The following is a 57671-nucleotide window of genomic DNA, read 5'->3' on the forward strand; positions in this document are numbered from 1 at the left end:
TGTTCGACGAGTGGCGCTACCTGGACCACGGCGAACCCGGCATGGACAACAGCAAGCGTCCGCTGAACCCGGACTTCGTGCTGAACCAGCCGCGCTACCAGGGCGCCTCCATCCTGCTGGCGCGCAAGAACTTCGGCTGCGGCTCCTCGCGCGAGCACGCGCCGTGGGCGCTGGACCAGTACGGCTTCCGCGCCGTCGTCGCGCCCAGCTTCGCCGACATCTTTTTCAATAACTGCTACAAGAGCGGGCTGCTGCCCATCGTCCTGAGCGAGCAACAGATCGATCATCTGTTCAACGAAGTCAAGGCCTTCCCCGGTTACCGCCTGGTGGTCGACCTGGACCAGCAGCGCATATCCACCAGCAACGGCAGCGTCTCCTACCCCTTCGAGATCGACGCCTTCCGCAAATACTGCCTGATGAACGGACTTGACGATATCGGCCTGACGCTGCGCCACGCAGACTCGATCCGCGCCTTCGAAGAGCGTCATCTGGCAACCCAGCCCTGGCTGGCCAACGTCATCTAATACACATCATGAAAATTGCAATCCTCCCGGGCGACGGCATCGGTCCGGAAATCGTCGCCCAGGCCGTCAAGGTCCTGAACGCGCTGGACGAGAAGTTCGAACTGGAAAGCGCGCCGGTCGGCGGCGCCGGCTACGCCGCGCACGGCCATCCTCTGCCCGAGGGCACGCTGGCGCTGGCCAAGGCGGCCGACGCGGTGCTGTTCGGCGCCGTCGGCGACTACCAGTACGACAACCTGGAGCGCGCGCTGCGCCCCGAGCAGGCCATCCTGGGCCTGCGCAAGAACCTCGGCCTGTTCGCCAACCTGCGTCCGGCCATCCTCTACCCCGAGCTGGCAGGCGCCTCGACGCTGAAGCCCGAGGTGGTGTCCGGCCTGGACATCCTGATCATCCGCGAACTGACCGGCGACATCTACTTCGGCCAGCCGCGCGGCGTGCGCGAATGCCCGGACGGCCCCTTCAAGGGCCAGCGCGAGGGCTTCGACACCATGCGCTACGCCGAGGGCGAGATCCGCCGCATCGCCCACGTGGCGTTCCAGGCCGCGCAAAAGCGCGACAAGCGCCTGACCAGCGTGGACAAGGCCAACGTGCTGGAAACGTTCCAGTTCTGGAAGGACATCGTGATCGACGTCTCCAAGGACTACCCGGACGTCGCGCTGGAGCACATGTACGTCGACAACGCCGCCATGCAGCTGGTGCGCGCGCCCAAGAAGTTCGACGTCATCGTGACCGGCAACATGTTCGGCGACATCCTGTCCGACGCCGCCGCCATGCTGACCGGCTCGATCGGCATGCTGCCGTCCGCCTCGCTGGACGCCAACAACAAGGGCCTGTACGAGCCCTCGCACGGGTCGGCGCCCGACATCGCCGGCAAGGGTATCGCCAATCCGCTGGCAACGATCTTGTCCGCGGCCATGATGCTGCGTTTCTCGCTGGGCCGCGCCGAACAGGCCGACCGCATCGAGAACGCCGTCAAATCTGTGCTGGCGCAGGGCCTGCGCACCGTCGACATCCACGAGGAAGGCACCACGAAAGTGGGCACCGAGGAGATGGGCAACGCGGTGGTCAAGGCGCTGGCATAAGTGCCATGGGACGGCTCGCAAGGCCGTCCGGTTTTGCGCGTGGCAATCCTGCCGCGCGCATAGAAAACTAACAAGGAAATGAAAATGAAACTCGTAGGTCTGGTAGGTTGGCGCGGCATGGTCGGTTCGGTCCTGATGCAGCGCATGCAGGAAGAGGGCGATTTCGCCCACATCGAGCCGGTGTTCTTCACCACCTCGAACACGGGCGGCGCCGCGCCGTCGATGGCGAAGAACGAGACCACCCTGAAGGACGCCAACAATATCGACGAACTGAAGCGCTGCGAGATCATCATCTCCTGCCAGGGCGGCGACTACACCTCGGCGGTCTTCCCGCAACTGCGCGCGGCCGGCTGGAACGGCTACTGGATCGACGCCGCGTCGACCCTGCGCATGGAAAAGGACGCCGTCATCGTGCTCGATCCGGTCAACCTGAACGTGATCAAGGACGCCATGGCCAAGGGCGTCAAGAACTTCGTGGGCGGCAACTGCACCGTGTCGTGCATGCTGATGGGCCTGGGCGGCCTGTTCAAGCACAATCTGGTGGACTGGATGACCTCCATGACCTACCAGGCGGCCTCCGGCGGCGGCGCGCAGCACATGCGCGAACTGCTGACCCAGTTCGGCACCATCAACAGCTCCGTCAAGGCGCTGCTCGACAATCCGGCCGCCGCCATCCTGGAGATCGACCGCCAGGTGCTGGCCACCCAGCACGGCCTGTCGGCCGACGAGACCAAACAGTTCGGCGTGCCGCTGGCCGGCAACCTGATCCCGTGGATCGACAAGGATCTGGGCAACGGCCAATCCAAGGAAGAGTGGAAGGGCGGCGCCGAGACCAACAAGATCCTGGGCCTGGGCCCGGACTTCGGCAGCAAGGCGATTCCGGTCGACGGCCTGTGCGTGCGCATCGGCGCCATGCGCTGCCACTCGCAGGCGCTGACCATCAAGCTGAACAAGGACGTGCCGCTGGACGAGATCAACGACATCATCGCCAGCGACAACCAGTGGGTCAAGTTCGTGCCGAACACGCGCGAAGCGTCGGTCAAGGACCTGACGCCGGCGGCCGTGACCGGCAGCCTGACGATCCCGGTCGGCCGCGTGCGCAAGCTGTCCATGGGCGGCGAGTACATCTCCGCGTTCACCGTGGGCGACCAACTGCTGTGGGGCGCGGCCGAGCCGCTGCGCCGCATGCTGCGCATCGTGCTGGATAAGTAAACCGCGACCGCGACCGGGGGGCAGACCCCATTCCAACGCCGCGGGCTTTCGCCGGGGCCGTCCGAGATGGGGTCTGTCCCCGGTTTCACGCCGTTGGGTTCTAAAGGGCGATCTCATAGGGGAATCGCCCTTTTTTCCGCCTATCGGATTCCGAATTCAGCGCGGAGGTGACAGAAGCCACCGCAAAGCTTGCATGCTCTTATGCATGGTGATATGTTGGGATATCTGGGAAAGCAACTTTTTCCTCTTTCATAACTATACGCCCCCCACACTATGCCTGTAAGCCACCGCCCCGCCTCCATCACGTTTGCGTTGAAAACACTTGGCAGCGCGGTCGCATGCGCTGTATTGCTGTCTCCCGCCGCCAACGCAGCAGGTCTGGGCAAGCTGACGGTGCTGTCTTCGCTGGGCCAGCCGCTGCGCGCCGAGATCGAACTGACCTCGGTGGCGCCCGGCGAGGCGTCCGACCTGGTGGCCAAGCTGGCCCCGGCCGACGCCTTCCGCCTCGCCAACATCGACTTCAATCCCGCGCTGCTGTCGCTGCGCTTCGAGGTGGACCAGCGCAACGGCCGCCAGTACATCAAGGTCTCGTCCGCCCAGCCCGTCAACGAGCCCTTCGTGGACATGCTGCTCGAACTGAGCTGGACCGGCGGCCGCCTGGTGCGCGAATACACCTTCCTGCTGGATCCGGCCGAGATGCGCGGCACCCAGTCGGCGCAAGTGGCCGCGCCGGTCGACGTGCCGTCGCGCTCGGCCTCGGCCGGCGCGCCCGCCGCGGCCCCTGCCGCCGCCGCGCCCGCGCCGGCGCGCGAACCGCGGCCCGCGCGCGCGCCGCGCGAGAGCGCCGACGGCGCCAAGGAATACCGCGTCAAGCCGGGCGACACGCTGGGCCGCATCGCCGCCCAGCTCAAGCCGGCCGACGTGTCGCTGGACATGATGCTGGTGGCGCTGTACCGCGCCAATCCGGAAGCCTTCATCGGCAACAATATGAACCGCCTGAAGTCGGGCCAGATCCTGGCGGTCCCCGATTCGGACGCCATCAAGGGCGGCGCCGGCGACGGCGACGCGCGCGGCATGGTGGTCGCGCACGCGGCCGACTTCAACGCCTACCGCAACAAGCTGGCCGGCCAGGTGTCGTCCAGCACGCCCGCCAAGGCGCCGGAAACCAGCCAGAGCGCGGCCGGCAAGATCACCGCCAAGGTGGAGGAGCGCCCCACGGCGGTCAATGAAAGCAAGGATCAGCTGAAACTGTCCAAGGCCACCGGCGCCGGCGCCGCCGGCAAGTCCGCCGCCGCCGGCGACGAGGACAGGATCGCCCGCGAGAAGCAGATCGCCGAGGCCAACGCCCGCGTCAAGGAACTGGAAAAGAACGTCAGCGAGCTGGAAAAGCTGATGGCCGTGAAGAACAAGACCATGGCGGACAAGCAGAAGGCCGCCGCCGCGCCGGACGCCGCCGCGACGCCGGCCGCCCCGGTGGCGACGGCGCCCGCGCCCGCCGCGCCCGCGCCCAAGCCGCTGGCGCCGCCGCCCATGCCCGAGCCGACCCTGCTGGACGCGCTGCTGGACAATATCCAGGCGATCGGCCTGGCGCTGGTGGCCGTGCTGGGCGGCGCCGCGCTGCTGTTGGCGCGCCGCCGCAAGCAGCAGGTCAAGGTGGTGGCCAAGCCGGAGGTCAGCGTGCTGGGCGACCCCGGCCCGCTGGCGCAGCCGCTGATCGCCGAGACCGGCGGCCAGAGCGTGGACACCAACAACAGCGTCTTCAATTCCAACTTCGCGCCGTCCGCCAGCCAGCTCGACACCAACGAGGTCGATCCGGTGGCCGAGGCCGACGTCTACATCGCCTATGGCCGCGACGCCCAGGCCGAGGAAATCCTGAAGGAGGCGCTGCGCACGCACCCCGAGCGCCATCCGGTGCGCCTGAAGCTGCTGGAGATCTTCGCCAACCGCAAGGACGCGCGCTCCTTCGAGGCCCAGGCCAGCGAGCTGTATTCGATGACCAAGGGGCAGGGCGACGAGTGGGCGCAGGCCGCGCTGCTGGGCCTGGCCATCGACCCCTTGAACCCCATGTACGCGGCCGCCGGCGGCCAGGACGCGGCCACCGCCGCGCCGACCATGGCGGCCACCGAGGCGCCCGTCACGGCGGACGACTTCGCCAGCATGTTCGCCGACGAGCCCGCCCCCGCGCCGACCGCGGCGCCGGCCGCCGAGGCGCACGACTTCAGCGGCCTGGACCTGGACCTCAGCCACGACGCCGCGCCCACGCCGGCCCCGGCCGCCGCCGGCGCGCACGACAACGGCATGGACTTCGCGCTGGACGACCCCACCGCGCTGCCCGACTTCGACCTCGACAAGGCCGACACGGCCGACCGCAGCGCCGTTCCGAGCCCGGCCGCGATGGCCGCCGCCGACGCCGAGCACTTCCTGGACTTCGACCTGGGCGGCCTGAGCATGGACCCCACGGCGTCCCCGACCGAGGCGCCGACCACCGCGCCGGCCGTGGACCTGCCCGCGTCCGAGCCGTTCGACCTGGCCTTCGACATGGAGCCGCCGCCGGCCGCCGCCACCCCGGCGCCGACCGACGCGCCGGACCAGGCGCCCGCGTTGGCCCCATTGTCGGCCGAGGACTTCAGCATGGACTTCGGCCTGGACCTGCCGTCGTCCGCGCCGTCCGGCGAGCCCGAGCGCGCGCCGGCGTCCGACCCGCTGGCCGAGCTGGACATGATGGACTTCAACCTGCCCGAAACCACCGCGGCCCCGGCCGCCCCGGCGGCCGAGCCGGCGCTGTCCGCCGCCGACTTCGACATCCCCGACTTCCCCGAGCTGGCCGGCACCTCCGCGCCGACCGCGCCGCCTTCGCCCGCCGAGTTCGACCTGTCCGGCATCGACCTGGACCTGATCGGCAACACGCCGATGGCCGTGCCGGCCGGCGGCGACGACGAGATGTCGGCGCTGCACATGGAAATGGACACCAAACTGGACCTGGCGGTGGCCTACCAGGAGATCGGCGACAAGGAGGGCGCGCGCGAACTGCTGGACGAGGTCATCCGCGGCGGCAGCGACGACCAGATCGCCCGCGCCAGCGCCATGCGCACCCAGCTGGGCTGAGCCCGCCGGCCCGCTGCCGGGGCGGGGACGGCGGGTATAATGCGCTGATCCAATATTACCGGTAGGGCAGCAATTGAAACGGATCGCATTAGGAATCCAGTACGACGGCCAGGCTTGGCAGGGTTATCAGACCCAGCCGGGCGGCCACACGGTGCAGGACCAGCTCGAGGCGGCCATGCTGCGCTTCGCCACCGTGCCCCTGGCCACCACCTGCGCCGGCCGCACCGACGCCGGCGTGCACGGCCTGGGCCAGGTGGTCCATTTCGACACCGACCTCACGCGGGAAATCCACGGCTGGGTGCGCGGCATCAACGCCTTCCTGCCGCCGTCGATCGGCGTGCGCTGGGCCAAGGAATTGCACGAGGTGGACGGCGGCTTCCACGACGGGCGTGAATTCCACGCCCGCTTCAGCGCGCGCTCGCGCACCTACCACTACCTGCTCTACAACAACGCCATCCGCTCGCCGCTGCTGGCGGGCCGCGCCGGCTTCTGCCACCGGCCGCTGGACGTCGAGCGCATGCGCGCCGCCGTGCCCGCGCTGATCGGCGAGCACGATTTCTCCGCCTTCCGCGCCGCCTCCTGCCAGGCCAAGACGCCGGTCAAGCTGATGCATGAAATCGGCGTCGAGCGCCACGGCGAGCTCATCGTGTTCACCCTGCGCGCCAGCGCCTTCCTGCATCACATGGTGCGCAACCTGGTGGGCGCGCTGGTGTACATCGGCTCGGGCCGGCAGGAGCCTGAATGGCTGGGCCAACTGCTGGTGTCGAAAAACCGCTCGCTGGCCGCGCCCACCTTCATGCCGGACGGCCTGTACCTGGCCGACATCGAATACGACGCCAAGTGGGGCCTGCCGCGCGAGGGCGCGCGTGCCTTGCCCTGGTTCTAAGGCTGGTTTTCAAGGAATAGCTATGCATCGCACCCGTATCAAGATCTGCGGCCTGACCCGGCCCGAGGACGTGGCCGCCGTGGCCGCCGCCGGCGCCGACGCGATCGGCTTCGTGTTCTACCCGAAAAGCCCGCGCCACGTGACGCCCGAACAGGCCGCCAAGCTGATCGAGAGCATGCCGCCCTTCATCACCGCCACCGGCCTGTTCGTCAACGCCGCGCCGGAGGAGGTGGCCGAGACCGTGCGCGTGTCGCGCGTGACGCTGCTGCAGTTCCACGGCGACGAAACCGCGGAGCAGTGCGCGGCGGCCGCCCATGCGGCGAATACCCGCTATGTGCGGGCATTTCGCGTCAAACCTGACACCACGCCGGACGAACTGCTAGAATACGACCGGATATGCCGTGCCTCCAGCCCCCTCTATTCGGGCCTCCTGTTCGATACCTGGGTGGATGCGTACGGCGGCGCAGGAAAGGTATTCGATTGGTCTCTCATCCCAAAAGATCTCGCGCCTCGGGCCGTTTTGAGTGGTGGCTTGAGCGTACACAACGCGACTGGCGCGGTGGCGCAGGTACGCCCGTACGCGGTTGACATCAGCAGTGGTGTCGAAGCGTCCAAGGGCATCAAGGATCCCGACAGGATCGCCGCCTTCGTGCGCGCGGTCCGTGAAGCTGACGCCATACTGTGAAAGACATCCATCATGCACGCACCCTCCAACGCTAGCGCATTGTTCCACGCCACCGATTACGCCCTGCCCGACACCACCGGCCACTTCGGCCCCTACGGCGGCTCCTTCGCCGCCGAAACGCTGACCTTCGCGCTGGACGAACTGAAAGCGGCCTACGCCCACTACAGCAAGGACCCGATCTTCCTCGAGGAGTTCCGCTACGAGCTGAAACACTTCGTCGGCCGCCCGTCGCCGATCTACCACGCCAAGCGCTGGTCCGAGCAGGCCGGCGGCGCGCAGATCTATTTCAAGCGCGAAGACCTGAACCACACCGGCGCCCACAAGATCAACAACGTGATCGGCCAGGCCCTGCTGGCCAAGCGCATGGGCAAGCCGCGCATCATCGCCGAGACCGGCGCCGGCCAGCACGGCGTCGCCACCGCCACCATCTGCGCCCGTTTCGGCCTGGAGTGCGTGGTCTACATGGGCAGCGAGGACGTCAAGCGCCAGGCGCAGAACGTGTATCGTATGAAGCTGTTGGGCGCGACCGTGGTGCCGGTGGAATCCGGCTCCAAGACCCTGAAGGACGCGCTCAACGAGGCCATGCGCGACTGGGTCACCAACATCGAAAACACCTTCTACATCATCGGCACCGTGGCCGGCCCGCACCCGTATCCGATGCTGGTGCGCGACTTCCAGTCCGTGATCGGCGAGGAATGCCTGGTGCAGATGCCGGAGATGGCGGGGCGCCAGCCGGACTACGTGCTGGCCTGCATCGGTGGCGGCTCCAACGCCATGGGCATCTTCTACCCCTACATCGACCAGAAACAGGTGCAGCTGATCGGCGTGGAGGCGGCGGGCGAGGGCCTGGACACCGGCAAGCACGCGGCCTCGCTGACCAAGGGCTACCCGGGCGTCCTGCATGGCAACCGCACCTACCTGCTGCAGGACGAGAACGGCCAGATCATCGAGACCCATTCGGTCTCGGCCGGCCTGGACTATCCGGGCGTGGGTCCGGAGCACTCCTACCTGAAGGACATCGGCCGCGCGCAATACGTGTCGATCACCGACGACGAGGCGCTGCAGGCCTTCCACGACTGCTGCCACATCGAGGGCATCATTCCCGCGCTGGAATCGTCGCACGCGCTGGCCTACGCCGCGAAGCTGGCGGCCACGCTGCCGAAGGACAAGATCATCCTGGCCAACCTGTCGGGCCGCGGCGACAAGGACATGCACACGGTGGCGGAGCGCATGGGGCTGAAATTCGGTTGAGCCGTCAGGCCCACCATTCAGCCGCGCGATCCCCACTCATATAAGGAAATAGACATGTCCCGTATTGCCCCGACTTTTGCCGCCCTCAAGCAACAAAACAAGACCGCCTTGGTCACCTTCATCACCGGCGGCGACCCCGCGCCCGAACTGACCGTGCCGCTGATGCACGCCATGGTGGCCGGCGGCGTCGACGTCATCGAACTCGGCGTGCCGTTCTCCGACCCCATGGCCGAGGGCCCCGTGATCCAGCGCGCCTGCGAACGCGCGCTGGCGCTGGGCGTGACCATGCGCGACGTGTTCGGCTACGTGCGCGAGTTCCGCAAGACCAACCAGAGCACCCCGGTCGTGCTGATGGGCTACGCCAACCCCATCGAACGCATGGGCTGGGACGCCTTCATCGCCAATTCCAAGGAAGCCGGCGCGGACGGCGCCATCGTCGTCGACTACCCGCCGGAGGAGTGCGAGGAGTTCGCCGCCAAGATGCGCGCGGCCGAACTGGACCTGATCTTCCTGCTGGCCCCGACCTCCACCGAGCAGCGCATCGCCCAGGTGGCCAAGGTGGGCGGCGGCTTCAGCTACTACGTCTCGCTGAAGGGCGTGACCGGCGCCGGCAACATCGACACCGTCGAGGTGGCCGAGCGCCTGACGGCCATCCGCAAGCACGTCAAGCTGCCGATCGGCGTCGGTTTCGGCATCCGCGACGCGGCCACGGCCAAGAAGGTGGCCGAGGTGGCGGACGCGGTCGTCATCGGCAGCCGCATCATCCAGGAGATCGAAAACTCGCCGAAAGAGGGCGCCGTGGCCGCCGTGCAGGCCTTCGTGACGGGCATCCGCGCCGCCCTGGACGGCAAGTAAAGAGCGGGTAAATAAGCCGGTCGTGCTATAAGTTGACAGCTTGCCATGTTCGACATGGCAAGCAAAAACGACTACACTTCCGCCACTGAATTAGTGCAAGGAGAATTTTATGAGTTGGTTGGAAAAACTGCTGCCACCGCGCATCCAGCGTTCCGATGCCGCCGCGCGCAAGACCATGCCGGAGGGCCTGTGGGTCAAATGCCCTTCGTGCGAGGCTGTTTTATACCGTACCGATCTGGAATCGAACCTGCACGTTTGCCCCAAGTGCGACCACCACATGCGCATCCGCGCGCGCGAGCGCCTGGACGGCCTGCTGGACGCCGGCGGCCGCTATGAGATCGGCCAGGAAACCCTGCCGGTCGACACGCTGAAGTTCAAGGACAGCAAGAAATACCCGGACCGCCTGAAACAGGCGATGGACGCCACCGGCGAGACCGACGCGCTGATCGTCATGGGCGGCGCCATCATGAGCCTGCCGGTGGTGGTGGCCTGCTTCGAATTCGAGTTCATGGGCGGCTCCATGGGTTCCGTGGTGGGCGAGCGCTTCGCCCGCGGCGCGCAGGTCGCGCTGGAACAGAAGGTGCCGTTCATCTGCATCACCGCCACCGGCGGCGCCCGCATGCAGGAAGGCCTGCTGTCGCTGATGCAGATGGCCAAGACCACCGCCATGCTGACCAAGCTGTCGGAGAAGAAGCTGCCCTTCATCAGCGTGCTGACCGACCCGACCATGGGCGGCGTGTCCGCCTCGTTCGCCTTCATGGGCGACGTGGTGATCGCCGAGCCGAAGGCGCTGATCGGCTTCGCCGGCCCGCGCGTGATCGAGAACACCGTGCGCGAGAAGCTGCCGGAAGGCTTCCAGCGCGCCGAGTTCCTGGTGCAGAAGGGCGCCGTCGACATGATCGTCGACCGTCGCAAGATGCGCGAGGAAATCGCCCGCCTGCTGGCCCTGCTGCAAAACCAGGCCGCCGAAGTGCTGGCCTGAGCTTGAACGTCGCAAGAAGCTAATCGTCTCACCGCGCCGCGCGCCCCCGGGCCGCGCGGCGCTCCCGCCTGGAAGTCCCGCCTATGTCTACACTCCCCACCACCTTGCCGGACTGGCTCGCGCTGATCGAGTCGCGCCACGCCGTCACCGAAATCAACATGGGCCTGGACCGCGTGCGCGCCGTCAAGGAACGCATGGCGCTGGCTTTCGCCTGCCCGGTCATCATGGTGGCGGGCACCAACGGCAAGGGCTCCACCTGCGCCATGCTGGAATCGATCCTGCTGCGCGCCGGCTACAAGGTCGGCCTGTACATCAAGCCGCACTTCCTGGACTTTAACGAGCGCGCCCGCGTCAACGGCGACCTGGCCAGCGACGCGGCCCTGGTGGCCAGCTTCAACGTGGTGGAGGCCGCGCGCGGCGACACCATGCTGACCTATTTCGAGTTCACCACCCTGGCCATCATGCACCTGATGGCCAACGCCGGGCTGGACGTGGCGATCCTGGAAGTGGGCCTGGGCGGCCGCCTGGACGCGGTCAACGTGATCGACGCCGACGTCTCCATCGTCACCAGCGTCGACATCGACCACACCGACTACCTGGGCGGCACCCGCGAGCAGATCGGCTTCGAGAAGGCCGGCATCTTCCGCACGGGCAAACCGGCCATCTGCAGCGACCCGGTGCCGCCCAAGGCGTTGATCGACCACGCCGAGTCCATCGGCGCGGACCTGTGGCTGATGGGCCGCGACTTCAACTATTCCGGCGACAAGCAGCAATGGAATTACGGCGGCCGCGGCCAGCGCCGCAATTCGCTGGCCTACCCCAGCCTGCGCGGCGCGAACCAGCTGCTGAACGCCTCGGCCGTGCTGGCCGCGCTGGAGGCCTTGAAGATCGAACTGCCGGTCGGCGCGCAGGAAGTGCGCACCGGCCTGGTGACGGTGGAACTGCCGGGCCGCTTCCAGGTCCTGCCGGGCCGCCCGACCGTGATCCTGGACGTGGCGCACAATCCGCACGCGGCCTCGGCGTTGAACCAGAACCTGGGCAACATGGGCTACCACCCGTACACCTTCGCCGTGTTCGGTTCCATGCGCGACAAGGACATCGACGGCGTCATCAAGGCCATGTCCGAGCATGTCGACCACTGGTGCCTGACGGCGCTGCCGTCGCCGCGCGCCGCCACGGCCTCGGAGCTGGCCGCCAAGGTGCAGCTGATCCAGGAAGACCGGCCCGAACGCACCGTCAACATATTCGAAGATCCGGCCGAAGCTTTTGCAAATGCGATGAGCCGGGCCGGCGAGAATGATAGAATTGTGGTCTTTGGATCTTTCCTGACCGTCGCCGGCGTGATGGCGGCGCGAAAATCCGCGCTTCACTGACCGCATTCACTCAATCTCTCGACCGATATACGCATGGGCTTGTTCTCGATATTCCAAAAAAACAAGCAGGAGGGCGCTGGCCAGGACAGCGGCTATTACAGCAAGGCGGATGACGGCGCCACGCTGGAGCGGGCCAGGTCCAAGCGCGCTTCCAGCGCGGAAGGCGTTGCCGCCCGCCGCACGCGCTCCGGCCGCGAGTCGGACGATCCCGTGTTACCCGAAAAGAAGCGCGCCCGGCGCCGCCTGGTCGGCGCCATCGCGCTGGCGCTGACGGTGGCCGTCGGCCTGCCGATGCTGCTGGACTCCGAGCCCAAGCCGCTGGCGTCCGACATCGCGATCCAGATCCCGTCCAAGGAAAAACCCGCCGAGCCGGCGCCCGAGGCCCGCGCGCCCGAGTCGCGCGTCGCGGCCGACGAGGCGCTCGACAAGAGCGAGGAAATCGTCAAGGACGCGCCGCCCGCCAAGCCGGGGGCACCCGCGCCTGCCGCCGCCCCCGCGCTGGCCGCGGCGCCCGCAACCAAGCCCGCACCCCTCGACATCCACCCGGCCGCGCCCGCCGTGACGGAGAAAAAGCCCGCCGTGACCGCCGCGCCGCATGTGGCCGAGCTCAAGCTGCACGAGCCGCCCAAGCCCAAGGAACCTGTCAAGGACGCGGGCAAGGACGCCGCGCGGGAAGCCGCGAAGTTGGCCGAGACCAGGGCGGCCGAGGTCAAGGCCGCCGAGGCCAAGGCGGCGGAGGCCAGGCTGGCCAAGCTCGCCAAGGAGGCGAAGGAAGCCAAGGAAGCCAAACTCGAGGCCAGGAAGACCGAACCGCACGCGGAAGCCAAAAAGCCCGAGCCCGAGACCAAGCCCGTCAAGGCGGTGGACGCGGCCCGCGCCATGGCCATCCTGGAGGACAAGCCGTCCGACACCCGCTACATGGTGCAGGTGGCCGCCGTGACCTCGCAGGAAAAAGTGGATGAATTACAAGGAAAACTGAAGGAAGCCGGCATCCAGTCCTTCACCCAGAAAGTGACGACCGCCAATGGCGCGCTGACCCGTATCCGCGTCGGCCCGTTCGCCAACAAGGAAGAGGCCGAGAAGGTGCGCGCCAAGCTGGGCAAGATCGGCCTGAGCAGCAGCCTGGCGACTTCCTGATTCCGATCCGCACGCAGGGCTGACGTGACCATCTTCGCTGAGCTGACCATCTTCGACTACCTGGTGATCTTCGTGCTGGCGGCTTCGGCCATCGTCAGCACGCTGCGCGGGCTGGTCAAGGAAATGCTGTCGCTGGCGAGCTGGATCGTGGCCTTCGTGGTGGCCAACGCCTACGGCGCCCAACTGGCCGCGCTGCTGCCGGACATGGTCCCCGGCGAGGTGGTGCGGCTGATATTGGCCTTCATCGCGCTGTTCATCGGCGCGCGCTTGCTGATGGGATTGTTGGGCATGCTGGTCGACGCCCTGGTCAAGGCGGGCGGGCTGAGCCTGGCCGACCGCGGCCTGGGCAGCCTGTTCGGCCTGGGCCGCGGGCTTGTGATTGTGCTGGCCGCCGTCATATTGTGCGGGATGACGTCCATCCCGCAACAGGATTTCTGGAAGAACGCGCTGCTGAGCCCGTACGCGGAGACCGGGGTGCGCACCGTGAAACCTTACCTGCCGGTGGCCTTTGCCCGGCATGTGCAATTTTAGAATTCGTTAAATCTGTAGTACCAGTCCAGGAGCACTACCATGTGTGGCATCGTCGGCGTCGTTTCCCATCAACCGGTCAACCAAATTCTGTATGACGCGCTGTTGCTGTTGCAGCACCGCGGCCAGGACGCGGCGGGCATCGCAACCAATCACAGCAGCATGTTCTCCATGCACAAGGCCAACGGCCTGGTGCGCGACGTCTTCCGGACCCGCAACATGCGTTCGCTGCAGGGCAACTCGGGCATCGGCCACTGCCGCTACCCGACCGCCGGTTCGTCGAGCGAAGAGGAAGCGCAGCCGTTCTACGTCAACGCGCCGTTCGGCATCACGCTGGCGCACAACGGCAACCTGACCAACTGGGAACAGCTGAAGCAGGACATGTTCCTGAACGACCGCCGCCACATCAACACCGACTCCGACTCGGAAGTGCTGCTGAACGTGCTGGCGCACGAGATCCAGACCGCCACCACCGGCCTGATGCTGGACCCGGACGCGATCTTCAAGGCCGTCACCGTGCTGCACCGCCGCGTCAAGGGCGGCTACGCCGCCGTCGCGCAGATCGCCGGCGTCGGCCTGCTGGCCTTCCGCGACCCGAACGGCATCCGTCCGCTGTGCCTGGGTATCAACGAGACCGAACAGGGCAACGAATACCTGATCGCCTCCGAATCCGTGGCGCTGGAAGGCATGGGTTTCCGCTTCGTGCGCGACGTCGCGCCGGGCGAGGCCATCTTCATCGACGCCGACAAGCAGCTGCATTCGCGCCAGTGCGCCGACAATCCGAAACTGAACCCTTGCGTGTTCGAGTTCGTCTACCTGGCCCGTCCGGACTCCGTGATCGACGGCGCCTCGGTCTACGCCACCCGCCTGAAAATGGGCGAGTACCTGGCCGACAAGATCAAGCGCGAGATCCCCGAAGGCGAGATCGACGTCGTGATGCCGATTCCCGACTCGTCCCGTCCCGCCGCCATCCAGCTGGCGCTGCGCCTGGGCGTGGAATACCGTGAAGGCTTCATCAAGAACCGCTACATCGGCCGCACCTTCATCATGCCGGGCCAGGCCGCGCGCAAGAAGTCCGTGCGCCAGAAGCTGAACGCCATCCCGCACGAGTTCAAGGGCAAGAACGTGCTGCTGGTGGACGACTCCATCGTGCGCGGCACCACCTCGCGCGAAATCGTGCAGATGGCGCGCGACTCCGGCGCCAAGAAGGTGATCTTCGCCTCCGCCGCGCCGCCGGTGATCTACCCGAACGTGTACGGCATCGACATGCCGACGCGCGACGAGCTGATCGCCTACGGCCGCACCACCGAGGAAGTGTGCAAGGAAATCACCGCCGACTACCTGGTGTACCAGGACATCGACGCGCTGAAGAAATCCATCTCCGACGTGAACCCGGCGCTGACCGAGTTCGAGGCCTCCTGCTTCGACGGCATCTACATCACGGGCGACGTGTCGCCGGACTACCTGGACAAGCTGGAGCACGCCCGCCACAACCCCAAGAAGCCCGTCGCGGAAGACACCGCGCGGACTCAGCTGAACCTGAACGCGGCGACCACCGAAGGCTGAGTCGTTCCAAACCCAAAGCGAAGGGCCGGGGTCAGACCCGCGGGGTCTGACCCCGGGTTCTGCCTCTGGTTCTCAAAGGCCATGACAGAAAAGAAAAATTACGGTTTCACCACCACCATCCTGCACAACGACCGCCAGAAGGGCATCGAGCACGGGTCGCTGCACAAGCCCATCCACACCTCGGTGGCCTTCGGCTACGCCGACGCGCGCCAGCTGGCCTCGGTGTTCCAGGGCAAGGAGCCGGGCTTCCGCTACGGCCGCCAGGGCAACCCGACGGTCTCCGCGCTGGAGGACAAGGTCAACAAGATGGAACAGGGCGTCGCCACGCTGTGCTTCGCCACCGGCATGGGCGCCATCGGCGCCGTGTTCCAGGGCCTGCTGCGCGCGGGCGACCACGTGGTGTCGTCGTCCTTCCTGTTCGGTAACACCAATTCGCTGTGGCAGACCGTGGCCGGGCAGGGCGCCAGCGTCGATTTCGTGGACGCCACCGACGTCGCCAACGTGGCCGCCGCCATCAAGCCGGACACCCGCATCGTCTTCGTCGAAACCATCGCCAACCCGCGCACCCAGGTGGCCGACCTGAAGCGCATCGGCCAGCTGTGCCAGGAGCGCGGCATCCTCTACATCGTCGACAACACGATGACCACGCCCTACCTGTTCCTGCCGAAGTCGGTGGGCGCGGGCCTGGTGGTCAACGCGCTGACCAAGTCGATCGGCGGCCATGGCAACGCCCTGGGCGGCAGCCTGACCGACACCGGCGCCTACGACTGGACCCGCTTCCCCAACATCTACGAGAACTACAAGAAGGCCGCGCCCGCGCAATGGGGCATCACGCAGATCCGCGCCAAGGGTTTGCGCGACTTCGGCGCCTCGCTGGGACCGGAGGCCGCGCACCACATCGCCGTGGGCGCGGAAACCCTGGCGCTGCGCATGGAGCGCACCTGCGCCAACGCGCTGGCGCTGGCGGAGCTGCTGGAATCGGACGAGCGCGTGGCCGCCGTGTACTATCCGGGCCTGAAGTCGCATCCGCAGCACGCGATCTCGTCGGAACTGTTCCGCCGCCATGGTTCGCTGCTGAGTTTTGAGTTGAAGGACGGGATCGACTGCTTCGATTTCCTGAACCGCCTGAAGCTGGCGGTGCCGGCGTCCAACCTGGGCGACACGCGCACGCTGATCATTCCGGTGGCGCACACCATCTTCTTCGAGATGGGCGCGGAACGCCGCGCGTCGATGGGGATCGCCGAGTCGCTGATACGCGTGTCGGTCGGCATCGAAGACACGGCCGACCTGCTGGACGATTTCGCCTGCGCGCTGGAAGGCTGCTAAACCATCGCTACCAGGGTTGCGCGCCTTCCATCCGATAGGGATGGCGCCAGCCCGGCAGGGCGGCGATGCGGTCCAGCCACGCCTGCAGGCGGACGGGATAGTGGACATTGGCCTGCTCGGGCCAGTACATATAGCCGCAGATGGAAAAGTCCGCCACGCTGACCCGGTCGTCCAGCAGGAAGGCGCGGCCGTCGGCCAGTTCCGCCTCCAGCCGCTCCACGTCCGCGTCGAAGCGCTTGCGGAACCAGGGCAGCACTGTGCCCGCGTACGCGGCCGGATCGAACTTCTGGCCATAGCGCAGGTGCGCCATCGAGAACCCGATGCGGTTCGCCTCCCAGAACAGCCATTCCCGCGCGCGCTCCAGGCGGGCTTGCGTCTCGCCGCCGTAGGCCTTCAAATGCTCGGCCAGGTGCAGCAGGATGGCGTTGGACTGCACATAGGCCTGGCCGTCGTGCACCAGCAGCGGCACTTCGCCGTACCTGGCCAGGCTGCGGAACGGTTCGGGGCGGTCCGCCCGGTCCAGGCGCAGGTCGACTTCCTCGTATTCATGCGGCACCCGCGCCACTTCCATCGCCAGCTTGACCTTGTAGCTGTGGCCGGACTCGCAGTTGCCGTAGAGTTTGAAGTCGCCCATGGCGCCGCCTCTCAATGCCAGCTGCGCAGCAGGCCCACGGCCAGGCCTTCCAGCGCGAACTCGTCCGCCTCCGGATTGACGGTGATCACCTTGAAATCCGGATTTTCAGGAAACAACTCGATGGTGGAGCCGGTCTTCTTGTAGCGCTTGACCGTCACCTCGTTGCCGATGCGGGCCACGACGATCTGGCCGTTCTTGGCGCTGTCCACCTTCTTCACGGCCAGCAGGTCGCCGTCCATGATGCCGATGTCGCGCATCGATTCGCCGCGCACCTTCAGCAGGAAGTCCGGCTTGGCGGAAAACAGGGCGGGATCCACGTTGTAGCTGGTTTCCAGGTTTTCCTGGGCCAGCATGGGCGAGCCGGCGGCGACGCGGCCGATCAGCGGCAGCGACATCATGTTCGTCGGCGGTGGCATGGCGGACGGCTTGTTCGATTCGGCGTGCGCGCCCAGCAGGCGGATGCCGCGCGACGTGCCGGCCGCGATCTCGATGGCGCCCTTGCGCGCCAGCGCCTGCAGGTGTTCCTCGGCCGCGTTGGCGGACTTGAAGCCCAGCTCGTTGGCGATCTCGGCGCGGGTGGGCGGGAAGCCGGTGTTGTCGATGGCATCCTTGATCAGATTAAGGATTTGTTCCTGGCGTGCGGTGAGCTTGATCATGGTGCGTTTTCGCTATGGTAGCTGTGGATATAGACAGACTGTATTTTTGTACAGTATGGGCGCCAACGCAAGGGATTTTGTTGTCGTGCGAGAAAAATTGTGGAATTAATTGGCCCTGAACACGTCTTCCAGCGTGTTTGCCCGCAAAATGGCGGCTTCCCAGTCTGCCAGTTCGGCGTGCGTGGCATTGGCCACGCGGAGGTTTGCCGATTCGGATAATTCTCCAAACCGTAGTCGTAACAGCCGCGCCAACGTTTCCCGGTGACCTAGCAGCAGACCTTCCTCGCGGCCTTGCTCCCTGCCTTCCTCCCGGCCCTCCTGCCGGGCACGCCGCACCAGATTGTTTTCCCATGGCATCTGATAACTCCTTTCCAGATCATGAATTTCGGTCTCGAACCGATGTTGCTCCTGTTCCGGCAGCATCATCATCCAGTCTAGTACATCGAACCAATCCAGGATGCGCTGCTTGTCCCAGTGGCGCTCGTACATCAGTGACACCAGCCGGCTTTTCCATGCCTGGCGCTTTGCGGGGGCGTGACGGGTGTCCAAGGTCGCCAGGTGGGCGGCGGTCAGCAGGGCGAACGCATTCTCGTCGGCGAGCAAGGCATCCAGCCGGCCGTTGAAATCGAGTAGTTTCACCGCGGGGAAATGCAGGCCCATGCTGCAGCCTAAAGACTCGTATCCGAAGAACCGGGGGCGCCAGCCTGGATGCGGGTCGGCCAGCACCGCCATGGTGGCGATGGGGCAGCGGAAGCGGTCGTACAGCCGATAGTTGTAAGTGAACATGCGTTCCGCGAATTCGCGCTCGCGGCTGCGCTGCACCTCGATGTGGATGTAGAGCATCCGGGCGCCGCCATCCAGGGCCGACACCCGCACCAGCTTGTCCAGTCGGCGTGGCCCGAGCCGCGCGTCGCGCGCGATCTGCGCCAGTTCCTGGTCGAGGAAGGCGATTTCCCGCGCCCAGTCGATCGCGCCATGCGCGGCGGGAAAGCAGAAGGCCATGAATTCCCGGAAGTAGCGCATGATGGCGGTCTTCCAGGGCGTGTCGTAGTCGTCGGCGGGGGTGTCCATCCAAGCAGCATGCCAGCGGGGTCTCGGCGCCGCTTGAGGTCGACCAACAAGTGTGCTATAGTCGCGGGCTTACCTCTTCCCACACTCGTCTTGACGCCGGGGTGGGCTATATTCACAGTCCTTAAGGGAGTTTTCATGCGTCACTATGAAATCGTATTTATCGTCCATCCGGACCAGAGCGAGCAAGTGCCCGCGATGATCGAACGTTACAAAGCCAGCGTGACCTCGCGCGGCGGTAACGTGCACCGCGTGGAAGATTGGGGCCGCCGTCAAATGGCGTACTCGATCCAGAAACTGGCTAAAGCACACTACATCTGCATGAACATCGAATGCGACAACGAGACCCTGGTCGAGCTGGAAACCGCGTTCAAATTCAATGATGCCGTGCTGCGTCACCTGACCGTGAAAATGAAGAAAGCGGAAACCGCTCCTTCGCCGATGATGAAATCGGTACAACGTGAAGACGCGGCCAAGAGCCATCGCGCCGAAGCCCAAGCCGCTGCCGCCGCCTAAGTACTGACCAGGGATAGCACTGAACAACCTGCAGGTCACCGCCCTCATCACCGAACGGGACAGCGTACGCTACACCCCCGCCGGCATGCCGATTGTGAATGCGATTTTGCAGCACAGTTCGCAGCAGATGGAGGCCGGCATCGCCCGCCTGGCCGAGTTCGAAGTCTCCGCGATCGCAGCGGGCGACATTTCGAAACGGTTCAGCGAGGCGCCCCTGTCGGGCGTGTACCGGTTCACCGGATTCCTGGCCAAGAAAAGCCGCAATAGCAAAAGCCTGGTGTTTCACATCATTGATTTTAGTTTATTAGATACAGGAGCCTAAAATGGCATTCGGTAAAAAGTTCGACAAAAACAAGCTCAAGCTGAAAGAAAAGCGCAAGCAACAAAACCCGCTGTTCAAGCGTAAGAAGTTCTGCCGCTTCACCGCCGCGAACGTTGAGCAAGTGGACTACAAAGACGTAGACACGCTGAAAGATTTCGTCCAGGAAAACGGCAAGATCATGCCAGCACGCCTGACCGGTACCAAGGCGCACTACCAGCGTCAAGTTGACACCGCAATCAAGCGCGCGCGCTATCTGGCCCTGCTGCCGTACACCGATCTGCACCACGCTTAATTGGCGCCGTCAGATTAGAAACTGGAGAGAACTATGCAAATCATTCTGTTGGAAAAAGTTGTTAACGTCGGCAACCTGGGCGACGTGGTCAAGGTCAAGGACGGCTACGCGCGTAACTTCCTGATCCCGCAAAAACTGGCCCGCCGCGCCACCACCGCCGCCGTCGCCGAGTTCGAAGCCAAGCGCGCCGAACTGGAAAAAGCCGCCGCCGCCAAACTGGCCGCGGCCCAAGCCCAAGGCGAGAAACTGAACGGCATGACCGTGACCGTTTCGCAAAAAGCCGGCGTGGACGGCCGTCTGTTCGGCTCCGTGACCAACTTCGACATCGCCGAGGCGCTGACCAAGGCTGGTTTCGCTGTTGAAAAAGCCGCCGTGCGCATGCCTAACGGCCCGCTGAAAGTGACCGGCGAGCACGCCGTGTCCGTGGCGCTGCACACCGACGTGGTGGTCGACGTGACCGTCGCCGTCGTCGGCGAAACCGCCTAATTTACTTCCGGATAACACCGAAAGTAAAACCGTTGTACACTACCAAAAGCCGGGCTTGCCCGGCTTTTTTATTGGCAAAGCAGGTATAATTCGCGCCATGAACTCCCCCTCCGATCCGCAGGTAGATTCGCTACGCATCCCGCCGCATTCCATCGAAGCAGAACAGTCCGTCATCGGCGGCCTGCTGCGCGACAATGCCGCGTTCGACCGCATCGCGGACTTCATGAACGCGGACGATTTCTACCGCTACGACCACCGCATCATCTTCGAGCAGATCGTGCGGCTGATCAATTCCTCCAAGCCGGCCGACGTGATCACCGTGTTCGAGGCGCTGACCATGCTGGGCAAGCAGGACGAGGTCGGCGGTCTGCCCTACCTGAACGCGATGGCGCAAAACACGCCATCGGCCGCCAACATCCGCCGCTACGCCGAGATCGTCCGCGATCGCGGCATCCTGCGCCAGCTGATCACGGTCGCCGACGAGATCTCCGGCGACGCTTTCAGCCCGCAGGGCAAGGAGGTCAAGCAGATGCTGGACGAGGCCGAGTCGAAGATCTTCGCCATCGCCGAGCAGGGCGCGCGCGGCGCGCAGGGCTGGCTGGCCGTGCAGCCGCTGCTGACCCAGGTGGTCGAGCGCATCGACGAGCTCTACAGCCGCGACAACCAGAGCGAGATCACCGGCGTGCCGACCGGCTTCATCGACCTCGACCGCATGACCTCCGGCCTGCAGGGCGGCGACCTGGTCATCGTTGCGGGACGCCCGTCGATGGGCAAGACCGCGTTCTCGGTCAACATCGGCGAGAACGTGGCGATCGAGGCCGGCCTGCCGGTGGCGATCTTCTCGATGGAGATGGGCGGCGCCCAGCTGGCCATGCGTATGCTCGGCTCGGTGGGCGAGCTGGACCAGCACCGCCTGCGCACCGGCAAGCTGATCGACGAGGACTGGCCGCGCCTGACCATGGCGATCCAGAAAATGAACGACGCCCAGGTCTTCATCGACGAGACCCCGGCCCTGAACCCGATCGAGATGCGGGCCCGCGCGCGCCGCCTGTCGCGCCAGTGCGGCAAGCTGGGCCTGATCATCGTCGACTACCTGCAGCTGATGCAGGGCAGCAAGGCCGGCGACAACCGCGCCTCCGAGATCTCCGAGATCTCCCGCTCGCTGAAGGGCCTGGCCAAGGAACTGCATTGCCCGGTGATAGCGCTGTCTCAGCTGAACCGCTCGCTGGAGCAGCGCCCCAACAAGCGCCCGGTGATGTCCGACCTGCGCGAATCGGGCGCCATCGAGCAGGACGCGGACGTCATCATCTTCCTGTACCGCGACGAGGTCTACAACCCGGATTCCCCCGAAAAGGGCACCGCCGAGATCATTATCGGCAAACAGCGTAACGGCCCGATCGGGGCGATACGCCTGACCTGGCGCGGCATGTACACCAAGTTTGGCAATTACAGCGGCGCACTGTCCACCTACCAGGGCGACTAAGCCCGGCGGCGACAGGCAAGCAGAATACCAGCAGTACCCCAGCAGCACCTCACCCCGCTATCACACACCGGCTGCCGCGTGGCGGCTGTCTGTAGCACTGATGTTTCACGATTTGGAGATTGATATGTTTGGACGCTTGATGCCCACCGAGGGCAAGTTTTTTGACCTGTTCAACCAGCACGCCGATCTGTGCGTCAAAGGCGCCAAGGAAATGCTGGCCCTGATGACCAATTTCGACGACCTGGAGAACCGCGTGCACGCGATCGAGGGCATCGAGAAACAGGCCGACAAGATCACCTACGCCACGGTCGACCTGCTGCACAAGACCTTCATCACGCCGCTGGACCGCGACGAGATCCACAAGCTGATCACCAAGATGGACGACATCCTGGACCTGATGGAGGACGCCGGCCAGACCGTCTCGCTGTACGACCTGCACTCGGTGACGCCGGAGGCCAAGCGCCTGGCCGAGCTGGTGCTGGCCTGCACCGAGAAGGTCCGCGACGCCGTGGCCATGCTGCACAACATGGACAACTCGCAAAAGATCGTCGCCATCTGCGAAGAGATCGACCGCCTGGAATCGGACGCCGACCACGTGATGCGCGCCGCCATGTCCAAGCTGTTCCGCGACGAGCCGGACGTGCGCAATCTGATCAAGATGAAGGCCATCTACGAGATCCTGGAGACGGTGACCGACCGTTGCGAGGACGTGGCCAACATCATCGAAGGCATCATCGTCGAAAACGCCTAAGCCGGCAGCTGTCCGAAAAAGATTAGAAAAGAATAATCCATGCAAACCCTACAAATCAGCATCTATGCGCTTGCCTTCCTGATCTTCCTGGCGCTGGTGTTTGACTTCATGAATGGCTTCCACGACGCGGCGAACGCCATCGCCACCGTGGTGTCGACCGGCGTGCTCAAGCCGCAGTCGGCGGTGGCCATGGCGGCGTTCTTCAACTTCATCGCCATCTTCGTGGTCGGCCTGAAGGTGGCGACCACGATCGGCAAGGGCACCATCGACCCGAACGTCGTCGACCACTACGTGATCTTCGGCGCGCTGGTGGGCGCCATCGTCTGGAACCTGATCACCTGGTACTACGGCATCCCGTCCTCGTCCTCGCACGCGCTGATCGGCGGCCTGGTGGGCGCGGCGGTGGCCAAGTCCGGCACCGGCGCGCTGATCGCCGGCGGCCTGATCAAGACCGTCACCTTCATCGTCGTGGCGCCGCTGCTCGGTTTCCTGCTCGGCTCCCTGATCATGCTGATGGTGTCGTGGATCTTCGTGCGCAGCACGCCGCGCAAGGTCGACACCTGGTTCCGCCGCCTGCAGCTGGCCTCGGCCGCCGCCTACAGCCTGGGCCACGGCGGCAACGACGCGCAGAAAACCATGGGCATCATCTGGATGCTGCTGATCGCCTCCGGCCACGTGGCCGCCGGCGACGCGGCGCCGCCCAGCTGGGTCATCATCGCCTGCTACGGCACCATCTCGTTCGGCACGTTGTTCGGCGGCTGGCGCATCGTCAAGACCATGGGCCAGAAGATCACCAAGCTCAAACCGGTGGGCGGCTTCTGCGCCGAGACCGGCGGCGCCGTGACCCTGATCATGGCCAGCTTCTGGGGCGTGCCCGTCTCCACCACGCACACCATCACCGGCGCCATCGTCGGCGTGGGCGCGTCGCAAAAGATGTCGGCCGTGCGCTGGGGCGTGGCGGGCAACATCGTGTGGGCCTGGATCTTCACCATCCCGGCGTCGGCCTTCGTGGCCGCCGTGGCGTGGTGGGTGGGCCGCCACATCATGTGACGCAAGCGGTACGGACGTGAAAAAGGGAGCCCATGGAGGCTCCCTTTTTTATGGCGGTGCCGGCGGGGCGGGGAGCCGGTCGTTTCGCGGCTGTTAGAATGGCGGGATGTCCGCATTCTCCGCCTTACTGCAACGGGTCCGTCCCGACAATTTCACCCTCGCCCTGCTGGCCACCGTCGGCGTCGCCACCATCCTGCCCTGCACCGGGCGGGCCGCCGCGGTGGCCGGCGACGTCACCGCCGTCGCCATCGGCGCGCTGTTCTTCCTGCACGGCGCCAAGCTGCCGCGCGAGGCCATCGTCGCCGGCCTCACGCACTGGCGCCTGCACCTGTTGGTGCTGTGCTGCACCTTCGTGATGTTCCCGGTGCTCGGCCTGCTGATGAAACCCCTGGCGCTGGCCATGCTCACGCCGGAGCTGTACCTGGGCATGCTGTTCCTGTGCATGCTGCCGTCCACCGTGCAGTCGTCGATCGCCTTCACCGCCATGGCGCGGGGGAACGTGCCGGCCGCCGTGTGCAGCGCCTCGGCCTCCAATTTCGCCGGCATCTTCCTCACGCCACTGCTGGTCAGCGCGCTGGTGGTGCAGGGCGGCGGTTCCCGTTCGGCGCTGGACGCGGTCGTCGCCATCACCGTGCAGCTGCTGCTGCCCTTCATCGCCGGCCAGCTGCTGCGGCCCTGGATAGGCGCCTGGGTCGACCGCCACAAACCCAAGCTCAAATACATCGACCAGGGTTCCATCCTGATGGTGGTCTACACCGCCTTCAGCGCGGCGGTGGAGGAGGGCATCTGGCGCCAGCTGGGCGCGGCCTCGCTGCTCGCGCTGGTGTTCGTCTGCTGCCTGCTGCTGGCGGCGGTGCTGTGGCTGACGGCGTACGCCAGCCGCCGCCTCGGCTTCAGCCGGGAGGACGCGATCACCATCGTGTTCTGCGGCTCCAAGAAAAGCCTGGCCAGCGGCGTGCCGATGGCCAAGGTGCTGTTCGCCACCTCGTCGCTGGGCATGATCATCCTGCCGCTGATGCTGTTCCACCAGATCCAGCTGATGGTGTGCGCCGTGCTGGCCCAGCGGTACTCGCGGGAGCCGGAGGCGGCGCGGTGACGGGCGGCGTGCGCGTGGAGGCGCTGGCGCCGGACGCGCCCGAGGCGCTGGCCCTGCTGGAGGAGCTGTCCGCCGCGCTGTCGGCGATCACCGGCGACAGCGGCCGGTCCTCGTTCGATCCGGCCGACGTGCGGGGGCCGATGGCGCGCTTCGTGGTCGCGCGCGATGGCGGCGGCGCGGCGCTGGGCTGCGGCGCCTTCCGGCCCATGGCGACGGGCGAGGCGGGGGAGGGGCCGGCGGCCGAGGTGAAGCGGATGTACGCCAGACCGGGCCGGCGCGGTGTCGGCGGCGCCATCCTGGCTTTCCTGGAGGCCGAGGCGGCAGCGCTGGGCTACCGCGTCCTGCGGCTGTCGACGCGGCTGGTCAATACGCGCGCCGTGGCCTTCTACGAGGCGCGCGGCTATGCGCGCATCGCCAACTTCGGGCGCTACGCGGCCAAGCCGGAGTCGGTGTGTTTCGAGAAGCGGCTTTATTGAATTCACCACAGAATTCGCCACGGAAAGCCCGGATTGCTGTTGTCGCACGTAAACATCGGATAAAATGGGACCAGGCGGTCTCCGTACTTTGCGTCCGGCGCCATTTCCATGTTGAGCTTACACACCAATTCCGCAGCGCTGTCAGCCCAGGTTTCGCTCAGCCGTACAGAGGGCAGGATGGCGCTCGCCATGACGCGGCTGGGAACCGGCTTCCGGATCAACTCGGCGCGGGACGACGCGGCGGGGCTGCAGATCGCCACCCGCCTGTCCTCCGAGCTGCACGGCATGGCGGCGGCGCGGGCCAACATCCAGAAGTCCACGTCGATGCTGCAGACCGCCGACGGCGCGCTCGATGTCAGCGGCAAAATATTGATCAGAATGAAAGACCTGGCCATCCAGGCCGCGGACGGCACCACCTCGGACCACGACCGCGCCGCCTTGCAGGCGGAATACACCGCGCTGACCCGTGAGCTGAGCCATATTTCCATCGCCACCACCTTCGGCGGCACCAAGCTGCTGTTGGGCGATTCGACCGAGGAGCGCGCGGCCGCCGCCAACGCCGCGCAGGCGGCCGGCGCGGCCGCCGCCAACGCCTCGGCGGCGCAGGGCGCGGCCCAGGGCCAGTACGACAACGCGCTGGCCAACCACCAGGGCGCGCCGACCGCGTTGACGCTGGCCGCGCTGACGGCGGCCAACGACGCCCTGATCCAGACCACCGCCGCGGCCACGGTGGCCGGCGAGGCGGCCACCGAGTCCCAGAACTACGCCACCGCGGTGGCGGCGGCGACGGCGGTGGACGGGGCGTTCTCGGCGCCGCTGGACTTCCAGATCGGCGACTCGGACGAGGAGGTGATGACCGTCAGGCTGACGCCGGAGCTGACCGCCATGCACAGCGCCCTGCACGCCGCCGCCAGCACCTACGACACCTTCGGCATCGTGCGCAACGGCGCCGGCACCGACCTGGTGATCGCCAGCACGGCCACCACGGCCATCGGCAACCTGCAGACCGCGATCGACGCGGTGGCCGCCGTGCGCTCGTCGATAGGCGCGGCCGGCAACCGGCTGGACCACGCGGCCAACAACCTGGCCACGTCGCAGGTCAACGCCAGCGCCGCCCGGGGCCGCATCATGGACGCCGACTTCGCGCAGGAAAGCGCCAACATGATTTCCCAGCAAATGCTGATGCAGTCCGGCACCGCCGTGCTGCGCCAGGCCGGCAGCATCTCGTCGATGCTGATGTCGCTGCTGCGTTAAGAAGTGGTTATTTGATGCAGACGGCGCGCACCATCTTGATGTCGGTGATGCCCAGCAGGACCTTCTCGATGCCGTCCATCTTCAGCGTCAGCATGCCGTCCTCCAGCGCGGCGGCCAGCAGTTGCGCCACGCGGGCGTGCTCCTGCAGCAGCTTCTTGACCTTGTCGCTGCCCGTCATCAGCTCGTGCAGGCCGACCCGGCCCCGGTAGCCGCGGTTGCACTCGTCGCAGCCCACCGCGCGGTACAGCGTGAACTTGCCGTCCTTGTCGGCGTAGCGCTCGCGCCAGCCGGCCAGCACGGCGGCGCGGCCGGCCTTGGCGTCGCGCTTGAAGTTTTCCGTGTTGAGCAGCTCCTCGCAGAACTCCGTCAGCAGCAGGTCGACCTCGACCTCGCTCGGATGGTAGGCCTGCTTGCAGGTCGCGCACAGGCGCTTGGCCAGGCGCTGCGCCAGGATGCCCAGCAGGGCGTCGGCGAAGTTGAACGGGTCCATGCCCATGTCCAGCAGCCGCACGATGGATTCCGGCGCGCTGTTGGTGTGCAGCGTGGCGAACACCAGGTGGCCCGTCAGCGAGGCCTCGATGCCCATGCCCACGGTTTCCTTGTCGCGCATCTCGCCGACCATGATGATGTCCGGGTCGGCCCGCAGGAAGGCCCGCATCACGGTGGCGAAGTCCAGTCCCGCCTTGCGGTTGACCTGCACCTGGCGCAGGCCCTTCTGCGTGATCTCCACCGGGTCCTCGGCGGTCCAGATCTTGGTGTCCGGCGTGTTCAGGTAGTTCAGCACCGAGTGCAGCGTGGTGGTCTTGCCGGAGCCGGTGGGGCCGCACACGAAGAACAGGCCGTAGGGCTTCTCCACCGTGGCGCGCAGCCGGTCCAGGTTGAAGGGCAGCACGCCCAGCTTGTCCAGCGGGATCGGCTCGCCGGCGGCCAGGATGCGCATCACGATGTCCTCCACGCCGCCCGAGGAGGGGATGGTGGCCACCCGCAGCTCGATGTCCAGCGGGCCGTACTTCTTGAACTTGATCTTGCCGTCCTGCGGCTTGCGGCGTTCGGAGATGTCGAGGTCGCACATGATCTTCACGCGCGCCACCAGCGCGCTGCGGTAGGCGTGCGGGATCTCGATGTAGGGCACCAGCGAGCCGTCCTTGCGGAAGCGGATGCCGGTCTTGCCCTTGCCGGGCAGGGGCTCGATGTGGATGTCGGACACGCCCTGGCGGTAGGCGTCCACGATGATCTTGTTGACCAGCTTGACCAGCTCGTTCTCGACCGCCTCCGACACCTCGGCCGGGCCGTCGCCGCCCTCGTCGTCATGGTCGTCCATGCCCGACAGCAGCTCGCCCACGCTGCCGCTGTCGCTGGTGGCGCCGTAGAACTGCTCGAGCGTCTGCTCGAACTCCAGGTTGGTGGTGACGCGGTAGATGATCTTGGAGCGCGGGAAGATCTGGTTGACGATGCGCGTGTTGGCCACCTGCTCGGGGTCGACCGCCAGCACCAGCAGCCCCTCCTTGCTTTCCTCCAGCGGCAGCCACAGGCACTCCTCCACGTACTGGCGCTTGAGGTTCTTCAGCAGGTCCACGGGACGCACCCGGTCCGGCTTGAACGGCTCGTACGGCACCGAGTAATGGCGCGACAGCGACAGGCCGATGGCCGGCAGCTTCACGTGCAGCTCCTTCAGCAGCACCTCCTCGATGGCGACGTCGTTCTTGCGCGCGTTGCGCTTGGCCAGCTCCAGGTCGCCCGCCGACAGCACCGCGTCCGTCACCAGGCCGTCGTACTTGGTGCGCACGTACTGGGGCGGCTTCATGCGCTGGCTGAGCGCCACCGACAAGGTCTCGCACAGTTCCTTCACGCCGTCCACGGCGATCTGCGAGAATGGCCCTCCCTCGCGGTTGTTGATGAACTGGACCACGCCCAGCAGCTCCTTGGACTGCACCGAGATCAGCGGCGCCACCAGCATTTCGCGCGTGCGGTAGCCGGTGCGCTGGTCCACCCCGTGCTGGAAGCGCAGCTCCGGCGAATGGCGCTTCAACTCGGCCTCGTCGTAGACGTCGGCGATGTTGACGGTCTTGTGGGTCAGCGCGACGTAGCCGGCGATGCTGTGCGGCGTGACGGCCAGCTTCAGGTCGCGGAAGGTGGTCAGCCCGGTCTTGACCTTGGAGACGATGTAGTCCTTCTCGTGGTCCATCGCGTACAAGGTGAAGCGGTCGCAATTGAACAGGTCGCAGAACTCCATGCCCAGGTCGAGCATGATCTCGTCGAGGTTGTTGGTGGCGTGGATCTTGGTGGTGACCGCATGCAGCTTCCTGAAGAACGCCAACCGCAGGTCAACCTCGCTGGGTTTGGGACTGGAATGGTCGGCGTCGCTCATCGGCTGGGGAATCCTCTTTCCACAATGGGGGCTACAGCTCGACTTCCAGGCCCTCGTAGGCCAGGAAGACCTGCAGGCCTTCCGGCAGCGGCGCGTGGCGCGCCATCACCTCCTGGAACACGGCCTCCAGCTCGTCGTCGCTGCGGGTCGGTTCGTGATGGGTGCAGTATAACTGTTTGGCGCCGGCCTTGATCGCCATCGCGAACGCGCCGTCGAAGGTGCCGTGGCCCCAGCCCTGCTTGGCCGGATACTCCTCGCGGGTGTAGGAGCAGTCCACGATCAGCGCCGTCACGCCCTGGATGGTCGCCTCGATGGCGCGGGTGCGCTCCTCGATGTGCGACTGGAAGGCGGCGTGCTCGGGATGCCCGGGCGGGTAGATGTTGTAGTGCGGCTCGTGGTCGCCGGTGAAGAACACGGACTTGCCGTTGCAGTCGATGCGGTAGCCCAGGTCGATCACCGGGTGGTTCATCACCACGTTGCTGACCTGCGCGTCGCCCACGGCGATGGTCTCGGCCGGCGCCAGCGTGCGGTATTCGATGGTGGCGTCCATCTGCGTCTCGCTGACCGGGAAATAGCTGTTCTGCAGCTGCACCCCCATCACGTGCTCGATGCCGTTGCCGGTGTCGGGATCGGTGGTGCCGTGCAGCCGCACGCGGCTGCCCTTGATGAACAGGGGCGTGAAGAAGGGCAGGCCGTGGATATGGTCCCAATGGCTGTGCGTGATGAAGATGTTGGCCTTGACCGGCACTTTCTTCTGGGCGATCAGGGACTGGGCCAGGGCGAAAATGCCCGTGCCGCCGTCGATCACGATCAGGGTGTCGTCGTCACTGCGCACCTCGATGCACGTGGTGTTGCCGCCATAGCGCGCCGTACGCGGTCCCGGGGACGGGATCGAGCCGCGCACCCCCCAAAATTTGAATTTCATGCTGTTGTGCCCCTAACCTTACCCGTTCTCTATCAGTCCGCCGTCCTTCTATTGCCAGCGCAGCATCAAGCATGGTTGAACAGGCAAGTGACGGTCAATACCGATGATAGCCGTTTTTCCGCGCATTCTGGGCTAAAAGTTGCGAATATGAAGAGTTAATTGCAGGCAAATAGCGATACCGCGCGATTCCAATGTACAGGCGCTTGCACTAGAGCTACACTTCAAGCAATTACGTCTGTGCACTGAAATCTACCATGCAAGAGCTGAACCATACCCAAATTGCGCAGAGGCTGGACCAGCTGACCGAATTGAGCGTGGCGCTCGGGGCCAGCCATGACACGGCTGAGCTGCTGGAACGCATCCTGATGGTGGCCAAGGGCATGACCAACGCCGACGGCGGCACCCTGTACCGACCCAGCGAGGACGGGCGCAGCCTGTGCTTCCACATCTCGGTCAACGACACGCTCGGCATCCGCCAGGGCGGCGCCCACGGCGACAAGATCGACATCCCCGCCGTGCCGCTGTTCGACGCGCACGGCGACAAGAACCTGGCCTCGGTGGCCGCCTATTCCGCCAATTTCCGCCTGTCCGTCAACATCGAGGACGTGTACCAGGCCGACGTGTTCAACTTCTCCGGCATGCGATCGTTCGACCAGCAGCGCGGCTACCATTCGCAGTCCTTCCTGACGGTGCCGATGAACGACCACGAGGGCGAACTGGTGGGCGTGCTGCAGCTGATCAACGCCAAGGACCCGCTGACGGGCGCCATCCGCGCCTTCTCGCCCACCGACCAGCGCTTCATCGAGGCGCTGGCGGCGCAGGCCGGCGTGGCCATCACCAACCAGCGCCTGATCCAGCAGCTGGAGGAATTGCTGGAGGCGCTGGTCAACCTGATCAACATCGGCATCGACGAGAAGTCGCCGTACACGGGCCGCCACTGCCAGTTCGTGCCGGAACTGACGATGATGCTGGCCGAGGCGGTGCACAACACGGAGACCGGCCCGCTGGCCGACTTCCGCATGGACGACGCCGACCGCAAGGAACTGTGGCTGGCCGGCCTGCTGCACGACTGCGGCAAGATCACCACCCCGGTGCACGTGGTGGACAAGGGCACCAAGCTGGAAACCATCTTCGACCGCGTGCACATGGTCAGCACCCGCTTCGAGGTCTTGATGCGCGACGCCGAGATCCGCGCCCTGAAGGCCAAGCTGGCCGGCGGCGACGCCGAGGCGATCGACGCCGCGCTGGCCGAGGAGCTGGCGCAGCTGGAGGCCGACCGCCAGTTCATCCGCGGCGCCAACATCGGCGGCGAGGGCATGCGGCCGGAGGACCAGGAGCGGGTGCGCCAGATCGCCAAATACCGCTTCATGGGCCACGTGATCCAGAAGAAGGAGGCCGGCGGCGAGGAGCCGCCGTTCCGCCGCGAGGAGCAGGACTTCCTGTCGGCCGAGGAGGTGGACAACCTCACCATCCGCTTCGGCACGCTGACCGACGGCGAGCGCAAGGAAATCAACAACCACATCTCGGTCACGATCCGCATGCTCGAATCGCTGCCGTGGCCCAAGCACCTGCAGAACGTCGCGGAATACGCGGGCGGCCACCACGAGCGCATGGACGGCAAGGGCTATCCGCGCGGACTGACCAAGGAACAGATGTCGGTGCCGGCGCGGGTGATGGCGATCGCCGACATCTTCGAGGCGCTGACGGCGCGCGACCGGCCTTACAAGAAAGGCAAGCTGTTGTCGGAGTCGCTGCGCATCCTGGGCAATTTCAGCCTGAACGGCCACATCGACCCGGACCTGTTCGACATCTTCATCCGCCAGAAAGTCTACCTGGACTTCGCCCGCAAGAACGTCGACGAGCGCCAGCTCGACCACGTGGACGAGTCCAAGATCCCCGGCTACACGCCTTAAGCGCGCGGAGCGAGCGTGCCGCTGCATCTGCCCAAATTCACCTCCCGCCTGGGCAAGGCGGTGCAGAAGTACGGCGCCCGATGGGCGCTCGGGCTGGCGCTGACGATGGCCGCCTTCTTCAATGTCGAGGGCTGGCTGCACAGCGACACCATCGAGCGCATGGACACCTTCGCGGCCGGCCTGCGCATGCGCCTGGAAAAGCCGCAGCTGGACCCGCGCATCGTCATCGTCGATATCGACGACAAGAGCCTGACCGAGGTGGGGCGCTTCCCGTGGAGCCGCAACGTGATGGCCAACCTGGTGAGCCAGCTGACCGAGAAATACCAGGTCGCCGCTGTCGGTTTCGACGTTTCCTTCCCCGAGCCCGACACCAGTTCCGGCTACGACGTGCTGCAAAAACTGGCGATGGGCGAACTGAAACAGGTGCCCGGGCTGGACCGCCAGCTGGAGCGGCTGCAGCCGCAGATGGATTACGACGGCCTGCTCGCCGCCGCCATCAAGGGTAGGCCCGTGGTGCTGGGCTACAACCTGTCCGGCACCCAGACCAAGGGCGTGCTGCCCAAGCCCGCGTTCACCGAGGAGGTGCTGAACGGCCGCGTGCTGGACGCCTACGAGGTGGCCGGCTACGAGGCCAACATCAAGCGGCTGCAGGACGCCGCCGCCACCGCCGGCATCTTCACGGCGATGCCGGACCGCGACGGCGTGGTGCGCTCCACCGCGTTGCTGCAGAAGGTCGGCAAGGGCTATTATCCAACGCTGTCGCTGGCCACCGCCGCCGTGGCGCTGCAGGCGCGTTCCATCTCGCCGCTGTTCGAGGGAACGGTCGATTCCTTGTCCGAGGCGCAGAAGCGCAACGGCGGTCTGGAGGCGATCGGCCTGTTCCACGCCGAGGGCAACATCCGCATTCCTGTCGGCGAGGGCTTGACCACCACCGTGCAGTTCCGCGGCCGCGGCGGGCCGCAGGGCGGCGCCTACCGCTATGTCTCGGCGACCGACGTGTTGAAGGGTGCCGTGCCGCAGGAAGTGCTGGAGGGGGCGATCGTGCTGGTCGGAACCACGGCGCCGGGCCTGAACGACCTGCGGGCCACGCCGGTCAACGCCGAGTACCCCGGGGTGGAAATCCATGCCAACATGATCCAGTCCATACTCGACGGCAGCTTCAAGGTGCGGCCCAGCGACGCCGTGGTGGCCGAGAAGTTGCAGGTGCTGGTGATCGGCCTGGCGCTGACGCTGGCGCTGCCGGTGCTGGCGCCGGTATGGTCCATCCTGTTGTCGCTGTCGGCGGCGGCCGCCGCCGCCGCGATCAACTTCCATTTCTACACCGCCTACGACTACGTGCTCAACGTCGCGGTCATCCTGCTGCTGGTGCTGGCCCTGTTCATCATGAACGTCGCCTGGGGCTATTTCTTCGAGGTGCGCCGCGGCCGCGCGCTGGTGTCGCGCTTCGGCGAGTACGTGGCGCCGGAGCTGGTGGCCGAGATGGCCGAGGACCCGGAAAAATACAATATGGACGGCGAAAGCCGCGAACTGACCGTCATGTTCGTCGACGTGCGCGGCTTCACCACCATTTCCGAGGGTCTGACCCCGAAGGCGCTGCGCGAATACATCAACCTCTACCTGACCGCGATGTCCACCGACATCCGCGACAGCCACCGCGGCACCCTGGACAAGTACATCGGCGACGCCGTCATGGCTTTCTGGGGCGCGCCGGTGGCCTTCCCCGACCACGCCAGCCGCGGCGTGGCCACCGCGCTCTTGATGCAGGCCAGCGCGCACCGACTGAACGACGACTTCATCAAGCGCGGCTGGCCGGAACTGAAGATCGGCATCGGCCTGAACACCGGCCCCATGCACGTGGGCGACATGGGCTCGCAAATCCGCCGCGCCTACACCGTCATGGGCGACGCCGTGAACCTGGGCTCGCGCCTGGAGGGCATCACCAAGGTCTACGGCGTCGGCATCTGCGTCGGCGAGATGACCCGCGCCGCCGCGCCCGAATTCGCCTACCGCGAGCTGGACCTGGTGCGCGTCAAGGGGAAGAACGAGCCGGTCGCCATTTTCGAGCCGGTCGGCCTGGACAAGGACATCGCCGAGGCCGACCGCGCCGAGCTGGCGCGCTGGAACGAGACGCTGGCGCTGCTGCGCGGCCAGCAATGGGACCAGGCCCAGGCCGCCATCGACGCGCTCGACGCCCAGCATCCGCGCGGCCTGTACAAGCTGTACACCGAGCGCGTCGCCCATTACCGCGCCCATCCGCCGGGCCCGGATTGGGACGGCGTCACCACCTTCGAGACCAAGTAGCGAAAGTGTAGGGCCGCTGCATCACGGCATCGAAAAATGCGGACGCGACAGGCAAATCGGACTAAACTTCAAGAAACAACCATTACTCTCGAACCAAGCGTTTGAGGGCCGGTTGCGGAAGGTGTCCGGAGGGTGTCATGGCTTGTCGCGTTGCGCAATTGCTGGCTGTAGCGGCCCTCGCCGCCGCTGCTGGAGAGGCGCTTTCGGCCGACCCGCCCGCAGCCTCCGACGCCGCCGCCTTGCGCGGCGCCGTGCAACTGGACAATGGCGACGGCTGGTCCGACAGCCGGCTGCGGACCGGCGTGCTGCTCGACTACCGCCTGCCGCTGAGCGCGCTCGGCCGCGGCGGCGACACGCTGGACGTGTACGGCAGCTGGTCGCAGGTGGGCGGCCTGGGCGACCCGCGGGGCGGCGCCGGCGGCACCGGCGGCCTCGGACTGGACGGCGTCGGCAAGGGCACCGGCGCGGGCCTGCGCTACAGCCAGTTGCTGGCCAGCGGCGACGGCCACGAGTCGCGCCTGAACTACGGCGCCGACGTGCGCGCCTACAAGGCGGCCGGCGTGTTGCAGGAATTGGAGCCTGGCAATGATGTCACTGTTTATCCGCTGAGCTTGAACTATAGTGGTAGTTGGATTCTGGAAAAAGGCGCGCTGAGCGGCTCGATCACGGTGCTGCACAATTTCAGCGGCGGCACGCGCGGCAGCCAGGACGACTTCGCCCGGCTGCGGCCCGGCGCCAGCACCAGCTACAGCATCGTGCGGCTGGCCGCCGCGCTGACCCGGCAACTGCCCGCCGACTTCCAGGTGCGCGCCGGCGTCAAGGGCCAGTTCACCGGCGACGCGCTGCTGCCCGGCGAGCAGTTCGGCGCCGGCGGCGCCGGCGGCGGCATGCTGGTGCGCGGCTTCCGCGAGCGCGCCATCGCCAACGACAGCGGCCTGGCGGCCCATGTGGAGTTGTATTCGCCGCAACTGTGCGGCGAATTCGCGCGCTGGCAGTGCCGCGCGCTGGTGTTTTACGACAAGGGATATTTCCGGCGCAACCGCGGCCTGGAGGGGGAACTCGGCGGCACGCAATTGCGCAGCACTTCAGTCCGTAGCGTGGGCGTGGGCCTGCGCGTGAGCGTTTCCAGCAATGTAGACCTGCAACTGGACTATGGCCGCGTGGTCCGGTCCAGCATCGTACCGCAACAAGACAAGAATCGCCTCCATGTTCGCCTGGGCATGACCTGGTGATTCCGACACCAAAAAGGAAGGCATGATGACTATCCATCCCGTCCGCCACGGACTGCGCCGCAAACTTCTGGCCGTGCTGGTCGCCGCCTGCTACACCAACTCCTACGCCAACCCCACAGCACCGCAAGTCATCGCGGGCCAGGCCAGCTTCCAGCAGCAGGGCAATCTGTACTCGATCACGAACACGCCCAACGCCATCATCAACTGGCAAAGCTTCTCGATCAGCCCGAACGAGGTCACGCGCTTCATCCAGCAGAACGGCGACAGCCGGGTGCTGAACCGCATCGTCGGGCAAGACCCCAGCAAGATCCTGGGCGCGCTGCAGTCGAACGGCAAGGTCTACCTGATCAACCCCAACGGCGTCCTGTTCGGCAAGGACGCGCGGGTCGACGTCAACGGCCTGGTGGCCTCCACCCTGGCGATCTCGAACACCGACTTCCTGGCGGGGCGGCACAACTTCGGCGGCGACGGCGCCGGCAAGGTGGTGAACCAGGGCGCCATCGTCACGCCCAACGGCGGCCAGGTCTACCTGATCGCCTCCAGCGTCGAGAACAGCGGCGTGATCACCTCCCCGCAAGGGGACGTGGTGCTGGCGGCGGGCAAGAGCGTGCAGCTGGTCGATTCGGCCAACCCGGACGTGCACGTGGTGGTCTCGGCCCCGGCCGACCAGGCGCTGAACCTGGGCGACGTGGTGGCCGCCGGCGGCAGGATCGGCATCTACGGCGCGCTGGTGAACCAGCGCGGCGCGGTCAACGCCGACAGTGCCGTGCTGGGCGCCAACGGCAAGGTGGTGCTGAAATCCAGCGGCACCACGCAGCTGGACGCGGGCAGCCGCACCAGCGCCGTCAACAGCGCCGGCAAGGGCGGCGAGATCCAGCTGCTGGGCCAGCGCGTGGGCCTGGTGGACGACGCGGCGGTGGACGCCAGCGGCGCCACCGGCGGCGGCACGGTGCTGATCGGCGGCGACTACCAGGGCGGCAACAGCGCCGTGCCGCACGCGCAGCAGACTTATATCGCCGAGCGCGCCACGGTGCGCGCCGACGCGCTCGAGCGCGGCGACGGCGGCCGCATCATCGCCTGGAGCGACAACGCCACCCGCGTCTACGGCGGCCTGTCCGCGCGCGGCGGCGCGCGGGGCGGCGACGGCGGCCTGATCGAAACCTCGGGCCACTATCTGGACATGCAGGGCAGGGCCGACACCGGCGCGCCGCTGGGCAAGACCGGCACGCTGCTGCTGGACCCCACCAGCATCACCATCGTGCAGAACGCCGATAGCGGCAACGTCCAGGGCACCGGCAATGTGTACGCCGAGGTCGGCTCCTCCACCAGCAGCGAGATTTCCGCCAGCACGCTGGAGACCGCCCTAGCTAGTAACGACGTCACTCTCACCACCGCCAGCGGCAATGGCGGCACCGGCGACATTACCGTGTTCTATCCGGTCAACTGGTCCAGCAACAGAGGCCTGACCCTTACCGCCAACCGCCACATCAACGTCCAAGCGGCCATCTCGGGCAGCGGCGCCACCTCGTCGCTGGCGCTGAACGCCGGCACCGGCGGCAGCATCACGCAGAACAGCTCCGGCGCGCTGTCGGTCAACAGCCTGGCGCTGTCGGCGCCCTCGGGCGCGATCTCGCTGGCCACGGCCGCCAACACCATTCCCGGCACGGTCACCATCGCCGGCAGCGGCGCGGTCACCATCTCGGCGGCCAGCCTGACCTTGGGCGCCACCAGCCTGGCCGCCGGCACGCTGACCGCCTCCAGCACCTCGGGCAACCTCACCGCCACCGGCGGCATCACCACCACCAGCGGCAGCGTCAACCTCACCGCCGCCAGCGGCGGCACCTTGACCACGGGCGGCGCGATCTCGACCAGCGGCGGTTTCGTCACGCTGGGCGCCAACGCGATGACCCTGGGCGGCACCATCGCGGCCGGCTCGGGCTCCGTCACGCTGGCGCCCTTGAGCGGCAGCCAGTCCATCGCCATGGGCGGCAGCGCGGCCGACAGCGGCGGCGTGCTGGGCCTGAGCCAGGCCGAACTGCAGGGCATCACCACCTCGGGCGGGCTGACCATCGGCGACCACACGCTGTCCGGCGGCGGCGACCTGACCGTGTCGGGCGCGCTGGACTTGTCGAGCTCCGTCACCGGCGGCGCGCTGAACCTGTACGCGCCCAGCGGCGGCGACATCGACGTGCAGGGCGCGGTGACGGTCGGCGGCACGGCCGGCATCACGCTGCGCACCAGCCACACCGGCACCCAGCGCGTCTCCATCGGCAGCCCGGTGACCGCCTCCGGCGGCTGGCTGACGGCGCGCACCGGCAAGCTGACGCTGAACAGCACCTTGACCGGCAACATCGTCGAGGTCGAGACCGCCAACGACCTGGCGCTGGGCGGCACCGGCGACCCGTCCGGCGTGCTCACCATCGCCTCGGGCGACCTGTCCAAGCTGGTGGGCAACGAACTGCGCTTCTCCATCGACGACATCTACAATTCGGACGGCACCATCGCCATCACCGGCGAGCTCAGCACCAGCGGCGGGCTGCGCCTGTACGCGCCGGGCGGCACCACGGCCACGGCGGCGGTGTCGGTGGGCGGCAAGTTCACGCTCGCCAACGGCGACTGGACCCAGAACGAGACGAGCCTGCCGGCCTTCAGCGCCGGCAATTTCGTGCTCACCGGCGGCAACTTCGTGCGCGTGACGGGCGGCGACGGTAGCTCCGGTTCGCCGTACGAAATCGTCGACCTGTACGGCCTGCAGGGCGCGGACGGTAGCCTGAACAGCGCCCACTACATCCTGAAAAACAACATCGATGCCTCCGCCACCAGCGGCTGGAACAGCGGCGCCGGCTTCGCGCCGATCGGCAATAGCGACTACTCCTACCACGGCACCTTCGACGGCAACGGCAAGACCATCTCCAACCTGTTCATCAACCGCCCGTCCAGCGACGGCGTCGGCTTGTTCAGCTACCTGGGCAGCGGCACCATCAAGGACCTGACCCTGTCCGGCGGTTCGGTGACGGGCGACACCAACGTCGGCGCGCTGGTGGGCTACTCCGGCAATCTCTCCGGCGCCGTGCAGAACGTGCGCAGCAGCATGGCGGTCAGCGGCCAGAACGAGGTGGGCGGGCTGGTCGGCTTCAGCCACGCCGCCATCTCCGGTTCCAGCGCGACCGGCGCCGTCACCGGGCTGAGCGGCACCGGCACCGCCAACGTGGGCGGCCTGGTCGGCACCAACATCGGCAGCATCACCCAGTCCTTCGCCACCGGTTCGGTGTACAGCGCACGCTACAACGTGGGCGGGCTGGTCGGCGACAACTACGACGGCGCCAGCATCACCAATTCCTACGCCACCGGCCAGGTCAGCGGCGGCAACGGCGTGGGCGGTTTGGCCGGCTGGAACGAGGGCACGGTCAACAATGTCTTCGCGACCGGCAACGTGATCGGCAACGAGGACGACGGCTCCGTGCCCTCGTCGTATATCGGCGGCCTGGCGGGCGCGCAGTTCGGCAGCTTCAGCAACGCCTACAGCACGGGAAGCATCACCAACGGCGGTTTCAGCTTCGCCCACGCGGCGTTCGGCGACGCCGACGGTGTGCACTCCCACATCTTCTACAACTCGAGCAACACCGGCCTGACCGACGCCAACGCCACCGGCCTGACCTCCACGCAGATGATGCAGCAGGCCAGCTTCAGCGGCTTCGATTTCGCCTCCAACTGGCGCATCTACGACGGCAGCACCACGCCGCTGCTGAAGGCCTTCCTGTCGCCGCTGACCGTCACGCTAACCGGCGGCACCGTCAGCAAGACCTACGACGGCAACGCGACGCCGCTGGACGCCGTGATCGGCTATTCCGGCTTCCTCGACGGCGACACCAGCGTCAGCGGCACCCTGGGCTGGCACAACAGCGGCCTGCACGCGGGCAGCTATATGCCCACCGGCCAGTACTCCACCAAGTACGACATCAGCTACACCGGCGCCACCACGCTGATGGTGGCGCAGCGGCCCGTGACGGGCACCGTCACCTGCACCTCCACCTGCGCCAAGACCTACGACGGCACGCTGAACGTCACCGGCTCGCCGAGCACGTCGATCACCAACGTCATCACGGCCGACAGCGGCAACATCTCGCTGACCGGCTCGGCCACCTACCAGACCAAGACCGCCGGCACCGGCAAGCCGCTGAACCTGAGCCTGTCGCTGACGGGCAGCGCGGCCCCGGACTACACGCTCTCCAGCTACAGCGGCACCGGCGACATCCTGCAGGCGCCGCTGACCGTGACGGGGCTGACCGCGATCAACCGGGCCTACAACGGCGGCACCGCCGTCACGCTGAACAACGGCAGCGCCACGCTGTGCTGCGCCGTCAGCGGCGACTCGATCAGCGTCGCGGTGTCCACCACCGGCTTCTCCAATTTCGCCGACAAGAACGTGGGCACCGCCAAGGCGGTCACCGTGCAGAGCGGCGCGTTCACGCTGTCCGGCGCCGACGCCCCCAACTACGCCGTCACGCCGCCCACCACGCTGACCGCCAACATCGCCGCCGCGCCGCTCACGGTGAGCGGCATCGCCGGGGTGTCGCGCGTGTACGACGCCAGCACCGCCGCCTCGGTGTCCGGCACCGCCTCCCTGAGCGGCATCATCGGATCGGACGTGGTCAGCGTCGGCTCCATCGGCAGCGGCACCTTCGCCACCAAGAACGTCGGCACCGCGAAAGCCATCACCCTGTCCGGCGGCGCCTTCACCTTGACCGGGACCGACGCCGGCAACTACAGCGTGACGGCGCCCACCGGCCTGAGCGCCAACGTCACGGCGGCGACGCTGGCCATCTCGGGCGTGTCCGCCACCAACCGGACCTATAACGCCACCACCGCCGCGCCGCTGACCGGCACCCCGGCGCTGTCCGGCGTGCTGGGATCGGACGTGGTGAACCTCGGCTCCGACCTCACCACCAGCACCTTCGCCACCAAGAACGTGGGCTTCAACAAGGCCATCACGGTGCCGTCCGGCGCGTTCAGCATCAGCGGCACGGACGCCTCCAACTACACGCTGACGCCGCTCACCGGCCTGCAGGCCAACGTGCTGCACGCGGACCTGACGGTGTCCGGCATGACGGCCGCCAACCGCGTCTACAACATGCTCACGGCCGCCACCGCCAGCGGCGGCACGCTGGTCGGCGTCCAGGGCGGCGACGTGGTCGCGCTGGGCACGGTGGCCGCCTCGTTCGCCGACAAGAACGTGGGCACGGCCAAGCCGGTCACGGTCGACAGCGTGGCGCTGACCGGCGCCGACGCCGGCAACTACACGGTGACCCGGCCCACCGACCTGACCGCCAACATCACCCCGGCCATCCTCAGCATCAACGGCATCAGCGCCGACAGCCGCGTCTACAACGCGCTGACCAACGCCACCACCACCGGCGGCACGCTGGCCGGCATCCTGGGCAGCGAGGTGGTCACGCTCGACAGCCTGAGCGCGGCCTTCGCCGACAAGAACGTCGGCAGCGCCAAGCCGGTGACCGTTTCCGGCATCGTGCTGGGCGGCGCGGACGCCGGCAACTACACGGCCACCGCGCCCACCGGCCTGAGCGCCGACATCACCGCCGCCGCGCTGCTGGTCAACGGCATCAGCGCCATCAGCCGCGTGTACGACGCCACCACGGCGGCCGGCCTGACCGGCACCGGCTCGCTGTCCGGCGTGCTGGGCTCGGACAGCGTCAGCCTGAACTCGGTGCTCAACACCAGCACCTTCGCCGACAAGCACGTCGGCACCGCCAAGGCCGTGACGGTGCCGGGCGGCGCCTTCACCCTGAGCGGCACGGACGCCGCCAACTACAGCCTGACCCCGCTGACCGGCCTGACCGCCGACATCACGCCGGCCACGCTGAGCGTGAGCGGCCTGTCGGCCACCAGCCGCGTCTACAACACGCTGACGGCGGCGGCCACCAGCGGCGGCAGCCTGGCCGGCGTGCTGGGCGGCGACAGCGTCTCGCTGGGCGCGGTGACGGCCGATTTCAGCGACAAGCACGTCGGCACCGAAAAGACGGTCACCGTCTCGAACATCGTGCTGGGCGGCGCCGACGCCACCAACTACACGATCACGCTGCCCACCGGCCTGGAGGCCAACATCACGCCGGCCGCGCTGACCGTCAGCGGCGGCGCCGAAAACCGCGTCTACAACGCGTTGACCGACGCCACCATCAGCAGCGGCAGCCTGTCCGGCGTGCTGGGCGCCGATTCGGTGGGCGTGGGCGCCGTGTCGGCCAGCTTCGCCGACAAGAACGTGGGCGCGGCCAAGCCGGTCACGGTGTCCAGCATCACCCTGAGCGGCGCGGACGCCGGCAACTACACCATCGGCCTGCCCACCGGCCTGACGGCCAGCATCACGCCGGCCTCGCTGTCGGTCAGCGGCCTGAGCGCCAACAACAAGGTGTACGACGCGCTGACCACGGCCGGCACCACCGGCGGCAGCCTGTCCGGCGTGCTGGGCAGCGACACCGTCGCCATGGGCGCCGTCACCGCCAGCTTCGGCGACAAGCACGTGGGCACGGCGAAACCTGTCACCGTGGCCGCCATCTCGCTGAGCGGCACGGACGCCGGCAACTACACGGTGGTCACGCCGTCCGGCCTGAGCGCGGACATCACGGCGCGCCCATTGGCCACCTGGACCGCTGTGGGCAGCGGCCTGTGGAGCACGGCCTCGAACTGGCAGGACGGCGTGGCGCCGGAGGGCGCCAACGTGCTGGCCGCCTCGCTGCCGAACGCCTCCGGTACCGTCACCTACGACAGCGGCGGCACCACGTTGCAGACGCTGACCGCGACCGGCGGCCAGGCGCTGGCCATCACCGGCGGCGCGCTGACCCTGGGCACGGCTGGCAGCCACGCGTCGACCGTCAACAACCTGTCGATCGCCAACGGCGGCCTGCAACTGATCGGCACGCTGAGCAGCAACGCGGTAGCGATGACGGGCGGTACGCTGAGCGGCAGCGGCTCCGCCGCGATCGGTTCGCTGACCCTGAGCGGCGGCACCATCACCGGCCTGTCCGCGCTGGGCGTCACCAACCACTACACGCAGAGCGGGGGCGGCATCGCCATCAGCGGGGCGCTGAGCATCCAGGAGAACTCGGGCAACCTCAGCGTGGGCAGCATCGCCGCGCCCACCGGCATCTCGCTCAGCGTGACCGAGGGCGGCGCCATCACCCAGACCGGCGCGATCACCACCAACGCGCTCAGCGTCACGGCCCAGAACGGCGTCAACCTGAATAGCAGCGCCAACCACGTGCTGGCCTTCACCGGCAGCAACAGCGGCAGCGGCGGCATCACGCTGTTCAACACCCTGAGCGGCAGCGACCAGCTGACACTGGGCAACGTCAGCACCAGCGGCGGCAACTTGACGATCGACAACGTGGGCGGCATTATCGCCGCCGGCGCGCTGCAGGCGGGCGGCGCCGTGTCGCTGACCGCGCACAGTCCCATCACGGTGACCGGCACCATCGACGGCAACAGCATCAGCCTGGACGCCAGCACCGGCATCACGCTGGGCGCCGGCTCGGGCCTGACGGCGGTGAACAATATCGCGATGACGGCCGGTAGCGGCATCGACGTGGGCGGCACCGTGACCAGCACCGCCGGCAACATCAACCTGGTGGCGCAGACCGGCAACATCACGGTCACCAACGGGCCGAACAACTTCAGCAGTAGCGGCCCGGTGACGCTGACGGCGACCGGCGGCTCGGTGTCGGCGCCGCCGTCGGCCTTCGCCCCCGGCACCACGTCCGTGGTGAACGACGGCGCGGCGGCTGCCGAGGCGGCGGCCAAGGCGGCAGAGGAAGCAGCCGCCAAAGCGGCGGCGGACGCCGCGGCCAAGAAGGCCGCGGAGGAGGCGGCCGCGAAGGCGGCCGAGGAGGCGGCCGCCAAGGCGGCGGCGGAAGCGGCCGCGAAGAAGGCGGCGGAGGAGGCCGCGGCCAAGGCTGCGGCGGAGGCCGCGGCCAAGAAGGCGGTGGAGGAGGCGGCGGCCAAGGCGGCAGAGGAAGCGGCCGCCAAGGCGGCGGCGGAGGCCGCGGCCAAAGCGGCGGCGGAGGCCGCGGCCAAGGCGGCGGCGGAAGCGGCGGCCAAGGCGGCGGAAGAGGCCGCTGCGAAGGCGGCGGCGGAAGCGGCGGCCAAGGCGGCGGAAGAGGCTGCGGCCCAGGCGGCGGCGGAGGCGGCCGCCAAGGCCGCGGCGGAAGCGGCGGCGAAGGCGGCCGAGGAAGCGGCGGCCCAGGCGGCGGCGGAAGCGGCGGCCAAGGCGGCGCAAGAGGCGGCGGCCAAGGCGGCCGCGGAGGCGGCGGCGAAAGCCGCCGCCGAGAAGGCGGCCGCCGACGCGGCGGCGAAGGCGGCGGCCGACGCCGCGGCCAAGGCCGCCGCGGATGCGGCCGCGAAGGCCGCGGCGGAAGCGGCCGCCAAAGCCGCGGCGGAGGCCGCCGCCAAGGCCGCCGCCGAGGCGGCGGCGAAAAAGGCGGCCGAGGAAGCCGCGGCCAAGGCCAGCCAGAACAACAACCAGGAGCCGGTGGCGCAGGCGATCAGCTCCACCGTCAACATCATCAACGCCTCGGTCAACGCCGCCAGCGGCGCCGGCGACGGCCTGGCGTCCACCTCCGGCACGGGTGGCGGCGGCTCGGGCGGCGGTTCCGCCAGCGCCAGCACCAGCGGCCCGGCGGCGCAGGAAGACGCGAAGAGCGATAAAAAGGAAGAGAGCAAGGATGGCGCAGCCAGCAAGGACAGCGGAGTCAAGAAAGACGAGCCCGTCAAGAAAATGTATTGCAATTGACGGCCGGCGGCGCCGCGCCGGGCTGGCGCTGGGCGCGCTTTGCGCCCTCGGCGCCCTGGGCGCGGCCGTTCCGGCCCATGCCGGCCAGGTGGCCGGCAGGGTCACGCAACTGAGCGGCGCCATGACGGCGCAGCAGCCGGGCTCCGCGCCGCGCGCGCTGGCGCCGCAATCGGAGGTGCAGGCCGGCGACACACTGGCGACCGGCCGCGACGCCTATGCCTTGGTGCGCTTCATCGACCAGAGTGAAATGGCGCTCAAGCCCGCCACCACCTTGAAGGTGGAGCAGTTCGTGTTCGACAACGCCTTGCCGGACAACGACAGCGCCGGCTTCCGGCTGGTCAAGGGCGGGCTGCGCTCGGTCACCGGCCTGCTGGGCCAGCGCAACAAGGAGCGCTTCGCGCTGAAGACGCCCAGCGCCACCATCGGCATCCGCGGCACCACGTTTTTCCTGGAGTACCTGGCGGGCGACGAGGCGGCCGCCGGCCTCGCCTCGGCCAGCCCGCTGGAGCCGGGACTGCACGTGTACGTGGGCGAGGGCGGCCTGTCGCTGGTGAACCAGGCGGGCGTGTTCCGCTACGACGCCGGGCAGTTCGGCTACTTCAAGGACGAGGCGACCGCGCCGGTGAAGATGCCGAGCAATCCCGGCATGCGCTTCGATTTGCCGCCGGGCTTCGGCCCCGCGACGCTGCCGCCCAAATTGTGAAGCGCCGTCGCTACAATGTCATGACATTTCAAATAAGCACTATGTGTTGCATCCGTGATAGCATGTCGCCCGTGCGCTGTGTGTCATTCGGACCCTAAATTTCCCCCGATCATCTGCAAAGATGGGGATTTTTGGCCGTCCTGAGTAATAATTCCATATAAGCAGCACTGTGCCGGTGCTGTTCCTTATGGCCCAGCATCAGAACAACCCCAAGAGCCGATACATGAACAAACAACTAGCGCGCTTTTTTGCAGGCACCCTGCTCGCCGCCGCGGTGAGCGCTGCCTGGTCCGCCGAGGCCGACGATGGCGTGGTCCGCTTCGAAATCTCCCGCTTCAACGTCACCGGCAACACGCTGCTGCCGCCCGCCGAGGTGGAGCGGCTGCTGCAGCCCTTCGCCGGCAAGCGGCGCGACTTCGGCGACGTGCAGCGCGCGCTGGAGGCGCTGGAGGCGGCCTTCCACGCGCGCGGCTACAACATCGTCACGGTCGAGCTGCCGGAACAGGAGCTCGACAAGGGCGAGGTGCGGCTGCGGGTGGTGGAGACCAAGATCGGGCGCGTCAATGTCAAGGGCAACCAGCATTTCGACGAGGCCAACGTGCGGCGCGCGCTGCCCGACCTGCGCGAGGGGATCACTCCGGACCTGAGGCAGGTCTCGGCCGGCCTGCGCCTGGCCAACGACAATCCGGCGCGCAAGATCGCGCTCAAGCTGCAAAGTAGCGACACCGACGGCGAGGTCGACGCCGGGCTGGAGGTGACGGACGAGAATCCGTGGAAGGCCATGCTCAACGCCGACAACACCGGCACCGACTCCACCGGCAAGACGCACCTGGGCTTCATCCTGCAGCACGCCAACCTGTGGGGGCTGGACCACGTGGCCACCCTGCAGTACACCACCACCGCCGAGAAGCCGGGCCGCGTCAAGGTGTATGGCGTGGGCTACCACATTCCCCTGTACGGCCTGGGCGACGCCATCGACCTGTTCGGCAGCTATTCGAACGTGGACTCGGGCACCATCACGGCCGGCGTGTTCGACCTGGCCGTCAGCGGCAAGGGCGCCGTGTACGGCGCGCGCTACACGCACAACCTGCCCAAGAGCGGCAACATCGATTCGCGCGTGGTGTACGGCGTGGACTACAAGGCGTTCAAGAACAGCGTGGTGCTGCTGGGCCAGGAGCTGGGCAACGACGTGACGGTGCATCCGCTGAGCGTGAACTATGTGCTCAACTGGAGCCAGGGCGTGACCGAGGCGGGCGCCTCCGCCACGCTGCTGTACAACATTTCCGGCGGCTCGCGCGGCGGCCAGGACGACTTCACCCGCGCGCGCGTCGGCGCCAAGGCAGGCTACAGCGCGCTGCGCCTGTCCGGCAGCTACGGCCGCACGCTGCCGAAAGACTGGCAGCTGCGCCTGATCGCCAACGCCCAGTACTCGCCGGACGCCCTGATCCCCGGCGAGCAGTTCGGCGCCGGCGGCGCCGGCTCGGTGCGCGGCTTCGGCGAGCGCGAGATTTCCAACGACAGCGGCGTCGGCGCCAACGCCGAGCTGTACACCCCCAACCTGTGCGGCGGCGGCAATTGGCAGTGCCGCGCGCTGGCGTTCTACGACACCGCCTACGTCAAGCGCAACCACGCGCTGGCCGGCGAACTGACCAGCACCTCGATCGGCAGCGTGGGCCTCGGCCTGCGTCTCCTGCTGTCCACCTACATCAATCTGCAACTGGACTACGGCCACGTGGTCCACGCCGGCGCGACCGGCCGCGATGGCGCCAACCGTCTGCATGTGCGATTGGGCCTGTCCTACTGAGCGAAATCAAGATGAAGAAAAGCGTATACGTCCCGCGTCCCCTGAACCTGAAGCGCAAACTGATGGCCGCGATGGTGGCCGCCTGCTACGGCCTGGCCCAGGCCAATCCCCTGGCGCCGCAAGTGGTGGCCGGGCAGGCCGTGTTCAACCAGCAGGGCAATGTGTTCTCGATCACGAACACGCCCAACACCATCATCAACTGGCAAAGCTTCTCGATCAGCCCGAACGAGGTCACGCGCTTCATCCAGCAGGGCGGCGACAGCCGGGTGCTGAACCGCATCACCGGCCAGGACCCGAGCAAGATCCTGGGCTCGCTGCAGTCGAACGGCAAGGTCTACCTGATCAATCCCAACGGCGTCCTGTTCGGCAAGGACGCGCGGGTCGACGTCAACGGCCTGGTGGCGTCCAGCCTGGCGATCTCGAACACCGACTTCCTGGCCGGACGGCACAACTTCGGCGGCGACGGTGCCGGCAAGGTGGTCAACCAGGGCGCCATCGTCACCCCCAACGGCGGCCAGGTCTACCTGATCGCGCCGAACGTGGAAAACAGCGGCGTGATCAACGCGCCGGGCGGCGAGGTGGTGCTGGCGGCCGGCAAGAGTGTGCAACTGGTCGATTCGGCCAACCCGGACGTGCACGTGGTGGTCTCGGCCCCGGCCGACCAGGCGCTGAACCTGGGCCAGGTGCTGGCCTCGGGCGGCCGGGTCGGCATCTACGGCGCGCTGGTGAACCAGCGCGGCGCGGTCAACGCCGACAGCGCGCAAGTGGGCGCCAACGGCAAGATCGTGCTGCGGGCCAGCGGCGCCACGACGCTGGGGGCGGGCAGCCGCACCAGCGCCGTCAACGGCGCGGGCAAGGGCGGCGAGATCCAGCTGCTGGGCGACACGGTCGCGCTGAACGGCGATGCGCGGGTCGACGCCAGCGGCGCGGCCGGCGGCGGCTCGGTGCTGGTGGGCGGCGACTACCAGGGCCGCAATGCGGCCGTGCCGAACGCGCGGCAAGTGTTCGTCGGCCAGGGCGCGCGCGTCGCGGCCGACGCCACCGCGCTGGGCGACGGCGGCAAGATCATCGTCTGGGGCGACCAGGCGGCGCGCGTGCACGGCGGCTTGTCGGCGCGCGGCGGCGCCCTGGGCGGCAACGGCGGCCTGGTGGAAACCTCCGGCCATCACCTGGACGTGACTGGCCTGCGCGTGGACACGCTGGCCGCCAAGGGCCGCGCCGGTCAGTGGCTGCTCGATCCCGAGGACATCGAAATCGACGCCAGCTACACCGGCGGCAACACGCTGGCCAATGTCGACGAATTCACCGACGCGCCCTCGACCGGGGTGAGCAAGATCAACCCCTCCGTGCTGAACGGCGCCACCAGCGACATCACGCTGCAGGCGCGCGACGAGATCACCTTCACCAGCCCGGTCAGCGTGAGCCAGTCGGGCGTGGGCATCACCGCGCAGGCGGGCGGCAACATCAACGTGGCGTCCACGCTGACCACCAACGACGGCGCCATCAAGCTCGAAGCCAACAGCGGCATCTACGCCAGCGGCAGCGGCGCGGTCAACGTGGCGGCGGTGGTCAACACCAACGGCGGCGACCTGTCGCTGAGCGGCGCCAGCGTGCAGGTGAACGCGGCGTTGCAGGTGCGCGAGGGCAATGTGGACCTGCGCGCCAACAAGGCCGGCGGCGGCATCACCATCGGCAGCGGCGGCAGCATCGCCGGCAACGTGTCGGCGGCCAGCGCGCCCGAGCGCCTGTTCTCCTTCATCGCCGACGACATCGCCATCGGGGGCGCCATAGACGGCGGCGGCGTGAGCGGCGACACCACGGTGTCCTTCCTGCCCTACACGGCCGGCCGCGCCATCCTGGTCGCCACCGGCAAGGACAGCGGCAAGCTGAGCCTGAGCCCGTCCGACCTGAACAACGTGTCCGCCTACGGCATCAACCTGGGCAGCAGCGGCCACACCGGCGGCATCACCGTGTCCCAGGCGCTGGCGCCGTCCGTGCGCAGCGTGTTCTTCGAGAGCCAGGGCGACATCAACATCAACGCCCAGGTCGCCACCAGCGCCACCGACGGCACGCTGTACGCGGGCACCTACGGCAGCGCCGCCAAGATCGCCTTCGGCAGCGGCGGCGGCTTCCAGGCCGCCAACGTCCTGCTGCGCGCGGACAACATGGAGCTGGGCAGCGCCACCGGCACCATCCAGGCGAACACGGTCAGCCTGAACACCTACAGCGCCGGCTCGGCGATCCAGCTGGGCGCCGGCGCGACCGGCTCCACCGGCACGCTGGTACTGACGGAGGACGAACTGCTGGCGATCACCGCGCCCACCGTGAAGATCGGCAACCAGGCCGACTACGAGGGGCCGCTGACGGTCGTGGGCGCGCTCAACCTGCATGACCGCGGCAGCGTCGCCAGCACCACCGCGACGCAGCTGCTGGAACTGTCCGGCGGCAGCATCGGCATCAATTCGGGCAGCGTGCTGGAAGTGGGCGGCGCGCTGGGCCTGGTGTCCACCGGCGTCGTCAACCAAGCCTCCGGCATCGTCACCGCGGGCAGCCTGTACGCCAGCGGCGACATCGTGACGCTGACCGGGGTCAACGACGTGGGCACCGTGGCGGGCACCGCGACCGGCGGCGCCTTCTCCTTCAACGCCGCGGCCGCGACGACGGTCGGCAGCGCCGGCGGCATCGGCGGCGTGAGCGCGACCGGACAGGTCTCCCTCTTCACGACCGGCGAGCTCACCGTGCAGCAGCCCGTCACCAGCGGCGACACCGTTTCGCTGATCGCCGGCTCCATCGTCATCGGCAACGCCGGCACGCCGTCCGCCGCCAGCGTCAGCGGCACCAGTGTCAGCGCGGTGGCCTCCACCGGAGGCCTGAGCCTGCTGAACGGGGCGAGCGTCACCGGCGCCGACGGCGTCAGCTACACCGCCGCCAACCTCTCGCTGGCGTCCGGCTCGTCCACCTCGGCGGCCAACGGCGCGATCAGCATCGTTTCCCACGCCTCGACCAATTTCCAGGCCGGAGCGGGGGCGACCGACGCCACCGGCGTCATGGCACTGGACAGCGCCGAACTGGGCACCCTCACGGCCCAGGACCTGAACCTGTCCAGCGTGGGCGCGATGACGATCAACGCGCTCGACCTGAGCGCCACCGGCCATATCGGCGACGCGCTGACCGTCTCCGCCAGCGGCGACGTGGCGCTGGCCGGGCCGGTGCGCAGCGTCGGCAACCTGACGGTCATCGCCGCCAACGGCACGCTGACGGGCGGCAGCCTGCTGACCGGCGACCTGGTGACCTTGAGCGGCAACAAGCTCATGCTCGACGGCGCCGGCTCCGGCGTGGTCGCCGCCGACGGCGTGGCCATCATCGGCCTGGCCGGCGCGCTGACCGTGGGCGCGGGCACGGCGGGCGCGGGAGGGCAGATCGGCCAGGCCTTCCTGCAAAACACCGACAGCGGCAACGTGACGGTGCAGGGCGCCGGCGCCATCACCATCGGCACGCTGGACCTGGGCGCGTCCAGCCTGGACGCGCTGTCCCTGCACGCGACCGGCGGCATCACGCAGACCGGCGCCGTCAGCGTGAACGAGCTGGCGCTCATGGCCACCTCGGGCGATGTCAACCTGACGCAGAACAACCAGATCAAGCGCCTCGCCGTGCTGAATTCCGGTTCCGGCGGCTTCACCCTGAAAAACACCGGCGACCTGGCGATCGCCCATGTCGTCGGCGTGTCCGGCGTCAGCGCCGCCGGCACCGTCACGCTCGACGTCGCCGGCTCCATCACCAACGGCGGCGGCACGATCAGCGCCGACACGCTGAACATGACCGCCACCGGCAGCATCGGCACGGCGGCCACGGCGCTGAACACCGAGGTTTCCAAGCTGAGCGCGGAAAGCACCGCGACCAGCGGCAACCTGCCCATCAACATCACCAACAACAGCGCGGGCGCTCCCGGTCCGCTGACGGTCTACAAGATGAAGGTGGTGAACGCCAACAGTGGCGCCGTCACGCTGAACAACTACGGCGCCACGGTGGTCGACGCGACAGGCGAGGTGAAATCCTTCAGCGGCAAGATCAAGATCGAGGCGCACAGCCCGTTGACCATCAACGGCGTGGTGTCCACCGAAACGGGCGACATCGAGCTGGTCGCCGGTTCCAGCGCGTCCTCCGCCGACGTGCTCAGTTTCGCGCCCACCGCGCTGGTCAGCTCGACCAGCGGCAACGTGACGCTGGCCGCCGGCGCCGACATCCAGGGCGTGTCCTCGACCACCGTGCAGGCGGCGCCGGGCAAGCTGGTGCAGTACAACAACACCAACACGACGCCGACCACGGCGCCAACGGTCGCGCCGACCACGGCGCCGACCACCGCGCCGACCGTGGCCCCGACCGAGCCCCCCACCACCGCGCCGACGGTGGCGCCAACGACGGCACCGACCGTGGCTCCAACCACCGCGCCAACAGCGGCACCGACCGTGGCGCCGACGACCGCGCCGACCGTCGCGCCGACCGTGGCCCCCACTGTCGCGCCTACCGAAGCGCCGACCGTTGCGCCCACCGTGGCGCCGACGCAGCCGCCCACCGTGGCGCCAACCCAGGCGCCTACCGTGGCGCCAACGCAGGCACCGACCGAGGCGCCGACACAGGCCCCGACCCAGGCACCGACCGAAGCGCCAACGCAGGCGCCGACCCAGGCGCCAACGGAGCCTCCGACACAGGCGCCAACGCAGGCCCCAACCCAGGCGCCCACGCAAGCGCCAACCCAGGCTCCAACCCAGGCGCCAACGCAAGCGCCCACCCAAGCGCCCACGCAGGCGCCCACACAGGCGCCCACACAGGCGCCGAGCGCGGACATTTGCGTCATCGCGCCGAATTCGGCGCTGTGCCTGCTGATCAAGCCGCCGACGGCGGAGGAGCCGGTGAAACCGGTGTACGTGGCGGCGTCGCAGGCGATCGTGGTGATCAACGAGGCGCAGCCGCAGGTCGCGCAAACCGAAGTGGTCACGAAGGACCCGGTCGTCGCCACGAGCACCGGCGGCGCGGCGGCGACCTCCACCACGCCGGAGGAGAAGAAGGCGGAGGAGGCGAAGGAAGCGGTGAAAGATAGCAAGACGGAAGAAGACAAATCGGGGATAAAAAATGAACCTGTCAAAAAAATGTATTGCAACTAAGGCCCTGCTGCTGTTCGCTTTCTGGTCCAGCTGCGCGATCGCCATGGCCGCCCAGGTGGCCGGCACCGTCACCCAGCTGAGCGGGCCGCTGCTGGCCAAGAAGGCCAGCGGCACGGTGAAAATCCTGTCGCTGAAGTCGGAGGTGGAGAGCGGCGACACGCTGGTCACGGAAAAGAACACCTACGCCATGGTGAAGTTCATCGACAACAGCGAGATCACGCTGAAGCCGTCCACCACCTTCACCATCGACAACTTCGCCTTCGACAACGCCAAGCCGGACGACGACAACGCCAGCTTCAACCTGGTGAAGGGCGGCATGCGCTCGGTCAGCGGCCTGCTGGGCAAGCGCAACAAGGAGAAGTTCGCGCTGAAGACGCCGACCGCCACCATCGGCATCCGCGGCACCACCTTCATCGCCGACTTCGTGCCGGGCGAGGACACGGCGGTGGCCTCGCTGCGCGCCTACCTGAACGCCAGCACGGCGGCGCTGGGCGACAGCGCGCCGATCGCGCCGCTGCAACTGGCGCAGGGGCCGCTGCCGGTGCGTCCGCCGAGCGGACCGTCGCTGGCCCCCGGCCTGTACGTGCACGTTATCGATGGCCTGATCCGCGTCTCCAACCCGGCCGGCGCGTCCAACTTCAGCGCCGGCCAGTTCGGCTACACCCCCAACCCGAGGCTGCCGCCGGTCGTCGTGCCGACCAACCCCGGCATCCTGTTCACGCCGCCGCCATCGTTCTCCCAGTCGAGCGGAGCGGTCCAGCCCGGCGCCAATAGCCAGGCGAAGTCCAACCAGGTCGATTGCGAAGTACGCTGACCCGAGCAAGGCGCGGCGGCCACCCGGCCGTCGCGCGTCCCCCGCAATCCCGCCAGATCCACTCCGCGCGGCCCGCATCCGTGGTAAAAAGATGCTTGACCTTCCCATCGTTGGATGGTTGAACCTATGGCCAAGTAAGCTCACCGGAGTACCGCAATGCGCCAGTCCAGCATCCCATCGCCGCAGCCCATGCACAGCCTGTCGATCGACGTGGCCGGCATGAGCTGCGCCTCCTGCGTGGCGCGCGTGGAAAAGGCGCTGGCGGCCGTGCCCGGCGTGTCCAGCGCCAGCGTCAACCTGGCCACCGAGCGGGCCCAGGTCGAGTCCAGCGCGCCCATCGAATTCGAACCCCTGCGCGCCGCGCTGGACAAGGCCGGCTACGGCGCCAGCCTGCCCTCGTCGCCGGCGAGCGCCGCCGACACCGCCGGCGACGGCCACACGCCCGCCGGCGCGGCCGCCGGGGCGGCCGCCACCGGTCCGGCGCCGCAGTCCTCGGCCCTGTCCGGCGGGCGCGGCGTGCTCATGGCCGCGCTGCTGTCGCTGCCGCTGCTGGCGCCGATGGCGATGGACGGCCTGGGCTACCACCTGATGATCCCGGCCGCCATCCAGCTGGCGCTGGCCACGCCGGTGCAGTTCATGCTGGGCGCGCGCTTCTACCGCGCCGGCTGGCGCGCGTTGCGGGCGGGGACCGGCAATATGGACCTGCTGGTGGCCATCGGCACCAGCGCCGCCTATGGCCTCAGCGTGTACCAGATGCTGTCGCCCACCGGCAGCGCGCACAATCTGTACTTCGAGGCGTCGGCGGTGGTGATCACGCTGGTCCTGCTGGGCAAATGGCTGGAAGGGCGCGCGCGGCGGCAGGCGGCGTCCGCCATCCGCGCGCTGCAAAGCCTGCGGCCGGAGACGGCGCGGGTGCGGCGCGACGGCGCGGACCATGACCTGCCCGCCGCCCAGGTCAAGGTGGGGGACGTGGTGGTGGTGCGTCCCGGCGAGCGCATCGCCGTGGACGGCGTGGTGATCGAGGGCGCCAGCGACGTCGACGAGTCACTGCTGACCGGCGAAAGCCTGCCCGTGGCGCGCCACGTGGGAGACCGCGTCACCGGCGGCGCCATCAACGGCGACGGCCTGCTGCTGGTGCGCACCGCCGCGGTGGGCGCCGAGACCACGCTGGCGCGCGTGATCCGGCTGGTGGAGGAGGCGCAGGGCGCCAAGGCGCCGGTGCAGCGGCTGGTGGACAAGGTCAGCGCGGTGTTCGTGCCTGTGGTGCTGGCGCTGGCCGCGCTGACGCAGGCTGGCTGGTGGTTCGGCACCGGCGATATCGAACGCGCGGTGATCAACGCGGTGGCGGTGCTGGTGATTGCCTGTCCCTGCGCGCTGGGCCTGGCGACGCCCGCCGCCATCATGGCCGGCACCGGCGTGGCCGCGCGCCACGGCATCCTGATCAAGGACGCCACCGCGCTGGAACTGGCGCATGGCATCACCACCGTGGTGTTCGACAAGACCGGCACCCTCACGCAGGGCAGGCCGGCGCTGACGGCGCTGATCCCGCACGGCGCGGACGAGGCGCGCCTGCTGCGACTGGCCGCCGCCATGCAGCGCGGCAGCGAGCACGCGCTGGGACGCGCGGTGCTGGAGGCCGCCGCCGCCCGCGCGGCCGCCCACGCCGAGGGCGCGTGGATAGGGGACGGCCAGCCCGGCGCCGCCGCGCCCGGGCTGACGGCCAACGGACTGACCGCGCTGCCCGGCAGGGGCATCTCGGCCAGCGTGGACGGCCTGCCGCTGCTGCTGGGCAGTACGCGGCTGATGCGGGAGCAGCACATCGACCTGTCGCCGTTGGCGGCGCAGGCGGCCGAGCTGGAGGGCGCCGGCAACACCGTCTCCTGGCTGGCCGACGGCGCGCGCCACCAGTTACTGGGGCTGCTGGCCTTCGGCGACCCGCTCAAGCCGACGGCCATGAGGGCGGTGGAGCGGCTGCACGCGCGCGGCATCGCCACCGTCATGCTCACCGGCGACAACCAGGGCGCGGCGGACGCCGTGGCCCGCGCCTTGAACGTGGGCGCCACCGCCGCCAACCTGCTCCCGGACGACAAGACCGGCAGGATCGCGGAGCTCAAGGCGGAGGGGCGCGTCATCGCCATGGTGGGTGACGGCATCAACGACGCGCCGGCGCTGGCGGCGGCCGACGTGGGCATCGCCATGTCCAGCGGCGCCGACGCCGCCATGCACGCGGCGGGCGTGACGCTGATGCGGGGCGACCCGGCGCTGGTGGCCGACGCCATCGACATCTCGCGCCGCACCTTCCGCAAGATCCGCCAGAACCTGTTCTGGGCCTTCGTCTACAACCTGGCCGGGATACCGCTGGCGGCGGCCGGCCTGCTCAATCCCATGGTGGCCGGCGGCGCGATGGCGCTCAGCTCCGTCAGCGTGATCTGCAACGCGCTGCTGCTGCGGCGCTGGAAGCCGGGGAGGGGCAAGCCATGAACATCGGCCAGGCGGCGAAGGCGAGCGGCGTCAGCGCCAAGATGATCCGCTACTACGAAAGCATAGGCCTGATGCGCGAGAGCGCGCGCACGGACTCGGGCTACCGCGTGTACGGCGACAAGGACCTGCACGCGTTGCGCTTCATCAAGCGCGCCAGGAGCCTGGGCTTCCCGCTGGAGCGCATCCGCGAGCTGCTGTCGCTGTGGCAGGACGGCGCGCGCGCCAGCGCCGACGTCAAGCGCATCGCACTGGCGCACGTGGATGAACTGGACCAGCGCATCCGCGAACTGACCGAGATGCGCGACACCCTCGCCACCCTGGCCGGCTGCTGCCACGGCGACCAGCGGCCGGATTGCCCGATTCTGCAAACCCTAGCCACGCCGGCATGACAAACGTATAATCGCGGCGTTTTGGTGCCCGCGCGCGAACTCCTCGCGCGCAGTTAAACGGGAAACACGAGCCGCTCGCGCGGCCAGGTGTGCTGCCCCCGCAACGGTAAGCAAGCGCCGTATTCGACGGCAGGCTGTCTCTCGACACCACTGTGCCATGGGCATGGGAAGGTGGGACGGTCCGACTTGCCAGCCCGGATACCGGCCAGGACGGGTGGAGGCGAAGGACGGCGACGTCCGGCGCCTCTGTTAGCAATCGCGCCTACGGGGAAGTGGGGAGGATTGCCGCTCCGTAGGAACATTCCATGTCTGATCGATACGCCGATGGCGCCGCGCGCGCCGTCGAACCCTTGCTGTATTCCCTTTCCACCCTGCTCATCGCGCTGTCCCCCGCCGCCGCGCAGGAAACCGCCGCCGCGGCCACCGCGTCGGTGCAGGTGCTGGGCCACTACGACAACGGAGTCGGCACCTCCGACGCGGCCAGCCAGGGCGTGGTCACCGCCGCCCTGATCGCCAACCGTCCCGCGCTGCGGCCCGGCGAACTGCTGGAGTTCGTGCCCGGCGTGATCGTCACCCAGCACAGCGGCGACGGCAAGGCCAACCAGTACTTCCTGCGCGGCTTCAACCTGGACCACGGCACCGATTTCGCCACCCACGTGGACGGCATGCCCGTCAACATGCGCACCCACGCGCACGGCCAGGGCTACACCGACCTGAACTTCCTGATCCCCGAACTGGTGGACCGCGTCAGCTACAAGAAGGGCACCTATTACGCCGACGAGGGCGACTTCTCGTCCGCGGGCGCGGCCCGCATGTCCATCGCCAACAAGGTAAAGGAAGGCACGGCCACCCTCGCCATGGGAGGGAACGACTACCTGCGCGGCCTGGTCGCCAACTCCATGCCGCTGGCCGGCGGCAACCTGCTGTACGCGCTGGAGCTGGCGCACAACGACGGCCCGTGGAGCACCCCCGAATCCTTTCGCAAGCAGGCCGGCGTGCTGCGCTACAGCGCCGGGGCCAGGGACAGCCAGTACAGCGTCACCGCCATGGCCTACAAGGGCGCATGGCACGCCAGCACCCAGATACCGCTGCGCGCCGTCGACAGCGCCGCCATGCGGCCCTACGACGCGGTCGATCCCAGCGACGGCGGCGACACCGCGCGCTACAGCCTCTCCTTCGACACCGTCCGCCGCAACGCGGACGGCCAGTTTCGCGCCACTGCCTATGCCGTGCGTTCCGACCTCACGCTATTCGGCAACTACACCTACTACCTGGACGATCCGGTCAACGGCGACCAGGCGCGCCAGACCGAGCGCCGCCGCATGCTGGGCTTCGACGTGGCCCAGACCTGGTTCGGCAAACTGGCGGGCATGGACATGAGCAACCGCGTCGGCCTGCAGGCGCGGCACGACGACATCGCCCCGCTGGCGCTGTACGCCACGTCGCGGCAGCGCGTGGTGCGCACCATCAGCGAATCGCGGGTGAAGGAGGGCAGCGCGGGCCTGTGGTTCGACAACACCCTGCAGTGGAACGACTGGCTGCGCACCGTGGCCGGCGCGCGCTACGACAGCTACCGCTTCGATGTGGCCAGCGACATCGCCGAGAACAGCGGCAAGGTGGACGCCCACATCGCCTCGCCCAAGCTGGCGGTGGTGCTGGGGCCATGGAACAAGACCGAGTTCTTCGTCAACGCCGGCGCAGGCTTCCACAGCAACGACGCGCGCGGCACCACCGTGCACCTGACGCCGAAGGAGCGCGAGCCCGCCGAGCCGGTCACGCCGCTGGTGCGCACGCGCGGCTCCGAGGTGGGCGTGCGCACGGAACTGGCGCCGGGCCTGCAAAGCTCGATCGCGCTGTGGCGGCTGCGTTCGGCCTCCGAGCTGGTGTTCTCCGGCGACGCCGGCGACACCGCGCCCAGCCGCGGCAGCCAGCGTTCCGGCGTGGAGCTGAACAACCACTACATCGCCAACAGCTGGCTGCTGTTCGACCTGGACCTGGCGTACTCGCGCGCCCGCTACACGGAAACCGACGCGGCGGGCGGCCACATCCCGGGCGCGGTCGGCAAGGTGGCCTCGTTCGGCGCCACGGTGCACGACCTGGGGCCGTGGTCCGGCGCCTTCCAGCTGCGCTACTTCGGCCCGCGCCCGCTGATCGAGGACGACAGCCGGCGCTCGGCCTCCAGCGCC

Annotated in this window: 40 protein-coding genes and 1 riboswitch (2 of these 41 cut by a window edge); of the genes, 35 read left to right on the forward strand and 5 right to left on the reverse strand. The window is 67.8% G+C overall.

Features of this window, described 5'->3' with window-relative positions; all coding sequences use genetic code 11:
• The 14 genes from leuD to BM436_RS11840 form a co-directional block, all read left to right on the forward strand.
• On the forward strand, positions 1-524 hold the 3' portion of the coding sequence (gene leuD, locus BM436_RS11775; protein WP_093555845.1) for a 3-isopropylmalate dehydratase small subunit. The gene continues 124 nt to the left of window position 1, outside the view; only the last 524 of its 648 coding nucleotides appear in the window; its start codon lies off the left edge, out of view; the stop codon is at positions 522-524.
• An 8-nt stretch (positions 525-532) separates the two neighbouring features.
• The gene (gene leuB, locus BM436_RS11780; protein ID WP_093555717.1) at positions 533-1603 is read left to right on the forward strand and encodes a 3-isopropylmalate dehydrogenase; all 1071 of its coding nucleotides are present in this window, start codon (positions 533-535) and stop codon (positions 1601-1603) included.
• 84 nt (positions 1604-1687) lie between these two features.
• Complete coding sequence (gene asd / locus BM436_RS11785) at positions 1688-2815, forward strand: aspartate-semialdehyde dehydrogenase (protein WP_093555846.1); 1128 nt, start codon at positions 1688-1690, stop codon at positions 2813-2815.
• A 348-nt stretch (positions 2816-3163) separates the two neighbouring features.
• Positions 3164-5920: a motility hub landmark protein FimV gene (locus BM436_RS11790; protein WP_229490073.1), complete on the forward strand. Its 2757-nt coding sequence runs from the start codon at positions 3164-3166 to the stop codon at positions 5918-5920.
• Positions 5921-5993: 73 nt separating this feature from the next.
• Entirely contained in the window at positions 5994-6806 is an 813-nt protein-coding gene (truA, locus tag BM436_RS11795; protein WP_093555719.1) for a tRNA pseudouridine(38-40) synthase TruA, read from the forward strand.
• A 22-nt stretch (positions 6807-6828) separates the two neighbouring features.
• Complete coding sequence (locus tag BM436_RS11800; RefSeq protein ID WP_093555720.1) at positions 6829-7491, forward strand: phosphoribosylanthranilate isomerase; 663 nt, start codon at positions 6829-6831, stop codon at positions 7489-7491.
• Positions 7492-7503: 12 nt separating this feature from the next.
• On the forward strand, positions 7504-8742 hold the full coding sequence (gene trpB / locus BM436_RS11805) for a tryptophan synthase subunit beta (protein ID WP_093555721.1): 1239 nt from the start codon (positions 7504-7506) through the stop codon (positions 8740-8742).
• 54 nt (positions 8743-8796) lie between these two features.
• Positions 8797-9597, forward strand: coding sequence for a tryptophan synthase subunit alpha (gene trpA, locus BM436_RS11810; protein ID WP_093555722.1), 801 nt, complete (start codon positions 8797-8799; stop codon positions 9595-9597).
• A 109-nt stretch (positions 9598-9706) separates the two neighbouring features.
• Positions 9707-10579 carry an acetyl-CoA carboxylase, carboxyltransferase subunit beta gene (gene accD / locus BM436_RS11815; RefSeq protein WP_093555723.1) on the forward strand — a complete coding sequence of 291 codons (873 nt, stop codon included), beginning with the start codon at positions 9707-9709 and terminating at the stop codon, positions 10577-10579.
• Between the two features lie 83 nt (positions 10580-10662).
• Entirely contained in the window at positions 10663-11952 is a 1290-nt protein-coding gene (folC, locus tag BM436_RS11820) for a bifunctional tetrahydrofolate synthase/dihydrofolate synthase (protein WP_093555724.1), read from the forward strand.
• 33 nt (positions 11953-11985) lie between these two features.
• Positions 11986-13089 (forward strand): SPOR domain-containing protein, encoded by a 1104-nt coding sequence (locus BM436_RS11825; RefSeq protein WP_093555725.1) that lies wholly within the window; start codon positions 11986-11988, stop codon positions 13087-13089.
• A gap of 42 nt (positions 13090-13131) precedes the next feature.
• Entirely contained in the window at positions 13132-13620 is a 489-nt protein-coding gene (locus BM436_RS11830) for a CvpA family protein (RefSeq protein WP_093555847.1), read from the forward strand.
• A 39-nt stretch (positions 13621-13659) separates the two neighbouring features.
• Entirely contained in the window at positions 13660-15183 is a 1524-nt protein-coding gene (purF, locus tag BM436_RS11835) for an amidophosphoribosyltransferase (RefSeq protein ID WP_093555726.1), read from the forward strand.
• Positions 15184-15264: 81 nt separating this feature from the next.
• Positions 15265-16509 (forward strand): cystathionine gamma-synthase family protein, encoded by a 1245-nt coding sequence (locus BM436_RS11840; protein WP_093555727.1) that lies wholly within the window; start codon positions 15265-15267, stop codon positions 16507-16509.
• Positions 16510-16516: 7 nt separating this feature from the next.
• Here BM436_RS11840 and BM436_RS11845 read toward each other — a convergent pair whose 3' ends face one another.
• The 3 genes from BM436_RS11845 to BM436_RS11855 form a co-directional block, all read right to left on the reverse strand.
• Entirely contained in the window at positions 16517-17143 is a 627-nt protein-coding gene (locus tag BM436_RS11845) for a glutathione S-transferase family protein (protein WP_093555728.1), read from the reverse strand.
• 11 nt (positions 17144-17154) lie between these two features.
• A complete protein-coding gene (gene lexA, locus BM436_RS11850) occupies positions 17155-17799 on the reverse strand; it encodes a transcriptional repressor LexA (RefSeq protein ID WP_093555729.1) in 645 nt (214 codons plus the stop codon).
• A 105-nt stretch (positions 17800-17904) separates the two neighbouring features.
• Positions 17905-18870 (reverse strand): RpnC/YadD family protein, encoded by a 966-nt coding sequence (locus BM436_RS11855; protein ID WP_093555730.1) that lies wholly within the window; start codon positions 18868-18870, stop codon positions 17905-17907.
• Positions 18871-19005: 135 nt separating this feature from the next.
• On the opposite strand from BM436_RS11855, the gene rpsF reads away from it, so the two are divergent.
• The 10 genes from rpsF (at position 19006) to BM436_RS11905 (ending at position 26593) form a co-directional block, all read left to right on the forward strand.
• Positions 19006-19383: a 30S ribosomal protein S6 gene (gene rpsF / locus BM436_RS11860; protein ID WP_056394461.1), complete on the forward strand. Its 378-nt coding sequence runs from the start codon at positions 19006-19008 to the stop codon at positions 19381-19383.
• A gap of 19 nt (positions 19384-19402) precedes the next feature.
• Positions 19403-19705, forward strand: a complete 303-nt coding sequence (gene priB / locus BM436_RS11865) for a primosomal replication protein N (RefSeq protein ID WP_093555731.1) — start codon at positions 19403-19405, stop codon at positions 19703-19705.
• Between the two features lies 1 nt (position 19706).
• Entirely contained in the window at positions 19707-19997 is a 291-nt protein-coding gene (gene rpsR, locus BM436_RS11870; RefSeq protein ID WP_008450941.1) for a 30S ribosomal protein S18, read from the forward strand.
• Positions 19998-20030: 33 nt separating this feature from the next.
• On the forward strand, positions 20031-20483 hold the full coding sequence (gene rplI, locus BM436_RS11875) for a 50S ribosomal protein L9 (protein ID WP_093555732.1): 453 nt from the start codon (positions 20031-20033) through the stop codon (positions 20481-20483).
• A gap of 97 nt (positions 20484-20580) precedes the next feature.
• Positions 20581-21966, forward strand: coding sequence for a replicative DNA helicase (locus tag BM436_RS11880; RefSeq protein WP_093555733.1), 1386 nt, complete (start codon positions 20581-20583; stop codon positions 21964-21966).
• 124 nt (positions 21967-22090) lie between these two features.
• Entirely contained in the window at positions 22091-22717 is a 627-nt protein-coding gene (locus tag BM436_RS11885) for a DUF47 domain-containing protein (RefSeq protein ID WP_093555734.1), read from the forward strand.
• Positions 22718-22756: 39 nt separating this feature from the next.
• The gene (locus tag BM436_RS11890) at positions 22757-23767 is read left to right on the forward strand and encodes an inorganic phosphate transporter (RefSeq protein ID WP_093555735.1); all 1011 of its coding nucleotides are present in this window, start codon (positions 22757-22759) and stop codon (positions 23765-23767) included.
• 106 nt (positions 23768-23873) lie between these two features.
• A complete protein-coding gene (locus tag BM436_RS11895; RefSeq protein WP_093555736.1) occupies positions 23874-24863 on the forward strand; it encodes a bile acid:sodium symporter family protein in 990 nt (329 codons plus the stop codon).
• Positions 24860-25339: a GNAT family N-acetyltransferase gene (locus BM436_RS11900; RefSeq protein WP_093555737.1), complete on the forward strand. Its 480-nt coding sequence runs from the start codon at positions 24860-24862 to the stop codon at positions 25337-25339. Before BM436_RS11895 ends, BM436_RS11900 begins: the two co-directional genes overlap by 4 nt.
• Before the next feature lie 108 nt (positions 25340-25447).
• Positions 25448-26593 carry a flagellin N-terminal helical domain-containing protein gene (locus BM436_RS11905; RefSeq protein ID WP_093555738.1) on the forward strand — a complete coding sequence of 382 codons (1146 nt, stop codon included), beginning with the start codon at positions 25448-25450 and terminating at the stop codon, positions 26591-26593.
• Between the two features lie 7 nt (positions 26594-26600).
• On the opposite strand, the gene BM436_RS11910 is transcribed toward BM436_RS11905, so the two are convergent.
• Both BM436_RS11910 and BM436_RS11915 read right to left on the reverse strand, forming a co-directional pair.
• Positions 26601-28961 (reverse strand): GspE/PulE family protein, encoded by a 2361-nt coding sequence (locus BM436_RS11910; RefSeq protein WP_093555739.1) that lies wholly within the window; start codon positions 28959-28961, stop codon positions 26601-26603.
• A gap of 31 nt (positions 28962-28992) precedes the next feature.
• Complete coding sequence (locus BM436_RS11915) at positions 28993-29886, reverse strand: MBL fold metallo-hydrolase (protein WP_093555740.1); 894 nt, start codon at positions 29884-29886, stop codon at positions 28993-28995.
• A gap of 254 nt (positions 29887-30140) precedes the next feature.
• Here BM436_RS11915 and BM436_RS11920 point away from each other — a divergent pair, with 254 nt between their 5' ends.
• From BM436_RS11920 to BM436_RS11980, 11 genes are all read left to right on the forward strand, one after another.
• Positions 30141-31799, forward strand: coding sequence for an HD family phosphohydrolase (locus BM436_RS11920; RefSeq protein ID WP_093555741.1), 1659 nt, complete (start codon positions 30141-30143; stop codon positions 31797-31799).
• 105 nt (positions 31800-31904) lie between these two features.
• Positions 31905-34100, forward strand: a complete 2196-nt coding sequence (locus tag BM436_RS11925; protein ID WP_093555848.1) for a CHASE2 domain-containing protein — start codon at positions 31905-31907, stop codon at positions 34098-34100.
• A gap of 137 nt (positions 34101-34237) precedes the next feature.
• Positions 34238-35332 carry a ShlB/FhaC/HecB family hemolysin secretion/activation protein gene (locus BM436_RS11930; RefSeq protein WP_143133089.1) on the forward strand — a complete coding sequence of 365 codons (1095 nt, stop codon included), beginning with the start codon at positions 34238-34240 and terminating at the stop codon, positions 35330-35332.
• A 25-nt stretch (positions 35333-35357) separates the two neighbouring features.
• Entirely contained in the window at positions 35358-44132 is an 8775-nt protein-coding gene (locus BM436_RS37040) for a YDG domain-containing protein (protein ID WP_218164842.1), read from the forward strand.
• 88 nt (positions 44133-44220) lie between these two features.
• Complete coding sequence (locus BM436_RS11940) at positions 44221-44835, forward strand: FecR family protein (protein WP_229490088.1); 615 nt, start codon at positions 44221-44223, stop codon at positions 44833-44835.
• Positions 44836-45058: 223 nt separating this feature from the next.
• The gene (locus BM436_RS11945; RefSeq protein ID WP_093555849.1) at positions 45059-46639 is read left to right on the forward strand and encodes a ShlB/FhaC/HecB family hemolysin secretion/activation protein; all 1581 of its coding nucleotides are present in this window, start codon (positions 45059-45061) and stop codon (positions 46637-46639) included.
• Positions 46640-46650: 11 nt separating this feature from the next.
• The gene (locus tag BM436_RS37525) at positions 46651-51801 is read left to right on the forward strand and encodes a beta strand repeat-containing protein (RefSeq protein ID WP_218164843.1); all 5151 of its coding nucleotides are present in this window, start codon (positions 46651-46653) and stop codon (positions 51799-51801) included.
• A complete protein-coding gene (locus BM436_RS11965) occupies positions 51770-52615 on the forward strand; it encodes a FecR family protein (protein WP_093555745.1) in 846 nt (281 codons plus the stop codon). The genes BM436_RS37525 and BM436_RS11965 overlap by 32 nt, the downstream gene beginning before the upstream one ends.
• Before the next feature lie 156 nt (positions 52616-52771).
• Positions 52772-55096: a heavy metal translocating P-type ATPase gene (locus tag BM436_RS11970; RefSeq protein WP_229490098.1), complete on the forward strand. Its 2325-nt coding sequence runs from the start codon at positions 52772-52774 to the stop codon at positions 55094-55096.
• Positions 55093-55485: a Cu(I)-responsive transcriptional regulator gene (gene cueR, locus BM436_RS11975; RefSeq protein WP_093555746.1), complete on the forward strand. Its 393-nt coding sequence runs from the start codon at positions 55093-55095 to the stop codon at positions 55483-55485. The genes BM436_RS11970 and cueR overlap by 4 nt, the downstream gene beginning before the upstream one ends.
• Before the next feature lie 6 nt (positions 55486-55491).
• Positions 55492-55709, forward strand: a riboswitch (cobalamin riboswitch).
• A gap of 81 nt (positions 55710-55790) precedes the next feature.
• Positions 55791-57671 carry the 5' portion of a TonB-dependent receptor gene (locus BM436_RS11980; RefSeq protein WP_093555747.1) on the forward strand. It continues 207 nt past the right edge of the window, so 1881 of the gene's 2088 nt are visible here — the first part of the coding sequence; the start codon lies at positions 55791-55793; its stop codon lies beyond the right edge, outside the window.

The sequence above is a fragment of the Pseudoduganella namucuonensis genome (assembly GCF_900116645.1).
GTDB lineage: Bacteria > Pseudomonadota > Gammaproteobacteria > Burkholderiales > Burkholderiaceae_D > Rugamonas > Rugamonas namucuonensis.

Excerpts from the sequence above, each read along its gene's own strand:
- lexA (WP_093555729.1), bottom strand. The coding sequence starts at position 17,799 with ATGATCAAGCTCACCGCACGCCAGGAACAAATCCTTAATCTGATCAAG.
- BM436_RS11965 (WP_093555745.1), top strand. The coding sequence starts at position 51,770 with ATGAACCTGTCAAAAAAATGTATTGCAACTAAGGCCCTGCTGCTGTTC.
- BM436_RS11845 (WP_093555728.1), bottom strand. The coding sequence starts at position 17,143 with ATGGGCGACTTCAAACTCTACGGCAACTGCGAGTCCGGCCACAGCTAC.
- trpA (WP_093555722.1), top strand. The coding sequence starts at position 8,797 with ATGTCCCGTATTGCCCCGACTTTTGCCGCCCTCAAGCAACAAAACAAG.
- trpB (WP_093555721.1), top strand. The coding sequence starts at position 7,504 with ATGCACGCACCCTCCAACGCTAGCGCATTGTTCCACGCCACCGATTAC.
- BM436_RS11925 (WP_093555848.1), top strand. The coding sequence starts at position 31,905 with ATGGCCGCCTTCTTCAATGTCGAGGGCTGGCTGCACAGCGACACCATC.
- BM436_RS11885 (WP_093555734.1), top strand. The coding sequence starts at position 22,091 with ATGTTTGGACGCTTGATGCCCACCGAGGGCAAGTTTTTTGACCTGTTC.
- rpsF (WP_056394461.1), top strand. The coding sequence starts at position 19,006 with ATGCGTCACTATGAAATCGTATTTATCGTCCATCCGGACCAGAGCGAG.
- BM436_RS11930 (WP_143133089.1), top strand. The coding sequence starts at position 34,238 with ATGGCTTGTCGCGTTGCGCAATTGCTGGCTGTAGCGGCCCTCGCCGCC.
- BM436_RS11895 (WP_093555736.1), top strand. The coding sequence starts at position 23,874 with ATGTCCGCATTCTCCGCCTTACTGCAACGGGTCCGTCCCGACAATTTC.
- purF (WP_093555726.1), top strand. The coding sequence starts at position 13,660 with ATGTGTGGCATCGTCGGCGTCGTTTCCCATCAACCGGTCAACCAAATT.
- BM436_RS11855 (WP_093555730.1), bottom strand. The coding sequence starts at position 18,870 with ATGGACACCCCCGCCGACGACTACGACACGCCCTGGAAGACCGCCATC.
- BM436_RS11915 (WP_093555740.1), bottom strand. The coding sequence starts at position 29,886 with ATGAAATTCAAATTTTGGGGGGTGCGCGGCTCGATCCCGTCCCCGGGA.
- BM436_RS11800 (WP_093555720.1), top strand. The coding sequence starts at position 6,829 with ATGCATCGCACCCGTATCAAGATCTGCGGCCTGACCCGGCCCGAGGAC.
- BM436_RS37525 (WP_218164843.1), top strand. The coding sequence starts at position 46,651 with ATGAAGAAAAGCGTATACGTCCCGCGTCCCCTGAACCTGAAGCGCAAA.
- BM436_RS11880 (WP_093555733.1), top strand. The coding sequence starts at position 20,581 with ATGAACTCCCCCTCCGATCCGCAGGTAGATTCGCTACGCATCCCGCCG.
- asd (WP_093555846.1), top strand. The coding sequence starts at position 1,688 with ATGAAACTCGTAGGTCTGGTAGGTTGGCGCGGCATGGTCGGTTCGGTC.
- BM436_RS11890 (WP_093555735.1), top strand. The coding sequence starts at position 22,757 with ATGCAAACCCTACAAATCAGCATCTATGCGCTTGCCTTCCTGATCTTC.
- BM436_RS11970 (WP_229490098.1), top strand. The coding sequence starts at position 52,772 with ATGCGCCAGTCCAGCATCCCATCGCCGCAGCCCATGCACAGCCTGTCG.
- accD (WP_093555723.1), top strand. The coding sequence starts at position 9,707 with ATGAGTTGGTTGGAAAAACTGCTGCCACCGCGCATCCAGCGTTCCGAT.
- rpsR (WP_008450941.1), top strand. The coding sequence starts at position 19,707 with ATGGCATTCGGTAAAAAGTTCGACAAAAACAAGCTCAAGCTGAAAGAA.
- BM436_RS11905 (WP_093555738.1), top strand. The coding sequence starts at position 25,448 with ATGTTGAGCTTACACACCAATTCCGCAGCGCTGTCAGCCCAGGTTTCG.
- folC (WP_093555724.1), top strand. The coding sequence starts at position 10,663 with ATGTCTACACTCCCCACCACCTTGCCGGACTGGCTCGCGCTGATCGAG.
- leuB (WP_093555717.1), top strand. The coding sequence starts at position 533 with ATGAAAATTGCAATCCTCCCGGGCGACGGCATCGGTCCGGAAATCGTC.
- BM436_RS11910 (WP_093555739.1), bottom strand. The coding sequence starts at position 28,961 with ATGAGCGACGCCGACCATTCCAGTCCCAAACCCAGCGAGGTTGACCTG.
- rplI (WP_093555732.1), top strand. The coding sequence starts at position 20,031 with ATGCAAATCATTCTGTTGGAAAAAGTTGTTAACGTCGGCAACCTGGGC.
- BM436_RS37040 (WP_218164842.1), top strand. The coding sequence starts at position 35,358 with ATGACTATCCATCCCGTCCGCCACGGACTGCGCCGCAAACTTCTGGCC.
- BM436_RS11825 (WP_093555725.1), top strand. The coding sequence starts at position 11,986 with ATGGGCTTGTTCTCGATATTCCAAAAAAACAAGCAGGAGGGCGCTGGC.
- cueR (WP_093555746.1), top strand. The coding sequence starts at position 55,093 with ATGAACATCGGCCAGGCGGCGAAGGCGAGCGGCGTCAGCGCCAAGATG.
- BM436_RS11920 (WP_093555741.1), top strand. The coding sequence starts at position 30,141 with ATGCAAGAGCTGAACCATACCCAAATTGCGCAGAGGCTGGACCAGCTG.
- BM436_RS11840 (WP_093555727.1), top strand. The coding sequence starts at position 15,265 with ATGACAGAAAAGAAAAATTACGGTTTCACCACCACCATCCTGCACAAC.
- BM436_RS11945 (WP_093555849.1), top strand. The coding sequence starts at position 45,059 with ATGAACAAACAACTAGCGCGCTTTTTTGCAGGCACCCTGCTCGCCGCC.